Origin of the sequence: Corynebacterium sp. HMSC08A12, from assembly GCF_001807485.1 — a bacterium.
Lineage (GTDB): Bacteria > Actinomycetota > Actinomycetes > Mycobacteriales > Mycobacteriaceae > Corynebacterium > Corynebacterium evansiae.
This window is the reverse complement of sequence record NZ_KV789178.1, coordinates 1-57,193: the sequence shown is the minus strand read 5'-3', so window position 1 is coordinate 57,193 and position 57,193 is coordinate 1. Positions and strand designations below refer to the sequence as shown.

At 63.2% G+C, this 57,193-nt stretch carries 55 protein-coding genes (1 of these 55 cut by a window edge); 10 read left to right on the top strand and 45 right to left on the bottom strand.

Features of this window, described 5'->3' with window-relative positions; all coding sequences use genetic code 11:
* Both HMPREF3166_RS05495 and HMPREF3166_RS05490 read right to left on the bottom strand, forming a co-directional pair.
* On the bottom strand, positions 1-460 hold the 5' portion of the coding sequence (locus tag HMPREF3166_RS05495) for a hypothetical protein (RefSeq protein ID WP_035002990.1). It extends 233 nt beyond the left edge of the window; only the first 460 of its 693 coding nucleotides appear in the window; it begins with the start codon at positions 458-460; its stop codon lies beyond the left edge, outside the window.
* 19 nt (positions 461-479) lie between these two features.
* Complete coding sequence (locus HMPREF3166_RS05490) at positions 480-827, bottom strand: DUF4229 domain-containing protein (protein ID WP_005292092.1); 348 nt, start codon at positions 825-827, stop codon at positions 480-482.
* Positions 828-911: 84 nt separating this feature from the next.
* On the opposite strand from HMPREF3166_RS05490, the gene HMPREF3166_RS05485 reads away from it, so the two are divergent.
* Positions 912-1,289 (top strand): hypothetical protein, encoded by a 378-nt coding sequence (locus HMPREF3166_RS05485; protein ID WP_246816935.1) that lies wholly within the window; start codon positions 912-914, stop codon positions 1,287-1,289.
* On the opposite strand, the gene HMPREF3166_RS05480 is transcribed toward HMPREF3166_RS05485, so the two are convergent.
* The 23 genes from HMPREF3166_RS05480 to HMPREF3166_RS05370 all read right to left on the bottom strand — a co-directional run bounded on the left by HMPREF3166_RS05480 (position 1,290) and on the right by HMPREF3166_RS05370 (position 26,364).
* Positions 1,290-2,351 carry a phosphotransferase family protein gene (locus tag HMPREF3166_RS05480; protein WP_049048914.1) on the bottom strand — a complete coding sequence of 354 codons (1,062 nt, stop codon included), beginning with the start codon at positions 2,349-2,351 and terminating at the stop codon, positions 1,290-1,292.
* 4 nt (positions 2,352-2,355) lie between these two features.
* Positions 2,356-3,231 carry a glucose-1-phosphate thymidylyltransferase RfbA gene (rfbA, locus tag HMPREF3166_RS05475; RefSeq protein ID WP_049048912.1) on the bottom strand — a complete coding sequence of 292 codons (876 nt, stop codon included), beginning with the start codon at positions 3,229-3,231 and terminating at the stop codon, positions 2,356-2,358.
* The gene (gene rfbC, locus HMPREF3166_RS05470) at positions 3,231-3,926 is read right to left on the bottom strand and encodes a dTDP-4-dehydrorhamnose 3,5-epimerase (RefSeq protein ID WP_070488056.1); all 696 of its coding nucleotides are present in this window, start codon (positions 3,924-3,926) and stop codon (positions 3,231-3,233) included. The genes rfbA and rfbC overlap by 1 nt, the downstream gene beginning before the upstream one ends.
* A 55-nt stretch (positions 3,927-3,981) precedes the next feature.
* Entirely contained in the window at positions 3,982-4,749 is a 768-nt protein-coding gene (locus tag HMPREF3166_RS05465) for an iron ABC transporter ATP-binding protein (RefSeq protein ID WP_011274197.1), read from the bottom strand.
* Entirely contained in the window at positions 4,746-5,804 is a 1,059-nt protein-coding gene (locus HMPREF3166_RS05460; protein ID WP_070488054.1) for an iron chelate uptake ABC transporter family permease subunit, read from the bottom strand. The genes HMPREF3166_RS05465 and HMPREF3166_RS05460 overlap by 4 nt, the downstream gene beginning before the upstream one ends.
* Complete coding sequence (locus HMPREF3166_RS05455; RefSeq protein WP_035002979.1) at positions 5,804-6,805, bottom strand: ABC transporter permease; 1,002 nt, start codon at positions 6,803-6,805, stop codon at positions 5,804-5,806. The genes HMPREF3166_RS05460 and HMPREF3166_RS05455 overlap by 1 nt, the downstream gene beginning before the upstream one ends.
* Before the next feature lie 92 nt (positions 6,806-6,897).
* The gene (locus HMPREF3166_RS05450; RefSeq protein ID WP_049048907.1) at positions 6,898-7,893 is read right to left on the bottom strand and encodes a siderophore ABC transporter substrate-binding protein; all 996 of its coding nucleotides are present in this window, start codon (positions 7,891-7,893) and stop codon (positions 6,898-6,900) included.
* Between the two features lie 114 nt (positions 7,894-8,007).
* Entirely contained in the window at positions 8,008-9,129 is a 1,122-nt protein-coding gene (locus HMPREF3166_RS05445) for a dTDP-glucose 4,6-dehydratase (RefSeq protein WP_070488052.1), read from the bottom strand.
* A gap of 1 nt (position 9,130) precedes the next feature.
* Positions 9,131-9,502 (bottom strand): cupin domain-containing protein, encoded by a 372-nt coding sequence (locus HMPREF3166_RS05440; protein ID WP_049048903.1) that lies wholly within the window; start codon positions 9,500-9,502, stop codon positions 9,131-9,133.
* A gap of 48 nt (positions 9,503-9,550) precedes the next feature.
* On the bottom strand, positions 9,551-10,663 hold the full coding sequence (gene ccsB / locus HMPREF3166_RS05435) for a c-type cytochrome biogenesis protein CcsB (protein WP_070488050.1): 1,113 nt from the start codon (positions 10,661-10,663) through the stop codon (positions 9,551-9,553).
* Between the two features lie 91 nt (positions 10,664-10,754).
* Positions 10,755-12,413: a cytochrome c biogenesis protein ResB gene (locus tag HMPREF3166_RS05430; protein WP_070488048.1), complete on the bottom strand. Its 1,659-nt coding sequence runs from the start codon at positions 12,411-12,413 to the stop codon at positions 10,755-10,757.
* Positions 12,414-12,505: 92 nt separating this feature from the next.
* The gene (locus HMPREF3166_RS05425; RefSeq protein ID WP_070488047.1) at positions 12,506-13,303 is read right to left on the bottom strand and encodes a cytochrome c biogenesis CcdA family protein; all 798 of its coding nucleotides are present in this window, start codon (positions 13,301-13,303) and stop codon (positions 12,506-12,508) included.
* Positions 13,304-13,912 (bottom strand): TlpA disulfide reductase family protein, encoded by a 609-nt coding sequence (locus tag HMPREF3166_RS05420; protein WP_080722656.1) that lies wholly within the window; start codon positions 13,910-13,912, stop codon positions 13,304-13,306.
* Between the two features lies 1 nt (position 13,913).
* Positions 13,914-14,519, bottom strand: coding sequence for a histidine phosphatase family protein (locus HMPREF3166_RS05415; RefSeq protein WP_034985255.1), 606 nt, complete (start codon positions 14,517-14,519; stop codon positions 13,914-13,916).
* Positions 14,520-14,628: 109 nt separating this feature from the next.
* Entirely contained in the window at positions 14,629-15,960 is a 1,332-nt protein-coding gene (gene hemL, locus HMPREF3166_RS05410; RefSeq protein WP_070488045.1) for a glutamate-1-semialdehyde 2,1-aminomutase, read from the bottom strand.
* A gap of 63 nt (positions 15,961-16,023) precedes the next feature.
* On the bottom strand, positions 16,024-18,795 hold the full coding sequence (locus HMPREF3166_RS05405) for a heavy metal translocating P-type ATPase (RefSeq protein ID WP_193393331.1): 2,772 nt from the start codon (positions 18,793-18,795) through the stop codon (positions 16,024-16,026).
* Between the two features lie 5 nt (positions 18,796-18,800).
* On the bottom strand, positions 18,801-19,346 hold the full coding sequence (locus HMPREF3166_RS05400; RefSeq protein WP_070488043.1) for a hypothetical protein: 546 nt from the start codon (positions 19,344-19,346) through the stop codon (positions 18,801-18,803).
* A gap of 2 nt (positions 19,347-19,348) precedes the next feature.
* Positions 19,349-20,215 carry a hypothetical protein gene (locus tag HMPREF3166_RS05395; RefSeq protein ID WP_246816936.1) on the bottom strand — a complete coding sequence of 289 codons (867 nt, stop codon included), beginning with the start codon at positions 20,213-20,215 and terminating at the stop codon, positions 19,349-19,351.
* A gap of 68 nt (positions 20,216-20,283) precedes the next feature.
* Positions 20,284-21,288 (bottom strand): porphobilinogen synthase, encoded by a 1,005-nt coding sequence (hemB, locus tag HMPREF3166_RS05390; protein ID WP_035002961.1) that lies wholly within the window; start codon positions 21,286-21,288, stop codon positions 20,284-20,286.
* A gap of 35 nt (positions 21,289-21,323) precedes the next feature.
* Positions 21,324-23,210 carry a uroporphyrinogen-III synthase gene (locus HMPREF3166_RS05385; protein WP_070488040.1) on the bottom strand — a complete coding sequence of 629 codons (1,887 nt, stop codon included), beginning with the start codon at positions 23,208-23,210 and terminating at the stop codon, positions 21,324-21,326.
* Positions 23,211-23,359: 149 nt separating this feature from the next.
* Entirely contained in the window at positions 23,360-24,454 is a 1,095-nt protein-coding gene (gene hemC, locus HMPREF3166_RS05380; protein ID WP_210383920.1) for a hydroxymethylbilane synthase, read from the bottom strand.
* An 8-nt stretch (positions 24,455-24,462) separates the two neighbouring features.
* Positions 24,463-25,926, bottom strand: a complete 1,464-nt coding sequence (locus tag HMPREF3166_RS05375; protein WP_070488037.1) for a glutamyl-tRNA reductase — start codon at positions 25,924-25,926, stop codon at positions 24,463-24,465.
* A gap of 150 nt (positions 25,927-26,076) precedes the next feature.
* Positions 26,077-26,364: a glutaredoxin family protein gene (locus HMPREF3166_RS05370; RefSeq protein ID WP_070488035.1), complete on the bottom strand. Its 288-nt coding sequence runs from the start codon at positions 26,362-26,364 to the stop codon at positions 26,077-26,079.
* Between the two features lie 85 nt (positions 26,365-26,449).
* Here HMPREF3166_RS05370 and HMPREF3166_RS05365 point away from each other — a divergent pair, with 85 nt between their 5' ends.
* A complete protein-coding gene (locus tag HMPREF3166_RS05365) occupies positions 26,450-27,706 on the top strand; it encodes an HAD family hydrolase (RefSeq protein WP_246816934.1) in 1,257 nt (418 codons plus the stop codon).
* 92 nt (positions 27,707-27,798) lie between these two features.
* On the opposite strand, the gene HMPREF3166_RS09955 is transcribed toward HMPREF3166_RS05365, so the two are convergent.
* The 5 genes from HMPREF3166_RS09955 to HMPREF3166_RS05345 form a co-directional block, all read right to left on the bottom strand.
* The gene (locus HMPREF3166_RS09955; RefSeq protein WP_003855542.1) at positions 27,799-27,900 is read right to left on the bottom strand and encodes a 30S ribosomal protein bS22; all 102 of its coding nucleotides are present in this window, start codon (positions 27,898-27,900) and stop codon (positions 27,799-27,801) included.
* Positions 27,901-28,185: 285 nt separating this feature from the next.
* On the bottom strand, positions 28,186-28,386 hold the full coding sequence (locus HMPREF3166_RS05360) for a helix-turn-helix domain-containing protein (protein ID WP_005292138.1): 201 nt from the start codon (positions 28,384-28,386) through the stop codon (positions 28,186-28,188).
* A gap of 323 nt (positions 28,387-28,709) precedes the next feature.
* The gene (gene proC, locus HMPREF3166_RS05355; protein WP_035002958.1) at positions 28,710-29,576 is read right to left on the bottom strand and encodes a pyrroline-5-carboxylate reductase; all 867 of its coding nucleotides are present in this window, start codon (positions 29,574-29,576) and stop codon (positions 28,710-28,712) included.
* Positions 29,577-29,728: 152 nt separating this feature from the next.
* Positions 29,729-30,889, bottom strand: coding sequence for an AI-2E family transporter (locus tag HMPREF3166_RS05350; RefSeq protein WP_070488033.1), 1,161 nt, complete (start codon positions 30,887-30,889; stop codon positions 29,729-29,731).
* A 125-nt stretch (positions 30,890-31,014) separates the two neighbouring features.
* Complete coding sequence (locus tag HMPREF3166_RS05345; RefSeq protein WP_070488031.1) at positions 31,015-31,950, bottom strand: Ppx/GppA family phosphatase; 936 nt, start codon at positions 31,948-31,950, stop codon at positions 31,015-31,017.
* Positions 31,951-31,983: 33 nt separating this feature from the next.
* Here HMPREF3166_RS05345 and HMPREF3166_RS05340 point away from each other — a divergent pair, with 33 nt between their 5' ends.
* Positions 31,984-32,940: a DUF3109 family protein gene (locus HMPREF3166_RS05340; RefSeq protein WP_070488084.1), complete on the top strand. Its 957-nt coding sequence runs from the start codon at positions 31,984-31,986 to the stop codon at positions 32,938-32,940.
* Between the two features lie 27 nt (positions 32,941-32,967).
* Here HMPREF3166_RS05340 and HMPREF3166_RS05335 read toward each other — a convergent pair whose 3' ends face one another.
* From HMPREF3166_RS05335 to mshA, 5 genes are all read right to left on the bottom strand, one after another.
* Entirely contained in the window at positions 32,968-33,660 is a 693-nt protein-coding gene (locus HMPREF3166_RS05335; protein ID WP_035002955.1) for a response regulator transcription factor, read from the bottom strand.
* Positions 33,661-33,803: 143 nt separating this feature from the next.
* The gene (locus tag HMPREF3166_RS05330; protein ID WP_070488029.1) at positions 33,804-35,084 is read right to left on the bottom strand and encodes a sensor histidine kinase; all 1,281 of its coding nucleotides are present in this window, start codon (positions 35,082-35,084) and stop codon (positions 33,804-33,806) included.
* Between the two features lie 35 nt (positions 35,085-35,119).
* Positions 35,120-35,884, bottom strand: a complete 765-nt coding sequence (locus HMPREF3166_RS05325; protein WP_070488028.1) for a phosphoglyceromutase — start codon at positions 35,882-35,884, stop codon at positions 35,120-35,122.
* 55 nt (positions 35,885-35,939) lie between these two features.
* Positions 35,940-36,575 carry a type III secretion system chaperone family protein gene (locus HMPREF3166_RS05320; protein ID WP_049048879.1) on the bottom strand — a complete coding sequence of 212 codons (636 nt, stop codon included), beginning with the start codon at positions 36,573-36,575 and terminating at the stop codon, positions 35,940-35,942.
* Between the two features lie 58 nt (positions 36,576-36,633).
* Positions 36,634-37,893, bottom strand: coding sequence for a D-inositol-3-phosphate glycosyltransferase (gene mshA / locus HMPREF3166_RS05315; RefSeq protein ID WP_070488026.1), 1,260 nt, complete (start codon positions 37,891-37,893; stop codon positions 36,634-36,636).
* Between the two features lie 157 nt (positions 37,894-38,050).
* Between mshA and HMPREF3166_RS05310 the strand changes: the two genes are divergently transcribed.
* The 4 genes from HMPREF3166_RS05310 to HMPREF3166_RS05295 all read left to right on the top strand — a co-directional run bounded on the left by HMPREF3166_RS05310 (position 38,051) and on the right by HMPREF3166_RS05295 (position 41,992).
* The gene (locus HMPREF3166_RS05310; protein WP_049048876.1) at positions 38,051-39,784 is read left to right on the top strand and encodes a long-chain-fatty-acid--CoA ligase; all 1,734 of its coding nucleotides are present in this window, start codon (positions 38,051-38,053) and stop codon (positions 39,782-39,784) included.
* Positions 39,785-40,242: 458 nt separating this feature from the next.
* Entirely contained in the window at positions 40,243-41,475 is a 1,233-nt protein-coding gene (locus tag HMPREF3166_RS05305) for an alkane 1-monooxygenase (protein ID WP_011274219.1), read from the top strand.
* Complete coding sequence (locus tag HMPREF3166_RS05300) at positions 41,472-41,777, top strand: hypothetical protein (RefSeq protein ID WP_005292164.1); 306 nt, start codon at positions 41,472-41,474, stop codon at positions 41,775-41,777. Before HMPREF3166_RS05305 ends, HMPREF3166_RS05300 begins: the two co-directional genes overlap by 4 nt.
* A 50-nt stretch (positions 41,778-41,827) precedes the next feature.
* On the top strand, positions 41,828-41,992 hold the full coding sequence (locus tag HMPREF3166_RS05295) for a rubredoxin (RefSeq protein WP_034985227.1): 165 nt from the start codon (positions 41,828-41,830) through the stop codon (positions 41,990-41,992).
* 34 nt (positions 41,993-42,026) lie between these two features.
* Here the strand turns inward: HMPREF3166_RS05295 and HMPREF3166_RS05290 are convergent, their stop codons facing one another.
* Positions 42,027-43,343 (bottom strand): UDP-N-acetylmuramate dehydrogenase, encoded by a 1,317-nt coding sequence (locus tag HMPREF3166_RS05290; RefSeq protein ID WP_070488024.1) that lies wholly within the window; start codon positions 43,341-43,343, stop codon positions 42,027-42,029.
* A gap of 23 nt (positions 43,344-43,366) precedes the next feature.
* On the opposite strand from HMPREF3166_RS05290, the gene HMPREF3166_RS05285 reads away from it, so the two are divergent.
* The 3 genes from HMPREF3166_RS05285 (at position 43,367) to HMPREF3166_RS05275 (ending at position 46,088) form a co-directional block, all read left to right on the top strand.
* On the top strand, positions 43,367-43,864 hold the full coding sequence (locus tag HMPREF3166_RS05285; protein ID WP_034985223.1) for a DUF2505 domain-containing protein: 498 nt from the start codon (positions 43,367-43,369) through the stop codon (positions 43,862-43,864).
* A gap of 72 nt (positions 43,865-43,936) precedes the next feature.
* Positions 43,937-44,788 (top strand): class I SAM-dependent methyltransferase, encoded by an 852-nt coding sequence (locus tag HMPREF3166_RS05280; RefSeq protein ID WP_035002944.1) that lies wholly within the window; start codon positions 43,937-43,939, stop codon positions 44,786-44,788.
* Between the two features lie 103 nt (positions 44,789-44,891).
* Positions 44,892-46,088, top strand: coding sequence for an LmeA family phospholipid-binding protein (locus HMPREF3166_RS05275; protein ID WP_070488022.1), 1,197 nt, complete (start codon positions 44,892-44,894; stop codon positions 46,086-46,088).
* An 83-nt stretch (positions 46,089-46,171) separates the two neighbouring features.
* Here the strand turns inward: HMPREF3166_RS05275 and deoC are convergent, their stop codons facing one another.
* The 9 genes from deoC to HMPREF3166_RS05230 all read right to left on the bottom strand — a co-directional run bounded on the left by deoC (position 46,172) and on the right by HMPREF3166_RS05230 (position 56,908).
* Positions 46,172-46,921, bottom strand: coding sequence for a deoxyribose-phosphate aldolase (gene deoC / locus HMPREF3166_RS05270; RefSeq protein ID WP_035002942.1), 750 nt, complete (start codon positions 46,919-46,921; stop codon positions 46,172-46,174).
* On the bottom strand, positions 46,918-47,232 hold the full coding sequence (locus tag HMPREF3166_RS05265) for a DUF2516 family protein (protein WP_035002941.1): 315 nt from the start codon (positions 47,230-47,232) through the stop codon (positions 46,918-46,920). The genes deoC and HMPREF3166_RS05265 overlap by 4 nt, the downstream gene beginning before the upstream one ends.
* Positions 47,233-47,237: 5 nt before the next feature.
* Positions 47,238-48,563, bottom strand: a complete 1,326-nt coding sequence (locus tag HMPREF3166_RS05260) for a DUF445 domain-containing protein (protein ID WP_070488020.1) — start codon at positions 48,561-48,563, stop codon at positions 47,238-47,240.
* A gap of 467 nt (positions 48,564-49,030) precedes the next feature.
* Positions 49,031-49,351 (bottom strand): hypothetical protein, encoded by a 321-nt coding sequence (locus HMPREF3166_RS05255; protein WP_070488018.1) that lies wholly within the window; start codon positions 49,349-49,351, stop codon positions 49,031-49,033.
* 40 nt (positions 49,352-49,391) lie between these two features.
* Complete coding sequence (locus HMPREF3166_RS05250; RefSeq protein ID WP_034985210.1) at positions 49,392-50,141, bottom strand: succinate dehydrogenase/fumarate reductase iron-sulfur subunit; 750 nt, start codon at positions 50,139-50,141, stop codon at positions 49,392-49,394.
* Positions 50,141-52,174 (bottom strand): fumarate reductase/succinate dehydrogenase flavoprotein subunit, encoded by a 2,034-nt coding sequence (locus tag HMPREF3166_RS05245; RefSeq protein WP_035002939.1) that lies wholly within the window; start codon positions 52,172-52,174, stop codon positions 50,141-50,143. Before HMPREF3166_RS05245 ends, HMPREF3166_RS05250 begins: the two co-directional genes overlap by 1 nt.
* Positions 52,175-52,207: 33 nt before the next feature.
* Entirely contained in the window at positions 52,208-52,993 is a 786-nt protein-coding gene (locus HMPREF3166_RS05240) for a succinate dehydrogenase cytochrome b subunit (protein ID WP_034985206.1), read from the bottom strand.
* 333 nt (positions 52,994-53,326) lie between these two features.
* A complete protein-coding gene (locus tag HMPREF3166_RS05235) occupies positions 53,327-56,005 on the bottom strand; it encodes a glycoside hydrolase family 65 protein (protein ID WP_070488016.1) in 2,679 nt (892 codons plus the stop codon).
* Positions 56,006-56,149: 144 nt separating this feature from the next.
* Positions 56,150-56,908 carry an HAD family hydrolase gene (locus tag HMPREF3166_RS05230; protein WP_070488014.1) on the bottom strand — a complete coding sequence of 253 codons (759 nt, stop codon included), beginning with the start codon at positions 56,906-56,908 and terminating at the stop codon, positions 56,150-56,152.
* Between the last annotated feature and the right edge of the window lie 285 nt (positions 56,909-57,193).

Sequence of the window (57,193 nt, the reverse complement as noted above, 5' to 3'; positions counted from 1 at the left end):
GGCTACCGGGGCGGAGCACCACCTGAAGTGCAAACTCCCCATCCAAGACCCCGGCACTGCGCGTCCACTGATCGGCAAGCTCGGGGCCGAGCCCCACCGACTCCGGCCCCGCACTTTGGTAACGAGTGCTGATCACGTTCACCCGCGCAATGTCGCTCCATGGGATTCTTATGGCTGCATCCCCCACCCCCGAATCGTCCACGACAAGCGCCGGGTTGATCGTCGTACTGGAAGTAGCCCGCGCATTGACCTGTCGCTGGCTGGTGTACCAGCCAAACATCGCAAGCCCCACCAGGGCGAGGGCTACCAGCGGAATCAGAGTCTTCTCGACCACCATCATGGCCACGCACCCCGCAACGAGAGCAACGAAGAGCAGGCCAATAGCCAGCCCGCCGAGCTGCTTGCCCCGCTGTGTTCGCGGGTTTACCCACACCACAACGTCCTGGGGTCTGCCATACATGGCAGTCAGTTTAATCGCCTTAGTCGTCCAGGCGCTCGCGCAATTGGTTACGCAGCTCCTGCTTGTGGGCCTGCCTATCGGCATCCCACGCCGCCACCTGCCGGGTCACCCGCAACCGCAGGCCCTTGAACATGAACATCGACAACGGCAGAGCCAGGATCAGCGCCAACGTCATGCTGATCAGCAGCGGGAAGTAGTTCGCCATTCCCAGCAACACCACAACCATGTGGATGATGAACGTCAGCACCAGGAACAAAACCAGGCGTAAGAAACCGTAGAGCGCAATGTCGCGTACAGCCTTGCCCTTGTCGACCGACGGGTTCTTGTCTTCCGTCGTGTCCTTTGCCTTCACATCATCTTTAGCCACGCCCCCAACACTACGTTCACCCCCTGGATAACCGGTAATCACCGGCTGGAAGTGAGCGCGGGTGAATCCTCTATGCTGGAAGCCATGGGTCGCCTTGTTTTGCTCATCTTGATCATCGTCACCATCGTGCTGCTGTGGAAGGCATTCGGTCCACAGACCTGGGGGAATGGGTCGCCGTTGAGGCGAAAGGGCGTCAATAGTAAACAAGAAGGGCTAAGCCACAAGGGGCCGGACGACGACCCGGACTTCCTGTGGAACATCGAGAAAGAGCGCTTCAAGAAGCGCCGCGCGCAGGAGGCCAAAGACGCGGAAGAGGCCGAGCGGAAGCGCCGCCAGGAGCTCCGTGAACAGCAGCAACGCGAGGCGCGCGGCGACAAGCGCAGCGAGAACACCCGCGACGAGCAGAGGCCGAATGGTCCGGAGAACTCGGACGGCCCGGACGCTCCAAAAGACGGAGAATAGCTAGAGCAGCTCCACGCGCGGCGAACGGCCCGTGCGGTAGTGGTCGATAAGCAGGAAGATGTTGTCCCAGTCCTTGTAGACCTCCGCGCGGCGCAGCACGCCCGTATCCTCGGCGCTCTCGGAAGTGCGGCCACCATCCGGCGCACGGTACAGTGGCCCCGGCATCGGCTGCGGCACACCCGGCACAACGGGGGCTTGTCGGCGCTGCTCGTGCTGGATAATAGCCTGTTCGTAAACCATTTTCGGCAGCTCCGGGGCGATGCCCGCGAAGTGCGCATAGTCCAAGGCAGGATCGCCGACGGTCATGTCGGAAAAGTCGATCACACCCACGCCGCCTTCGGCGTTCCACAGCATGTGGTCCTCGTGCAGCTCCCCGTGGGTTAGAGCGCGCTGCTGCTCCGGACGGGAGATCATCTCGTCCACCTGCGCAAACACGCGCTCCACGAACTCCGCCTCTGCAGCGCTCAGATGAGGGGCCAGGATCGTTTCCGTGCGGGACTTCATCAGCTCCAACTTGCCCGGCAGGGTGCGCGGGGCGTGGTTCAACTCGCTGGTCGCCTCTCCGTCGGTCCACCAGGAATCCACGCGGCTCATCGGCAGCACATCCGGGTCGAAGGCGTGCATCGTGGCCAGCAGGCTGCCCAGCTGCTCGGCCACCCACGCGCGCTGGCTAGTGGACAGCGTTTGCCAGAGCTCGGCGGTCAGCGGTTCGCCCAGCAGCTCGGTCTGCATGGTCAGCATCACGGGCTCGGCGGTGTTGAACGTCCCCCGCGCGTAAGCCTGCCGTACTGTCCCCGGCACCCGCACCTTGGTGCGGCGGAAGAGCTGCGCGATCAGCGAGGATTCCAGCATCGCCTGTTCCCGGTATTCCTTCTCGAAGGGCACGCGCACCACGACGGACTCGGGAAGCATGTCGTTGAGTTCATACTCCTTTGAGTGCAGCCCGTCCAGGATCAATACTGCGTGGTCGATCCCCTGCTTCGGCACTCGCTGGCCGGTCCATTCCAGGTCGCGCCAGGTGCGCGCCACCATCTCTGGGATGCTCTCGATTGAAATAGCCACTTGTCTACCGCTCTTTCCCACGCTTCAGAAGCCCGCTGAGGTACTGACCGTAGGCGCTCTTGCCCAGTTTGCGCGCGGACTCCCCCAGCTCCACATCGTCAATGTAGCCCAGGCGCCACGCGACTTCCTCCGGGCAGCTGATCTTCAGGCCCTGCCGTTGCTCGACAGCGCGGACGAAGTCGCCGGCGGCGGCCAGGTCGTCCACCGTTCCCGTGTCCAGCCAGGCGGTACCGCGCGGCAGCACCTCCACATGCAGGCGCCCCTCCGCCAGGTAGCAGCGGTTGATGTCCGTGATCTCCAGCTCGCCGCGCTCGCTGGGTTCCAGCGACTTGGCGATCCGCACCACGTCATTGGAGTAAAAGTACAGGCCGGGAACTGCATAGTTGGACTTCGGCTCCGCGGGCTTTTCCGCCAAGCTCAGGGCCGTGCCTTCGCGGTCGAACTCCACCACTCCGTATGCCTCGGGTTCGGCCACCCAGTAGGCGAAGATCGCCCCGCCGTCGGGGTTGTGGAAGCGCCGCAGCTGGGTGCCCAGGCCAGTGCCGTAGAAGATGTTGTCGCCCAGCACCAGGGCCACCGCGTCGTCGCCGATAAAGTCCTCGCCCACAATGAAGGCTTCCGCCAGGCCATTCGGTTGGTCCTGCACCGCGTAGCTGATCTGCACGCCGAACTGCGAGCCGTCGCCCAGCAGCCCGCGGAACTGCTGCGCATCCGCTCCCGTGGTGATCACCAGGATGTCGCGAATGCCCGCCAGCATCAGAGTCGTCAGCGGGTAGTAGATCATCGGCTTGTCGTACACGGGCACCAGTTGCTTGGAAATGCCCTGCGTAATCGGCCACAGCCGCGAGCCGGTTCCCCCGGCCAGAATGATGCCCTTCATCAGTCGGCCTGCTCCCACTCGTCGGCGGCCTGCAGCGCCTCGGCCCAGTCGGCGCGTAGTTGTGCCTCCCATGCCCGCACCTCGCGGTATTCGGGCAGACGGTCGCGCACCTCGCTCAAGCTTGGCGCCGAATCGTCCTTGGTGGATAGTACGGCTTGTTCCTTAGTGACGCCCCAGGCTACAGCCAGTTCCGCATCAAACGGGTCGATACCGTATTCCCTCTGTGGGTTGTATGCCTCGGTGACCAGGTAGTTCACGGTCGTCTGGTCGGTGTGTGCGCGGAATCCGTGGCCCACGCCCAGGGGCACGTAGACGCTGAAGTTATTCTCCGCAGACAGCTCCACGGTGATGTGCTGGCCGAACGTCGGCGAGCCCACGCGCACATCCACCAACACATCCGTAATCGCACCGGAAAGGCAGCTGACGAACTTCGCCTGCCCCGGCGGCACATCCGCCAAGTGAATGCCCCGGACCACGTTGCGGGAGGAGCGCGAAAGGTTCCCCTGGGCCACCTCGAAGGGGTAGCCCAGCTTCTCGCCGAAAGCCTCCGCCTTGAAGCTTTCGTGGAAACTGCCGCGCTCGTCGCCATGCACCTTCGGCACATAAGCCCAGGCGCCGGGGATGGGGAGATCCACAATGCTGCCCGGTTCAGCGGTTGCCAGTAGCTCGTCGGTGCGCGGGGTGGTTTCACTCATGGTTTCTACTTTAGCGGCGCTGCCGGACAACCAACGGCAAGGTTGTGCGGCGAGCTTAGAAGTAGCAGGCCATCGGCCCATCGGGGCCGTCGACGACGGTCACGGGGGTGTCAAAGATGTCGGTCAGAATCTCATCGGTCATGAGCTCCTCCGGGGTGCCGAAGCGCACGATCTGTCCGTCCTTGACGGCACAGATGTTGTCCGAGTACTTCGCCGCGAAGTTAATGTCGTGCAGCACCACAATGATGGTGCGGCCAAACTCCGAGGCCGCTCGGCGCAGGTGCTTCATCATCTGCACCGCGTGGGCGATGTCCAGGTTGTTCAGCGGCTCGTCCAGCAGCACATAGTCGGTCTCCTGGCACAGCACCATCGCCACATAAGCGCGCTGCCGCTGCCCGCCGGAGAGCTGATCCAGATAGCGGTTCTCCAGCTCGCGGAGGTTGAAGAAGTCGATATAGGTGGAAATGATCTCCTCGTCCTTCCGCGTCAACCTTCCCTTCGAGTACGGGAAGCGGCCGAAGCCCACCAGCTGTCGGACCGTCAGGCGGGTGACGAAGTGGTTCTCCTGCCGCAGGATCGACAGCACCTTCGCCAGGTCCTTGGACTTCGTGGTGCTCACATCAAAGCCCGCGACCTCGATGGTGCCCTCGTCCAGATCCAGCAGTCGCCCCATCATGGTGAGCAGGGTGGACTTGCCCGCGCCGTTGGGGCCGACCAGGGAGGTCACTCCCCCGGCGGGGATCTCCAGGTTCGCCGGACCGATGCTGGCTCCGGAGCCGGAGGCGTCACTATATTTCTTAGTGACTTCGGACAGCTTGATCACAGTCGACCCTTTCTAAGAATGACGTAGAGGAACACCGTACCGCCGACCAGCTCAATGATGATCGAGACCACGCCTTGCGCGTAGAAGATGTGATTCATCACGAAGTACGCGCCCGCCAGCACGCAGAAGGCCGTGGCAATGGCCATCGGGAAGACGTAGCGGTGGTCGGAGGTGCCCGCGAACTGGTAGGCCAGCGTGGCCACCAAGAATCCCAGGAAGGCCATCGGGCCAACCAGCGCGGTAGAAACAGCCATCAGGACTGCGACCAGGATGAGCACCATGATCGACTTGCCCCGGTGGTTAATACCCAGGTTCGTTGTCGCATCCGGCCCCAAGGCCAGCACGTTGAGAGTGCGGGACATCAACAGCAGCGCGCCCGCGGCCACGGCAACCAGCACGATAGAAATCGGAAAGTACTCCGGCTCCGCGTTATTCACCGACCCGAACAGGCGGGCGGTCAGCAGGTCGAAATCGCTGGGCGTCAATAGGCGCTGCATGAAGGTAGACACCGACCCCAAACCTGCCCCGATAACAATGCCGACCAGCAACATCGCGTGCATGTTCGCGTTCTTGCCGGTGAGCAGCCAGGAATACAGCAGCAGCGCGAAGCCGACCATGAGCACCAGCTGGATGATGTAGGTGGTCATGGTGCGGGCCTCCACCAGACCGCTGCCGCCCAGGAAGAACACGGTGGAGGTGTGGATGGCCACGTACAGCGACTCGAACCCCATGATTGACGGGGTGATGATGCGATTATTCGTCACCGTCTGGAAGGCCACCGTGGCCACAGCCTGGGCAACCGCGACGATGGCGATGGCGATTACCGCGTTCATGCGGCGCTCCGCCAGCAGCCAGAAGCCGCGCGTGCCGAAGGGCATCGGGTTGCCATAGGCCAGCAGCCCCACCGCGGAAGCCGCGCCCAGGACAACGATGATGCCGAGGGCTAGCCAGTACTTCGCCGCCATCGACTGCGTGGGGAACGCGCCTGAGGAGCGGCCGGGCGTGCTCGAGAGCAAACGCTGCGGCACCAGCCGCTCGAGGGTTTGGTTCGTCATTAGCGGTTCCTCACAATCAGCACGACAAAGACCACAGCGCCGACGATGCCCAGCACCACGGAAACGGGGATCTCGAAAGGCGAGATCAGTGTGCGGGCCAGCAGGTCACAGGCGGCGACGGTTGCGATGCCCACCAGGCACACCCACGGCAGGTTACTGCGCAGGTCGTCGCCGCGGATCATCGAGACGATGTTCGGCACGATCAGCCCCAGGAAGGGCAGGTTACCGACCACGACCGTCACCACGCCCACGGCGATGGCGACCATGATGGTGCCTACCAGCACGATCCGGCGGTAGTTCATGCCCACACTCGTGGCGAAGTCCTCGCCTAGACCAGCCAGGGTCAGACGGTCGGCCAGCAGGAACACGCCCACCACGACCAACAGCACTACCCACAGCACCTCGTACTGGCCCTTGTAGACCGAGGTGAAGCTACCGGCGAACCACACGCCCAGCTGCTGCAGCATGTCCGTCTGCAGTGCCACAAAGGTGGAGACTGCAGAGACGACCGCGCCCAGCATGATTCCCACGATCGGCACGATCAGCGAGGAGCGCAGCGATACGCGCTGCAGGAAGAAGAAGAACACCATCGCGCCGACAAAGGAGAACACGACGGCGCCGACCATCCGCCCCATCACAGTCGCACCGGGGAAGACGACCATCACGAACAGCAGGCCCAAACCCGCCCATTCGGTGGTGCCGGTGGTGGTCGGTGAGACGAAGCGGTTCTGCGTGAGCATCTGCATCACCAGTCCGCACATAGCCATCGCCGCGCCCGCCAACACCAATGCGATGGTGCGCGGGACGCGGGTGATGGAGAACATGTCGATGCCATCTTGCGCGTTGAAAACATCGTATTCGCCGATCAACAGACTGCCGACGAGAAGCGCCCCTACAACCGCTGCGGCGACCAGGAACTTCCAGTCGACGAGTTTTCCCCGGGTACGCGCAACCCGAGGTTCATTGCGAACCTCGGGTGACGTAGTGCTCTGAGCAGTCATTCCAGCTGGTCAATTCACTTTCTATAGCGTTGTGCGGTGCTGTACCGCGGCAATGCGCGGTGCTGCACGGCGGTGCGCAGTATTCGCGCTTTTTACTTCCCTTCGAAGGCGTCTGCCAGGGAGTTCAGGATCTCGGTGTAGGTCGTGATCGACTCGTTGATGTACGTATCCTGCGGTGCCACGAGCACGCGATCCTCCTTCAGCGCCGGCACACCCTTCAGCGCATCGGCGCGCTTGATCACGTCTGCCGCCGGGGAGTAATCCGGCTTGTCCGCGTTGATGGCACCGTCGCGGTCCATCACCAGCATCCAGTCCGGCTTCGCATCTGCGATTGCCTCGACGGAGATGTCATCGCCCTCGTGGTTGCTGGAGGCGTTGTCGACCTCCAGTGCCGGGTCCATGCCCAGCCAGTCGAACACGGGACCCCACACGCGGCCGATGTGCGGCGCAACGTAGCCGATTTCGCCGCCGGAGACGTTGACGGCCATGACCTTCTTGTCGCCATCCAGCTTGTCGTAGGCCTTCTTCGCGCGATCCTTCGCATCGTTGAAGTCCTGCACCATCTTGTCGGCTTCGTCCTTCTTGTCGAAGATTTCACCCAGGGTGGTGATCTGGCGGATCAACTCCTCGTCCATCGGCTTATCCTCGCGGGGCTCCAGCTCCACGACGGCCGCATCCGGGACCAGTTCCTTGATCTCATCGTCGCGGTCCTTGAAGCGCTGGCCGCTGATCACCAGGTCCGGCTGGGCTGCCACCAGAGCCTCGAAGTCGGGCTCCTTGTGGTTGCCGAGATCCTTGATCTCCTCGTCATCCTTGTAGTCGGTGACGGTCGCCGGAACCAGCTTCTTCGGAGCAGCGGAAAGTTCCACTCCCCACTCGTTGAGAATCTCGAAGCTGCGGTTATCCAGTGCAACCACGGACTTCGGGTTCTTCGGAACCTGCAGTTCGCCGTTGTTGTCCTCGATGGAAATCGTGCTGTCGCTGCTGGACTGGTTGCTCGACGCACCCTCGTCAGCGGAGCCGCAAGCAGCCAGGGACATTCCTGCTGCCACGAGTGCGGCCAGCAGCTTGATGCGATTCTTTGCCATTTTTCCCTTAAAAGATTCAAACTAACTTAGTGTACGGTTAGCCGAACCTTACATAGGCTCCGCTAAGTTAGTCAAGCCTTGCTTAAAAGGGCGGGCACCCACGCGCGGGTGACGCTACGCGGGATCGACCTCTTGTTCGGTGGCGCGGTATTTCTTTTCGGACGCCGCCCTGGACTCAACCCACCACTTCTCATTCTGGCGGTACCATTCCACCGTCTCGGCAAGCCCGGAAGCGAAGTCCGTGAAGCGCGGCTGCCACCCCAGCTCGGCAATGCTGCTGGGATCGATCGCATAGCGACGGTCGTGTCCCGGACGGTCGGTGACGTGCACAAAGTCATCCGCCGGGTGGCCGAACAGCTCCAGCAGGTCGCGCACGACCTGCAGGTTGGAGCGCTCCCCCTCTGCGCCGATGAGGTAGGTCTCCCCCAGTTTTCCGGAATCCAGAATCCTCCACACCGCATCGTTGTGGTCATCCACGTGAATCCAATCGCGGACGTTCTCCCCCGTGCCGTATAGGCGAGGACGGTGCCCCTCGATCAGGCCGGTGATCTGCCGGGGGATGAACTTCTCCGGGTGCTGGCGCGGGCCGTAGTTGTTCGAGCAGTTGGAGATAGTGGCCTTCAACCCCCGCGAACGTACAAATGCGCGGACGAAGTGATCCGCCGCCGCCTTGGAGGCAGAGTAGGGCGAGGAGGGGTTGTACGGGGTATCTACCGTGAAGCGGTTCGGATCGTCCAGGGCGAGATCGCCGAAGACCTCGTCGGTGGAAATGTGGTGCAGGCGCACCCCGAGGTCCGCGGCCGCCTGGGCAACGTTCAGTGTGCCCTCCACATTGCTGCGCGCGAAGATCGCCGGCGTGGCCAGGGAGTTATCGTTGTGGCTCTCCGCCGCGAAGTGTACGACCGCCACCCGGTCGGCAGCGGACTGCTGGGACTCGGCAGCGCCTTTGTTTCCTGCATCCCCTGCGGCTTCGGTAAGCGTAATCGCCCGCTCGAGAGCCTTCCGAAACGCCGAGGCATCCGCCACGTCGCCTTTGATGAACTCCACCCGTCCCGGATAGGCATCCTCCAGCGGGGTGCCGTCGTCAGTGCGCAGATTCAGTGGGTTCGCTGCATACGTGAGGGCGTCAAAAATAAGAACCTTAACGTCCGGCCTGGTCTCGAGCGTGCGATGAACGAAGTTCGCGCCAATAAAGCCAGCCCCGCCGGTAACGAGGACGGTGGAAAAACTGCTCACGTTACTCCCCCGTTAGCAGGATCAGCGTAGCTATTGCCGGAGCATCGCCGAGGCTACGCAGAGCGTGCAGTTGGTGAGCAGGTACATGGATTGCGGTACCTGGGGTTAGCTCTACAATCTCCGGCGTACCTTCAGCTTCCGAACCGGCCCAGACAGTGAATTCGATGCGCCCCTGCTGCCCCATCACCAGAATCGGCTTCGGTGCCTTGTGGTCTGCAAACACGTCGCCTGGCTGGAAGGAGATACGCACCACGCGGGCACCATCGACATTGGCTGCGACCTTAACCTGTGGAACAGCACGACCACCTTCGACGTCCTTCGGGGCAGTGAGGTCCGAAATGAAGGTGTGCTGAGCGGCATTGTGCTCGGTCACGGAGACATCCTTCCTGGATAAAGGCAGAACGGCGAATCTAACGCCAGGCTAGTTCAGGCCGGCGTAGGAGTGCAGGCCGGAGACCACCATGTTGATGAAGAAGAGGTTGAAGACCATCGTGGCGAAGGCGAAGACGTTGATCCACGCAGACTTCGGGCCGCGCCAGCCCGGGGTGGCACGGGCGTGCAGGTAGGCGGCGTAGAGGATCCAGGTGATGAAGGAAACGGTCTCCTTCGGGTCCCAGCCCCAGAAGCGACCCCATGCGGCATCCGCCCAGATGGCGCCGAAAATGATGCCCAGGCCGAAGATCGGCAGTGCCCACACGGCGGTGCGGTAGGCCAGCGCATCCAGCTTGGCGACATCCGGCAACGGGGCGGCTACAGTGCCCAACCAGCCCTTTTCCTCACCCTTCGGGTTCGCGTAGCGCAGCAGGTACATCAGGGAAGCCACGCCGGAGATCAAGCCAATGCCGGCGCCAATAGACACCACGGATACGTGGATGACGAACCAGTAAGACTGCAGCGCCGGTACCACCGGAGCGGTCTCCGCGTACAACTTGGTACCCGCGTAGAACAGCAGGCCGACGACCGGGGTCAGAACCCACGGCCACATGACACGCATCGCCTTGCGGCGGATCATGAGCGCGGCAACGACCATGGCGAACAGGGTGACCACGCCGACGTACTCGAAGAGGTTGCCCCACGGGAAACGGTTGGCGGCCAGGCCACGCAGGATCACGAACACCGCATGGATTGCGATGGCCAACCAGACCAGGGACTGGGTGATCCCGCCGAGCTTGTCGGCGCGGTCCAGGGTCTTGGAGATACTCTCGGAGCGCAGACGCTCCGGCAGTTGTGCCTCGAAGGAGGCGAAGTCGGGCTCGATGTCATCGCCCGTCATCTCACCGGCATCGGCAACATCCGAGTCGGCCGCATTGCCCGCAGCACCTGCGCCTACGGTCACCTTGGTGGTGGAGGCAGCGCGCGCGGAGTGCTCCGCCTGCAGCTTCTTCAGCTCCTCGGCGCGCTGGCGACGACGGTCCGCACCTACGCGGACCATCCCGTAGAAGACCAGGGAGACGGCGAGTGCCAGCAGGTACAGGGACTCTGCGGAGCGGAAGGCCAAGTCGGAGAATTCGGATAGCTGCGGATCGATCTGCATCGAAAATCCTTCTAAAGAAAGTCTTAAATCGCTACAAATTATCAGCTTAGCGCCTGTTCACGCGCTTCCACAATCACCCATTCGGGGTGAATCAACCCCGTGGCGCCAGGTGATCGTCGATGTGGTCCTCCCAGTCGTCGGAATCCACGTCGTACTCCTCGTCCAGGGCCTCTTCCTCCAGCCCCAGCACGCGCTCGGCACGGCGGTTGAATTCGCGGCCCCAGCCGGCGGAGTCAGTGCGGGAAAGGCCGGCGATCTGGATCCGCGTGCCCTCGCCCTCCGGAGTAATGCGCACCCAGAAGCGGCGGCGCTTCACTGCCAGGGAGGCGACCAGCGAGGCCAGCATCAGCACGGCAAACACCAGCACCCAGGTGGTCGTCGGGTCCTTGGAGACCTGCAGGTTCACAAACTCCTTGGCACCGTCGAAGGTGATCTCTGTGCCATCGTCCAGGGCGACGGACTCGCCCTTCTCCAGGTTCACCCGGTCCAGCATCTGCATCTGGCCGGAGTGCAGGGCCTCCGAATCCAGCGCAAAGATGTTCTGGCTGCGCCCGCCATCCAGGCCGGTATCGCCACGGTAGATGTCGATGGCCACCGCGGGATCGCGCATCGCCGGGAAGTTGGAGGAAAGCACCTTTCCATTCGGCCCCGTCCACTCCGCCGATGGCGCGAACAGTCCCTGCAGGGAGATCTGGTTTTGGCGGCGCTCCTGCAGATCCGGGTACATGCCCGCGGGCGGATCCCAGCGCACTGCACCGGAGGACAGGAAGTACGTCATGTCGTCCGGGCGGAACTGCACGGTCTCGGTGCGCTTCTCCCCGTTCGGCCACTTAATCGTGAACGTCGGGGCATAGCCGTGGCCCTGCAGGTACACGCGGTTGCCCTCGATACGCAGCGGGTGGTTCACCTTCAGCGTCTCGTGCTCCCACTCCTCGGTCGGCTTGAAGGCATCCTCCTTGCCGGCGTAGTCGATGTTGGATTCGAAGCCCACTGCCTGGCCGTTTTGCAGGTAGTCGGCCTTGAAGTCCTTGACGTTTACACAGAAAGGAGTCAGCCCAGTGCCGTCGAACACCGGGCCGTTGCGGAAGGAATCGAAGTTGGAAACTGCGGAGTTGCAGAACTGCGACTGCTCGGTATCCGTGCCGGCCACCACGATGACCTGGCCCTCGTAGTACAGCATCTTGCCCGTCGCCACCGCGATGAGAATGCCCACCAGAGACAGGTGGAATACCAGGTTCGCGGCCTCGCGCAGGTAGCCCTTCTCAGCGGACATGGACCATGCCCCGGCGCGGTCGCTGTCCTTATCGACCTCGTTGACGTTCCAGCCCTTAAACTCCTCGCGCAGGGATTTCTGCACGTCCTCCACCGATTCACCGACGGTTCCGGAGTAGTGGTAGGGCATGCGGTCCAGGCGCTTCGGCGCCGGCGGCGGGGAGGAACGCAAGGCCTTGTAGTGGTCGATACTGCGCGGCAGGATACAGCCGACCAGGGAAATAAACAGCAGTACGTAGATTGCTACAAACCAGGTGGACCCGAAGACATCGAAAAGCTGCAGCTTGTCGAAGACCTCGGCAGTCTTGCCGTTGGCGTCAATATATTCGGCAACCTTGCCCTCGTTGAGCGACCGTTGTGGCAGCAGCGCACCCGGGATCGCAGCCAGCGCCAGCAAGAAAAGCAGCACCAGGGCGGTCTTCATCTTCGTGAGCCACTGCCAGCCCTTCTTCGGCAAGCTCAGGATCGTTTTCAGCATGGTTGCTCTTTCGTACTTTCGCTCTCTCGTTATTATTGACGCCCACTTCTCGGCCGCGACCTTTTCCCTTAAGCCGACGGCAGCGAATCGGCTTAGATCGGCAGGGTCTTATCCGAGATGAATACCTCCCGGATATAGTCCACGAACGTCGCCCACTGGCCGGTGACCAGCAGCAAGCCGACAATGATCAGCAGCGCGCCGCCGATCATCTGGATGGTGCGGGAGTGCTTGCGCAGCCAACCGATACCCGTCAGCGCCTTCGAGGACCCCAGCGCCACGACAATGAATGGTAGCCCGAGGCCCAGACAATAAGCGACGATCAAGATCACACCGCGGGCGGCGGTCATCCCCTGGGTGCCGGCGGATACCGAAATGATGGAGGCCAACGTGGGACCCAGGCAGGGTGTCCAGCCCAGGGCGAACACTCCGCCCAGCAGCGGTGCCCCGGCGATGGTGGTCCAGCGCTTCGGACTGAGGCGCGTGTCGCGCTGCAGAGGGGAAATGAAGCCCATGAACACCACACCCATGGCGATGGTGACCACGCCGCCGATGCGCATCAGCAGGTCCTGGTTCAGCCTCAGCGCGCTGATCACCCCGAAGACCGTGACCGTGGCCAGCACGAACACCACCGTGAAGCCCAGCACGAACAGCAGCGCTGCGGTGGCCACCCGGCCGCGCTTGGCTTTGACCACCGTGCCTTGCTCCGTGTACTCGGTCTCCGCGCCAACAACTCCGGCGAGGTAGGAAATATACCCTGGCACCAGCGGAATCACGCACGGTGAGGCAAAGGAAACCAGCCCCGCGGCGGCGGATACCAGCAACGCGAGCAGTAACGGACCGGCGGCGGCCGTATCCGCGAAGGTCTCTCCGATGGACTCCGCGAGGATCATCTACGCTTCCTCATCCAGCAGCGGCTCGACCTGTTCCCAGAGTTCCTTGTCCGTGATCTCCTTCAGGAAGATGTGGGCCGGACGGTGCTGCTTATCCAACACGATGGTGGTGGGAATAACGGAGGCCGGCACGCCACCCAGCGCCAGGGCGGTCTTGAACGGCGGGTCGTAAATAGACGGGTAGGTGATCCCGTTGTCCTTGACGAAGTCCTGCGGCTTTTCCTTAACGTTGTCGCGCACGTTGATGCCCAGGATGGTGCCGCCGCCATGCTTCTCCAGCTTGTCCTGGACGCGCTGCAGGTCGTCGGATTCGCTACGGCACGGTCCGCACCACTGGCCCCAGGCGTTCAGCACGACTACCTGGCCCTCGAAGTCGGAGAGATTAATGTCATCGCCGCCGTCCAGGTTGGTGCCGGTGAAGTCGGCGACCTCCTTGCGCTCCTCTGGTTCGTAGTGGATGCTGGTCTGCCCGCCGGGGGCGACGAACTCAAAAGTTCCGCCGCTGGCCACAGCATCCTTGCCCGCGGTGCTTTCCTCACCGCAGGCGGTAAGCGCCGCCCCACTGGCGAGCAGAGTTGCCGCGAGCGCTGCCGTTAGCTTCTTACGCACCTTAAATCTCCTGTGCCGGCTCAGAATAGAAGATGTCCGTCAGTTGCCCACCATCGAATACCAGCGAGGTCACGGAGGCCAACTCGCACTGGCGATCCGCCGGGTTGTGCGCCAGGGGCAGGCCCTGCACGTCGCGCTGGATCATCACGATCGGCAGCTGGTGGGTCACAAGCACTGCCTCGTGTCCGCGGGCCTTCTCGCGCGCGGCGTCGACAGCCTCCCACATCCGGTCGGCGATCTCCTGGTAGGGCTCGCCCCAGCTGGGGATGGTGGGATTCTTCAGCATGGGCCAACGCTTCGGGTTCCAGAGCGCGCTGCGCACACCCTTGATGTGCAGACCTTGCAGATCGTTACCTGCCTCGATAATGCGCTCGTCCGTGTGGACCTCCAGGCCCAGTTTTTCGGAGAACGGCCGGGCGGTTTCCTGCGCCCGCTGCAGCGGGGAGGCAGCCAGGTACACCACGTCGTGGTCAGCGAGGTCGGCTGCGGTGGCATGCGCCATGTTCCGCCCCCGCTCGGAGAGGTGATAGCCGGGCAAACGGCCATAGAGAATGCGATCCGGGTTATGCACTTCTCCGTGCCGTACAAGGTGAACGATCGTTGCCATGGTCACCTAGCTTAGCGTGCCCGGCACCCCAACCCAAGTAAGGCAAACCCTGCTTTAAGTGCTTCTTACTGGGGTTTTAGATTCTTTGAATTAGAACCCAGCGTGAAATCTAAGCAGCAGGGGTGGCCGCCGCAGCAGCCTCTGCAGCCGGGGTGGCGGCCGCCGCGATCTTCTCGAAGTCGGCATCGGTCAGTGCCGTGGAGACGAACCAGGTCTCGAAGACGCTCGGCGGGGCGAACACGCCGTGGTCCAAGAAAGCGTGGAAGAAGGCCGGGTAGCGGAAAGTATCCGCGGCCTTCATGTCCGCGAAGTTCGCGCCCTCCCCCTCGGCGAAGCGCACGCTCACCATGCTGCCCGCACGCTGGATGTGGTGGGCCACGGAGGCCTTCGTCAAAGCGTCGGACAGGATGCCTGCCAGCGCGTCAGCATTCGCGTCGAGCTTCTGGTACGCGGCGGCGTCAGCCAACTTCAAAGAGGCCAAGCCCGAGGCGACGGCAACCGGATTGCCCGACAGAGTACCGGCCTGATAGACCGGCCCCACCGGCGCGAGGTGATCCATGATCTCCGCCTTGCCACCGAAAGCGGCAGCGGGCAGGCCACCGGAGACGACCTTGCCGAACGTCGTCAGGTCGCCGGCCACGCCGTCCTTGCCGTACCAGCCGGACTCGCTGACGCGGAAGCCCGTCATGACCTCATCGACGATCAACAGGGCGCCGTTTTCGTGGGCAATGCGCTGCAGCTCCGCGTTGAAGCCCTGCGGGTTAACGGTGCCCATGTTTCCAGCGGCACCCTCCACGATGATCGCGGCGATCTCACCCGTGTGGGAGGCAAACGCATCTTCCACGGCCTGCACGTCGCGGTAAGGCACCACGACGGTATCGCCCGCAGCGGCCTTGGTGATGCCCGGGGAATCCGGCAGACCGAAAGTAGCTACGCCGGAACCGGCCGCCACCAGCAACGAATCGACGTGACCGTGGTAGCAGCCCTCGAACTTCAGGATTTTGTCGCGGCCCGTGTAGCCGCGGGCCAGGCGGATGGCGGACATCGTGGCCTCGGTGCCGGAGTTCACCAGGCGGGCCTTCTCCACGGAAGTGCGGCGGACGATTTCCTCCACCAGGTCGACCTCCATCGTGGTCGGCGCACCGAAGGAAAGACCGTGGCCGGCGGCCTCCCGAACTGCCTCCACGATCTGCGGGTGGGCGTGCCCGTGGATCATCGGCCCCCAGGAGCAAAACAGGTCCACATAGGAGTTGCCGTCAACGTCGTGCAGCGTGGAGCCCTGCGCGGAGGTGATAAACGGCGGGGTGCCGCCCACAGATCCGAACGCGCGAACCGGGGAGTTCACCCCGCCCGGGATCAGCGTGCGAGCCCGGTCGAAGGCCTTCTCGCTGGCCTGGCTCTGGGAGTTATTCGAGTGCTGAGGGTCGGCATTAACAGACACGAAAAGGATCCTTCCTGCCACTTCACTAGTGGTTAGCTTGCAATCCCCACCAGCCTAGCGCGGCTAACGCTGGGACTGCTCATACTCCTCGTCCGCAGCCTCCGCACGGGCCAGGGAAATCGCCTCGGCGCGCTGCTTCTCCTGCTTGCGCAACTCGCGGATCTCCCGCCGGCGCTCCACCCAGCCCTGCCACGAGTGGGTCTGGCGGAGCGTGCCGCGCGCGTAGTTGCGGTGCAAAATGCGGGCGCTCCGGCTCTCGATCAAAGTGGAACTGAGCAGCATAAACACCGTGGCCAGCAGAGGGTTGAGCACGCCGACGACTGCTAGAGTCGCGCCGACCGCGTTATAGGTCCAGGACAACCACACGTTCCAGTCGGTGGTGTTGCGGATGTGTCGAACCAGGTTCACCAGCTCCGGCAACGCGGAAACATCCTCGCGCTGCATCACCACGTCCGCCACCTCGGCGGCAGAGGGATCGATGCGGTTGGAAGAAGTCATGAGGATGCCCACATCCGCAACTCGCAGCGCACCCAGCACGTCACTATCGCCCACCATCGCCACGCGCACGCCCATGGCGTGGACACCGCGCACAGTGGCCGCCTTGCGATTCGGTGCGATGCCGGCCAACACGGTGGAGATGCCGAGTGCGTTCGCCGTCCGGCGTGCCACAGGATAGATGTCTCGGGAGAGCATGTACGTCTCCATCTGCATATCCTCCAGCTGGTCGATCGCAGCCGGGGCATCGTCCTTGAAACTATCTGCCAGGTTAATGACGCCGCGGTCCTTGCCCTTCCAGCTGACGATCACGGGCGAGCCGCCGTTCAAAGCTGCCGTCGCCAGGCGCGGATCACGGATCTCGCCCAGGTCGTGCGGGCGCCACAGGCGTGCCTTGACGTGGCGCATTTCCCCTTCAATCGGCAACTCCGCCATTCCCTCGAAGGTGCCGTCCTTGGTGATCTTCACCTCGCCCACATCCAGCCAGTGGGGAATCCCTTCCCCGCCAGCACCGCTGTCGCGTGCCTCGCGGTCGGCGCGCACCAGCGCCTGAGAGACCGCGTGATTCGACTCCAGGGACAGAGCGCCAGCCACACGGAGGATCAGGTCCGGGTTCTCCCCCTTGACAGGCGTCACGCCGATGACATGCATCGGCCCATCGGTGAGGGTGCCCACGCGGTTGAAGACGATGGCGTCCACCTCAGCGAGCTTGTGAATGGTACTCGTATCGCGCAGTAGAGCACCCGCAGTGGCAGCACGCCACAGCCCCAAACGCAGCGCCAACGGCGCAGACAGAGCCAGGGCAACCGGCGCGACGACTGCCAACAGGGAGAGGGCGGTAGCCATCGCCGCATCGACGGACTTAGTAATGGCCAGCCAGGCGATGAAGTCCACTGCAGCCAGCACGAAAGCCCACGGCACAAGCAGGCTGGCGGTACGGTTTGTCAGCTGGGTAAGACGAGTCTCGTCCAACGCGGACCCGCGCACCCAACGGTGCATGGCGGCCAGGCGCGTAGAGGAACCCGTGGCGTGCACGCGCATCTTCAACGTGCCGCCGTGATTGCGGGCACCGGCAAAGATGCGGTCGCCGACTGAGACCTCGAAAGTACGGTGCATACCGCCGACGGGCCCCATGTCCACAAGGGACTTACCACTGATGATCTCGCCGTCGCTGGGCACCATCATGCCGGTATGAATGATGATGTCATCGCCCGTGCGGATCTCCGCGATCGGAATGTCCTTCTTTTCCGTCTTCGACTTACGAGTCTTGCGCACCACCGTGACTTCCTTGGCGGCGGGCACAGTCAGCACGGATAGGATCGACTTCGAGCGCAGCGCCGTGCGCCGGGAAAGTAGCCTGCCGAAAAGCAGCAGGATAGTGCCGCCACAGGCGACGTCGAAGAAAACTGCTCCCTTAATGTCCTGCGCAGACCACACTCCGGCGAACAGCACCTGATGGCTGTGCCAACCCACGTTGCCGGCGGAAGTGAAAATCAGGGTGCACGCCGAGTACAAGTAGGCCAGAAGGATCGCCACGGAGCTGGCGCCATCCAGGGCGGATTGCCCCCGCCTTAAACCGCCGAAAAAGGCCCGGTGGAAGGGCCACGCGCACCACGTCGCCACTGGGGTGGCCAGCGCCAAGCAGACCCACTGCCAATAGTCGAACTGCCAGGCGGAAACCAGCTGCAGAACCACCACCGGCAGCCCCAGCACCACGGCGACGATCAACCGCATGCGCGTAATCAGCTGCCGGGCGGTGTGCAGACCCTCGGTGGAGTCGAAGGGGTTCTGGCGGCGGAACCTATCCATCTCCACCTTGTTCCGGTCGCGCCGTTTGCGGCTCTCCGCCGCAGCCCATGCCCTTCTGTGGTCGCTGGCATGGCGCCGCATGCGCCGGCGCGTTTCCTCGATCTCCAGCCGCGAGGCGCGGCGGCGCAGGGAGGAATCCGTCAGCCAGCTATCCAGGTTGTGCTTTTCCAGCACCTCCTGGATCTGGGCGGGCAGCACGTGATCTTCAGCGGAGATCCACGCCATGCCGGTGGAGTACACCACCGCGGCCTGCACGCCCGGAATGTCGTTGAGTTCCTCCTCCACGGTGGTGGCTGCCACCGCGGATTCCAGCCCTTCCAGGCGGTAGGCGAAACTGGCAAGCCCCCAGTGTTCGCGTGCCGCCCGGTCGGCCTCTTCTTCGGTGGACGGCGTGCGGTCCATGTCGAAGCCAGCCTTCGCCGCCGCCTCGCGGGCCTGCAGGATCGCCTCGTCGACGTCGTCGACACCCACGGCAGCTTTTCGCGCCGCCCGGCTGCTGGCCGGGACGATCCTTGAGTCGTTTTCAGCCATTCCTGTTAACTCCGCAGGCTGTCGCCCGGTAGGGTGCCGTCGCCTTCGATGGGCGGCTCGTCGAGCCGATGCCCGGCGTCAAAAAACGGGTTAACCGCAGGGCGGTAGGCCAGCAGCAGCGCGACTGCCAACAGCAAGGCCATGATGGCCTGGCCGGGGCCGGTGAAGCCGAAAACCCAGCCCGCCAGCATGAACAGGATGCCCAGTGCGCCGAACCACAGCACCAGGCGGCGTTTGCCGCGGTAGCCGTCGCGCACGCCGCGGGAGAAGTAGACCAGCACCGCGCCGACCACAACGTTGATGCCGCCGAGGATCCTCACGTTGTTGCGCACAAAGTTCATGTGCTCGGCTTCCTCTGCGTTCATCGGCTCACGGTCCCAGGAGGCCGTCAGAGCCAGCACGCCGAAGAAGATCATCAGTAGCCCCACAACCACCAGCATGGCGAAGCTGACGATCACAAGGCGCGGCGTGGGGTCCCCGGGCTGCCAGTACTTAACGTCGCGGTTAGGATCCTGGCCACCCGGAACCATCGAAGGAAACATCGCGGGCATGGTCAGCGCCCTCCCCAGGTGTGGTCGGTGTGATCGGTGCGGTCTTTATCGTCGCTGTTCTTTTGTTCTTTTCGCTCTTCTTTTTGACGCCGCGTTTCCGCCTTGTACTCCTCCATCTCCTTGGAGTACTTCTCCATCTCCTTGACGCTGGGCATACCCAGCCAGTCGTGGTTCTCCGGGCGAGACATAAACCACAGGCCCAGCGCAGCGCATACGCCTGACAGAATGGTCAGGATGCCGATGAGCAGCACGAAGCCTACGGACATGAAGTCCGGCCCGCTAGCGAACGTGATGAGCACCGCGTTGAAGATCATGAACACGGAGGCGACGTTCAAGAACAGGCGGGAGTACGGAGCTCCGCGGCCTGCGCGCCAGGCCAAGTAGGCACAGGCTGCCGAGGCGATAATGCCCCACATCAGTGAGCTGATGTTTACCTGCGTGGCGATCTCGGAGGCATCCTGATCTGCAAGAACGCTGGCGAACATGCCGCTTTGGCTATCGAGGATGCCCTGGCTGCTCTGGGTCAGTGCACGCGGGTCGACAATGTTAGCCACGAACTGCACCACACTTGCCAGCAGCTGCAGCACGGCTACCGCCAGCCAGGCCCATACGCCGTAGCGGACGTCTTCCGGCGCCTCCTTGAGGTTCGGCGCGAGGCCGTCCTTCCGCCCCACCTTCGGAGGCTTCGGCGGCTTCGGGGGTTGCTGCGGGCCGTGTGAACCATACGGCCCCTGCGGGCCGTGCGGCCCCGGCTGCCCCTGCAGGTTCTGCTGGCCCCGCTGTGGCCCCGGCTGCTGGCCGTGCGAGCCCGGCTGGGGGCCGCCCTGGGAACCACCCTGGAGGCGGGGGTCGTGTTGCTGTGTGCTCATATGTGCGCTGCTGTCGGTGCTGTTCATACAGCCATCTAGCCTACTGTGATTACTGGTGGTTAAGCATCTTAGCCCTGCAGCATCTGCGCCACGCGGGTTGCCCAGTAGGTGAGGATGATGTCCGCCCCGGCGCGGCGGATGCCATAGATGGATTCCATGATCGCCGCTTCCTCGTCGATCCAGCCGTTCTGGGCGGCTGCGGAGATCATCGCGTACTCGCCGGAGACCTGGTAGGCAGCCACTGGCACCGGGGACATGTTCGCGACTTCGCGCAGCACGTCCAGGTAGGGCATCGCGGGCTTGACCATCACCATGTCCGCCCCCTCGTCGATGTCCAGCTGGGTTTCCAGGATGGATTCCCTCAGGTTGCGGGGGTCCTGCTGGTAGGTGCGGCGGTCGCCCTGCAGGGAGGAGCCCACGGCCTCGCGGAAGGGGCCGAAGAACGCGGAGGCGTACTTCGCGGAGTAGGCCATGATCGATACGTCCTGGTGGCCGGCCGCGTCCAGCGCCTCGCGGATGTGGCGGATCTGCCCGTCCATCATTCCGGAGGGGCTCACGATGTGCGCACCGGCCTCGGCCTGTGCAACTGCCATCTTCGCGTACTGCGGCAGGGTTGCGTCATTGTCCACGATCTGGTGGCCGTAGCGGTCGGTGGAGAGCACGCCACAGTGGCCGTGGTCGGTGAACTCGTCCAGGCACGTATCGGCCATCACCAGGATGTCGTCGCCGAAGCGCTCGCGGACGGCGCGCAGGCCGCGGTTGAGAATGCCGTCCTCGGCTACTGACTGGCTGCCGGTCGCATCCTTGTCCTCATCCAGCGGCACTCCGAACAGGTCGATGGATCCCACGCCCGCGTTCGCGGCTTCTTCCACCGCGCGCAGCAGCGAATCCTCGGTGTGCTGCTGCACGCCGGGCAGGCTGGTGATGTCCCGTGGGGCGTCCAGCCCATCGGCGATGAACATCGGAAGCACCAGCCGGTTGGGGTTCAGGTCCGTCTCCGCAGTGAAGTTGCGCATCTGCGGGGTCGTGCGGAGTCGGCGGGGGCGGCGGAACGGGGTGTAGTTCGAAGTCATGCCAACGATGCTACTCCCGCGCCCGGACAGGCTTGTTAGGCCCCGGTGTCCTTCTTCTCGCTCGTCTTTTTACGACGCCGCCTCCGCTTCCGCGGAGGCGGAAGCTGTCCCTTAGCGCGCAGGTCAGCCACGTGGTCAGCGAGGGCGTCCACAAGCTCCGGCACGCCAGCGGCCTCCGGCATGACGTCGACGCGCAGGCCGTGCTCGCGAGCGGTCTGTGCAGCCATCGGCCCGATGCAGGCGATGATGGTGCGCGTGTGCGGCTTGCCCGCGATGCCTACCAGGTTCTTCACGGTCGAGGAGCTGGTGAAGCAGACTGCGTCGAAGCCGCCGGTCTTGATCATGTCGCGGATCTCCGGGCTGGGCGGGGCGGCGCGGACGGTGCGGTAGGCCACGACGTCCTCTACGTCCCAGCCCAGGTCGATCAGGCCGTCGACCAGCACGTCGGTGGCAATGTCGGCGCGCGGCAGCAGCACGCGATCCACCAGGTCCAGGTCTGGGTCGTGCGGCGGGAAGACATCCACCAGGCCGGCTGCGTTGCGCGCATCGTCCTTCGGCAGCAGTTCCGGGGTGATTCCCAGGTCCTTCACTGCCTGGGAGGTCTTCGGCCCCACTGCGGCCACGCGCACGCCCGCCAGGGCGCGGGCGTCGAGTCCGAACTCGCGCAGCTTCTCCCACACGGCCTTCACTGCGTTGACGCTGGTGAAGACGATCCAGTGGTAGCGGCCATCGACCAGCCCCTTGATGGCGCGCTCCATCTGCACGGGGCTACGAGGTGGCTCGACGGAGATGGTGGGCACCTCCACGGGGATAGCGCCGTGCGAGGCCAGGCGGGCGCTCATGGGGCCGGCCTGGTTCTTGGCGCGCGGCACCAGCACGGTCCAGCCATACAGGGCGCGGTTTTCCCACCAGGAGTACTTGGAGCGGTTGCCCACCTGGGAACCCAGCGTGACGATCAGCTCGGCGGGCAGCTCGCCATCCTTGGCGGCGGGGCCGGACTGGGTGGTGATGGATTTCAGCGTATCCAGAGTCGCATCGTAGCTGCGCTGGCGGCGGGTGGTGCCATGTAGCGTAACGGTCGCTGGAGTGGTCCCGGCGATGCCGCGGGCCTTCAGCTCCTGCGCGATGGTCGCCAGGTCACCCGGGGCGGCGGTGAGGATCAACGGCAGCCCGGAGGCAGCCAGCTGATCCCAGTCGGCCCCACCGCGAACATCAGCCTCGGTGACGTCCGGGCCAAGGCCAATACCGGTGAAGGCGGGAACGGCCACGGATCCGGTCATGCCGGGGATGACCTGGAATTCCACGGGGCTTGCCGCGACGTGCTGCAGCTCGTGCATGACCGCCGGGTTGCTCAGTGGGTTACCGGCGACGAGGCGGACAACGTCGTTGCCTGCCTCGGCGCAGGCGACCATCTGCTCGGCCAGAACGTCCGGGGCGACGGCATCCGGCACCGGCTCGCCGTAGGTCTCTGCGCCGGCATCTGCACCAGTATCTGTGCCGGCACCTGCGTTGGCCCCTGCACTTGCCTCTGCGTCGATCTCAGGGTCGGTGTCCGCCGGGGCGGCCAGCACGATCTCCGCAGCGGTCGGCGGGGCGGGGCGCGGCGGTCGGCGACGCGCGCCGGCCTCCTTGGCGGCCTTTACCTTCGCCTCCCACTCTGCCTCGGCGGCATCCAGCTTCTCCTGCGGCACCGGCAGGCGGGTGGCGATGATGTTCTGCACGGATTCCAATACCGACGGATCCACCCACGCATGGGCGGTGGTCTCCAGAATGTCGCGCGCGCGGATGGTCAGCAGCTCCGGGTTTCCGGGGCCCGCGCCCACGAAGAGGATCCGGCCGCATCCAGTGGGTGCCAGGTCGGCGACTGCCGCCACTGCGGCGGAATCAGCGCCTCCTACCTGGGCATTTCCGGAATCGGTCATAGTGGAACTTTCTAATTTGTCGGGTCTGTAATTGTGTCTTGAAAAATCTGCTTGGGGCAGCCGTGCGCATGTAGCCCGGTGGCTACGTGCACGGTGCCGGTGAAGTTTGAGGGGGCGGGGCGCCGCAGGGGGCCGCGCCGAAGAAAAAGCTATTCAGCCTCGGCCACTAACTCGGCGGCACCGTCCTCGAGTAACGCTCTACCTATGTCGGTGCCTATAGCCCTGGCGGCGTCTATGCACTCGCGCCAGCGGGGCTCCTGGGCTGCTGGGAATCCCTCGTCCGCGGTCGGATCCGGAATGTCGAAGGCAGCCTCGCCGCTGCGCACCAGCTTGCGGGAACCATCCATGGCGAACACGCCACCAAATACGCGCAGGACGTAGCCCTTGTCTGTGCCTCCTGTGCCTTCTGTGCCTTCCTGCTCCACCCACTCAGAGTATGCGGCAACCGGCGCGGTGCAGCCGGCCTCCAGGGTGGACAGCACGGCGCGCTCGGCCACGGCAGCCATGTGGCTGGGCAGGTGATCCAGGTGGCGAACGGCCTGCCAGGCGGCCTCGTCATCCGCGCGGACCTCCACGCTCAGCGCACCCTGGGCGGGCGCGGGCATAATCGTGGACGGGTCGATCGACTCGGCGGCGCGGTCCAGCTGGCCGACGCGCTCCAGGCCCGCGCGTGCCAGAACCACCGCGTCCAGATCCTTTTCCGTCCGCCCCATGCGGGTATCAATGTTTCCGCGCAGCGGCATAAGCTCCAGGTCCGGGCGCACCGCGCGGATCTGGGAAACGCGGCGCGGGGCGGACGTGCCCACCTTGGCGCCCTGGGGCAGCTCCAGCAGGGGCTGGTTGCTTCGGCTGACCAGCACCTCGCGCGGGTCCACCCGACGCGGGACGACTGTGCGGAAACGCGGGTCCGGAGCAGTCGGCAGATCCTTGAAGGAATGCACGGCCACGTCGCACTCACCGGCTTCCAAGGCCTTGCGCAGCGTCTCGGTGAACACTCCCACGCCAATCTGCGCGACCGGGGTCTGCGCCGCCTGGGAGGCATCGCCCGGGGTCTGCACCAAGTGCAGCTCTGCGGCGTAGCCAGCGGATTGCATCCCGGCGCGGACGTGGCTGGTCTGCGTTGTAGCCAGTGCGGACCTGCGGGTGCCGATCAGGAAAGTGCGGTCGCCACCGGCCACTGACTTAGCTGAGTTAGCGGCGTTGGTGGCGTTAGCGGGATTAGCGCTATTCGACGTTGCGGACATGGAAAGTCTTAAGCCTCCTTCGCTACCTGGCTAATGCGGGCAGCGCTTGGAATTTGATCGGCACGGGCAGAGGTTCCCGCGGTCTGGGCCGGCCTGGTGTCGGTCTGCCCCGGCTGGGTCACCGAATCCACCATCCCGTTGGGCAGGTTGAACAAGGCAGCCAATGCATCCGGGTAGCTGACCTGCTGGCCACCGGCGGAAAGCTTCTTGGCCTGCACCGTTGGGGTGTGCAGCAGCTTATCCACCACGCGCTTCATCGACTTGACCACAGCCGCGCGGTCGGCCTCTGACATGTCGGGGGTCAGCCGCTCCAGCGTCATCAGCTCTTCGGCCATGACCTCCCCGGCCTTCTGCCGCAGGGCCTTCACGGTGGGCACCACGGACTGCGCACGCTGTTGCTCCAGGAAGCTCTGCAGCTCGTCGGCCACGATTTCGCGCGCCGGATCCTCGTCCTGCGCCCGGTCGCCGGCCATCGTTGTAAGCTCCTCGATGTTCAGCAGCTTCACGCCGTCGATGTCCGCCACGGAACGCTCGATGTCCGCAGGCATGGACAGATCAATCAGCACCTTCGTGCCAGCCGCCCCCATGGCCGCGCGCACGTCCCGCTCGGTGACCACATTGCCCACCGCACCGGTTGCGGAAACCACAATGTCCACGGCACTCAGGCAGTCTGCCACCCCGTCCAGCGGCACGGCGGAGGCATCCACCCCCGCCTCACGCGCGTGGTTCACCAGGTTCTCCGCGCGCGACAGCGTGCGGTTGGCCACGGTCACGTGGTCGATACCCAGCCTGCCCAGGTGGGTGGAAGCCAGGGATGCCATAGCCCCCGCACCGATAATCAGCGCGCGGTGGCCGGCGAGGGGTTGGGACGAGGGGGCGTCATCCACAACAGAAGAAAGAGCACGTGCGGGTTCGATGAAGCGCAGCGCCTGGTCCACGGCGAAAGACACCATGGAGGCACCCGCCGAATCGATGGCGGTCTCGGAGTGCACGCGCTTGCCCGTCCGCAGTGCGCGCTGCGTCAGGTCGTGGAGGGTGCGCCCGACCGTGCCGGTCTCGTTGGCAGACTGGTAGGCGCTGCGCATCTGGCCGATGATCTGCTGTTCGCCGATGACCATCGAATCCAGCCCGGAGGCGACCTTCAGCATGTGCTCGGCCGCGGAGTCCGCGTAATGAACGTACAAGTGCGGCTCCAGCTCGGTGGTCTCCAGCCCAGAGAACTGCGCGATCGTGTCCACCACGTGATCTAGCCCGGAGTGGAAAGCGTTGGCGACCGTGTAGAACTCCATGCGGTTGCAGGTGGAAAGCACCAGCGATTCGGAGATCACGTCGTTATCCACCAGCGATAGCTGCATCTTCGGCAGGTCCGCATCGGCGCCCGTCGCCTGCTCCAGCATGGTCACCGGAGCCGAACGAAAAGACAGTCCGACCAGCAACACCGACGCGGAACCAGTCCGGGTGCTACTACTCATATGTCTTCATGCCTCCTGCGGGGATCACTTGGGGGACGGCCGCGCGCGGGGCTAAACCCCCAAGTAGTTACGAGTGTCTACGGTAGCCCTTAACCCACCCCGTTGCCAAAACGAGTTCGCGAGGCTGCTATATAGCGGCAAAACAGCGCCCTAGCCCTGCTCCAGCACCGCGATCAGCTCGTCATCGTCGATTTCCCAGCACGCGACCTCCTCGTCGTCGACGAGCACTACGGGCACGCGGTCGCCGAACTCTTGTGCCAATTCCTCTTTTTCTTTGGTGACGCCACCACGGTCCAGCTCAATCACTTCCACCGTCGTGCCGAAGCGGTGTGCGATGGGCAGGATTTGCTGGTGCACGCGGGCACAGGAGCCGCACGTCGAGCGACTGATCAGCTGCACTCGTGCGGGCTGGGCTGGGGAATTATTGTCAGAGTTCACGGCCTTCCATGCTACCCGCCGCACAACTTCGGACTAATAGCTCTCGGCAGCGCCCTGGTCGCACTTTCGGGGTAACTTATTGTGTGTGAATGCAGCGCCTGATCTAGAACCGTCGAACCGCCCCACCCCGGCCCCAGGCCGGAATGCGGGTGAGCGCGCGGGCCTGTTGGCGCAATTGCGCGACATTGGCAGCGAATGGCGGGGATACCTGCGCGCGCTGTCCCTGACTGCGCAGTCATTCCTCCGCGAGTTCCGGGAGGAACGTTTAGGAGAATCCCGCCGCGAGAAGCGCTCAAGCGATGCTGAGCGTGTGACGCCGGAGAAGGTGGCGTCCCAACCCAAGAAACACGAACACTCCACCCCAACGACACAGAACCTGCAGGTCGGGTACGGCACCGGCGCCCCACTGGCGCTCTGGGAGCTCAGCGAGGCGCAGCTGGATCAGCTGGCGCACAGCTACGAGATCGAGGGCGACCAGCTGCGCACCGGGCTGGCCAACCTGGAGGGCGCGGGGCTGTCGGCGGAAAAGCCGCGGCATCTGGACCACCCCGACCCATCGATCCCGCAGGATGCCGGAGTCGGCGCGTTCTTCGACGTGGACAACACGCTGATCAAGGGCGCCTCGATCCTGCTCTTCGCCCGCGGGCTAGCGAAGCGGCGCTTCTTCACAGCCCGACAGCTGCTGGGCTTCATTTGGGTGCAGATGAAGTTCCGGGTGCTGGGCAAAGAAAGCGCGGACGACATTTCCAGCGGCCGGGAGCAGGCGCTGGCGCTGGTGAAGGGCCGCAAGGAATCCGAGGTTATCGACATGGCCCAGGAGATCTGGGCGGCGACGATCGCGGAGCGCATCTTCCCGGACACCAAGGAGCTGGCCGACATGCACATTCAGGCGGGCCAGCAGGTGTGGCTGGTGACTGCCTCGCCGGTGCAGCTGGCGCAGATCATCGCCAAGGAGCTGGGTTTCACCGGCGCGCTCGGCACCGTGGCGGAGGTGAAGGATGGGCGCTTCACCGGGCGGATGGTCGGCCACATGCTGCACGGCGAGGAGAAGAAGCACGCCGTTATCGCCCTGGCCAACTACGAGGGGCTGGATCTGCAGCGCTGCACCGCGTATTCGGATTCCGTGAACGACCTGCCGATGCTTTCCACCGTGGGCACGGCCGTGGCGATCAACCCGGATTCCAAGCTGCGCAAGGCGGCACTGGAACGCGGCTGGGAGATCCGCGACTACCGGCGGGTGCGCCGCGCGCTCCGGCGCATCGGCGGGGCGCGACTGGCGGCGGGGGCTGGCCTGCTGGGACTGGTCGGCGGAGCGGGCATGTGGGCGCGGAAGCGGCGCTAAAGCTCACCCGGGAACGCAAAAACCCACCGTGGCCACGCCCCTTTTTGAAGGGCGCCTGCGGTGGGTTTCTTTCTATATGCGGCAGCGGAAGGCTACTTACCGAGCTTCCTACGCTGAACGCGGGTCCGGCGCAGCATCTTGCGGTGCTTCTTCTTGGACATGCGCTTGCGGCGCTTCTTGATGACAGAACCCATGGGGTAAGCCTCGTTTCTCTCGGTTAGTTATCTCTTCAGGTTAAAGGTCTGCTCCCCCACCGCCGGACCTTTTACGGCGGTAGAGAAGATGTGCCCTCGGATGCACGCTGCCTGCTACAAGGGGCTGCCACAATGGGCTGCCGCGCAAGAGTTGCTTCACATCCGTAGACACGAATGTTCCACAGTTTAGCCCCCAGCACCCTGCAGAAACAAAAATCCCCCATCACCGGGCGGGTGGCTCAGGCCACCTGACTCCGAAAATGGGGGACTGTTGCGTCTCGCTGATTAGCCGGTCTGGCCGGGGTTGTACTCGGAAGCTCCGAGGTACGCCTCAACAGCGGATCCACGAACGCGGAAGTTGCGGCCGACCTGTACGGCGGGCAGCTCCTCCGAGTGGATGAGACGGTAAACAGTCATCTTCGACACGCGCATCAGATCGGCGACCTCTGCGACGGTCAGAAATGTTCCATTTTCGGTGTTAGCCATAGATCATCACTTTCTTTGCGCTCTCATGCGCTGCAGGCTTCCCCTCCTGCAGGACTTCACACGTGATCGCTCGCGAACCATCATAACGTGAACCATGTGAATAATGTGCAACAAGGGTGACCATTGAGGGCAGATTGCTACTTGTGGCCTACGCAACTCGAGGTGCCACAAGCCCACGCCTGTTACCGAGCGTGACTGGATTGAACAGGCGTGATTTGTGTTAAACCGTTGTGTCTAAAAAGATCACTGAGGCCGCTCGGAGAGGGGAAGAAATTAACCCCATTTGGGCGGGGCTCGCGCCCACGCACCAGACGCAGGCGCGCTTAGTTATCGCCGTTAGCTCCGTTCGCACCAGGCTTCGGCGCACCCAGTTCCTCGGAGCGGTCCTTACATGCCTCCATGGCACGGAAGAACGCTCCGCGAATGCCGGACTCCTCCAGTTCGCGCAGAGCCGCCGCAGTGGTTCCTCCGGGGCTGGTCACCTTGGTACGCAGAACGGACGGCGTATCCCCGCCCTCTGCTAGGTTTCGGGACATCATGGTGGCCGCGCCTTGCACGTTGGCGATGGCCAGCTTCTCCGCCAGCGGACGGGCGAGCCCCAGCTGTACGGCAGACTCGATCATGGCTTCCACGACCAGGAAGATGTATGCCGGGCCGGAACCGGAAACGGCCGTGACTGCGTCCAGCTCCTTTTCCTTAACGATGACGGCCTCGCCGACCTTGGACATGATGTCCTGCACCGTGTTCAGCTGATCCTCTTCGGCAAAGCGGCCACCAGCGATGCCGATTGCACCCTTGCCAACCAGCATCGGGGTGTTCGGCATGGTGCGGACGACGGTGGTGCCTGCGGGCAGCGCGGACTCCATGGTGTTGATGGTCACGCCCGCCGCCAGGGAAACCACGATCGTGTCCTGAGAGTTGCTGTCCAGCACCTCGGCCACCTCGTCCAGCACGATGGGGACGATGTTGGGCTTCACGCAGATGAACAGGATGTCGGTGCCTTCGGCGGCCTCGCGTCCCTCGCGGGCGGTGACCATGCCGTACTTATCCTTCAGCTCGTCCAGCCGCTCCTGCGACGGATCCGCGACGATAATCTTCTTTGCGTCTGCGGCACCTTCGGTGTCCGCAACGATTCCGGCGAGCAGGGCTTCGCCGATGTTTCCTCCGCCAATAATTCCAATTTGAGTCATATAAACCAGCGTGCCAGGATTGGCGGCTTCCTGCTACCCGCCCATTCTTAGCCCCCAGGTTCTAGTTCCCCCAATGTTCGCTAGTTCCCCACAAAACCCAAAAAGGGCGCTGGTTCCCCAACCAGCGCCCCGCTCACATCACAGGAGACTTCTTACAGCCCCTGGATCAGTCGCGGCCCGATCGTCAGCACCAAACCGACGACGGCGGCGAGAATCATCAGCAGCTTGTCGCGGTGGCGCAGCAGCGCGTGCACCAACCCGACCAACAGCAGCGTCACGGCGATGGCCAGCACCAACGCCAGAACCGCCGGAGCCTTGGCCCAGATCAGGCTAAAGCCGAAGAACACGCCCACGCCCACGGCGATCGCCAGGATCGCCTGCAGGATCATCATGGGCCAGGAGATCGTGTCGTCTTCGTACTCGACGACCTCGCCGTCCTCGAGGGATTCTTCGAGCTGCGCGAACTGTGCCTGCTCGTCACTGGTGGCCTGCACCCCCGACTTGACGCCCACCTTGTCAGCAGCGTCCGCCTCAGTCGACTTAGCAACCCCAGCGGCGCCGACTGCTCCAGCTCCGCCCGCTGCCGCTGCCGCTGCGACTCCGGCCTTGCCAGACTTGCCGGCCTTGCCAGACTTGCCGGGCTTGTCAGACTTGCCGGGCTTGTCAGACTTGTGAGACTTGTCAGTCTTACCAGACTTGTCGGCGTCACCAGGTTTGTCGGCGGCGCCGGGCTTGTCAGCCTTGCCCGTTTCGGCAGGCTTGATCGGCTTAACTTCCTTGGTTGCCTTCTTGGCCTCCGGCTTCTTTACTTCAGGCTTCTCGACCTCGGGTTTCTCAGCCTCCGGCTTTTCGGCCACCTTGCCACGCGCGACCTCGCCGAAGGTCGGCTTTTCAGCCTCTACACTCTGGGAGCCCTGGGTGCCCTGGGCATCCTTGGAGTCCTTGCCTTCCTTTGCGTCCTTGGCAGCTGCAAGCTGGCCAGTCTTCTCCTCCGGGCGCTCCGGGGTACGACTTACGGAACGCTGATCCGGCTGGGACTTCTGGTCCTGCTTCTCCTGCTTCTCGGGCTGCGCCGTCGCAGCGTCCTTAGCGGCATCCTTCGGAGCGGCCTTATCAGCAGGCTTGACTGCAGACTTATCCGCAGCGGCATCGTCCTCGGTCTGGACTACTGGAATGGAACCCGTCAGCTCGGCAACGGAAACGCCGCCCTTCTCCAAGTTGCGGTGACGGCGTCGACGCCGGCCAGTGTCAGCAGAACTTGGTTCGCGCCCGTTACGGGCGAGAAGTTCGGCGACTGTCAGCTTCTCACTCATCCATTGATCCCATCACTTGATCACTTACAGCGCAGTCTCAACTGCCCTCAAGCGTCACTTTAAACATATGTCTTCAAACACACTACTTTACTCGCCTACATATAGGCGGAAGCAACTGGCGTTATTTACGTCAGATCCGGATTATGGTCGAGCTGACGGAAGATCACGCCCTCGCGCAGCGCCCACGGACACATGTGCAAAACCTCGATGTCCAGCTTGCGCATCGCCGCCTCGGCCACCAGCGCACCGGCAACGACCTGGTGCGAACGCTCCGCGCTCACGCCTTCCAATTCCGCTCGGTCGGCGGCGGTCATGCGGGAAATAAAGGCGATCAGCTGGCGCAGGCCGGCCTGGGTCAAGGTGCGCTTGACTCGCGGACCTGCCGAAGATGGCGCCGCACCCGTCAGGCGCGCCAGCATCCTAAAGGTCTTGGAAGTACCCACCGCCAGGTCAATATCGCCGGAATCCAGCAGCTTTTCCACCGGATCATTCAACTCTTCATCGATGAACTCCCCCAGCTCCGCGACTCTCTTTTTAGATGGCGGGTCGGTGTCGAACCATTCGCGGGTCAAGCGCCCCGCACCCAGATTCACACTGCAGGCGACGTCCGGGTCCTCGTCCATGCCAATGGACATCTCCAGGGAGCCGCCACCGATGTCCAGGTCGCAGATACGCCCTGCAGACCAGCCGTACCAGCGCCGCACCGCCAGGAACGTCAGCCGCGCTTCCTCGTCCCCCGACAGAATCCGCAGGCGCACGCCGGTTTCATTCTCTACCCTGTCCAGCACTTCCTCGGCATTCTCAGCCGAGCGGATCGCGGAGGTAGCAAAAGGCAGCATTCCCTCGCAGCGGAACTGGTCCGACATCTCCTTGGCCAGCGCCACCCCGTTGAGCAGCTTCTCCTGCCCCTTTTCGTTGATGGCCCCCTTCTTATCTAGGTATTCCACCAAGCGCATGGGAGTCTTCCAATTGCTCATTGGAGTCGGCGGCCCACCGCGCTGTGCGTCGACAACCACCAGATGAACCGTATTGCTTCCTACGTCAAGCACACCTAATCGCACGCAACCTAGCCTAATGGGTCTACGGTGGAACGCGTGAATGAAACGTCTGCGGAGATCGAATCGGGAACCTCGAACAACGAACTAGCCACCGGCTATCCGGAGGGCACACCCGCTGACCTATCCATCCGCGCGGGCCACGAAATGCCCGCTGACCCCCCTCGCGAATGGTTGGAGTTCATTGACCCCGCCGATTCCGAGCACATCATCCAGGTGGATCTCACGTGGTTGCTGTCCACGTACCGTTGCCGGTTTGGTACCGAAGCCTGTTTAGGTATTGACGCCGAAAATCCGGACGTCGGCTGTTGCACCCACGGTGCATTTCTCACCGACGAAGACGACCGCGCGACCCTGCGGAATGTCGCGGAAAAGCTCACAGCGGAAGAGTGGCAGAACCGCCCCGCGGAGATGGATGAATGGGAGGCGAAGGGGCGTCCACAAGAAAAAAGCGGCGACGACATCGAACCATGGCTCGAATGGGACGAGCTAGAAAACGACGAGGGCGAGATGGAACCCGCGTTGAAGACCGTGACCAGCAACGGAGCGTGCATCTTCGCCAACCGCGAAGGGTTCCCCGGAGGCCGCGGCTGCGCGCTGCACGCCTGGGCGTTGCGCAACGACGTCGAGCTGACCGCAGCGAAGCCCGAAGTGTGCTGGCAGGTGCCGCTGCGGCGACTTGAGGACTGGGAAACCCGCCCCGACGGGGTAGAGATGCTGCGGACGACCGTCACCGAATACAACCGCCGCGGATGGGGCGACGGCGGCGAGGACTTTGACTGGTACTGCTCCTCAGACCCGAACTGCCACGCAGGTGGCGAGGCATTGTGGCGCACCGGGCGTGAAGAGCTGACCGAGCTGATCGGCGAGGAGGCCTACGAGGTGCTGGCTGCGCACTGCGAGGAGCGGGAAAAGCTGGCGCAGGTATCGCCTAGCGGCTTTCCGTTGCTGTCGATTCACCCGGCGACGGCCGAAGCACGGCGGCGCGGGATTTAAACGGGGTTAAGCACACCCTAGGCGGGGTTAGGCCTCGAACTTGTAGCCCAGGCCGCGGACGGTCACCAGAATCTCCGGGCGGGAGGGGTTGCGCTCGATCTTGGAGCGCAGGCGCTTGATGTGCACGTCCAGGGTCTTGGTATCGCCGACGTAATCGGCACCCCATACGCGGTCGATCAGCTGGCCACGGGTCAGCACGCGGCCGCTGTTACGCATAAGGTACTCAAGCAGATCGAATTCCTTGAGCGGCATAGGAACCTTCTGCCCGTCGACGGTGACGATGTGGCGCTCCACGTCCATCATCACGCGATCCTCCTGCAGTACCAGGCCGTCGTCGGCGGGAGCCTCGACCTCGACCTCGCCGCCGCGGCGCAGAACAGCGCGGATGCGGGCGATCAGCTCGCGGGCGAAGTAGGGCTTGGTCACGTAATCGTCGGCGCCGAGCTCGAGGCCTACGACCTTATCGATCTCACTGTCGCGAGCCGTCACCATAATCACCGGCACGCTGGAGGTCTGGCGCAGCTGGCGGCACACCTCGGTGCCGGACATGCCGGGCAGCATCAGATCCAACAGAATGATGTCGATGTCTTCCGCAGCGAAGGTATCCAGCGCAGTGGGACCGTCCGGGGCCATGAAGACCTCGAAACCTTCCTTTTTCAGCAAAAACGCAAGAGGTTCCGCCAAAGACTCCTCGTCTTCGACAATCAAAACGCTCGTCACAGCCGCTCAATAACCTTTCAAAGAAAAATTTTTAAAGCTACAGAAACTATCCATAACTATCGTAACGTGCCCACAGGCTTTAGGGAGTAGCAACCCTCAAGACACCCAGTTCACTAAGGGATCACCAAAAGATAACCCGAAGGTCATTCTTTGTCCTCTGTTTCTGGTGTTTCTGGATCCGCGCCCGTGCCCTTCGCATCGTCCAGGCGCCGCGCGTCCGGAATGACCGGAATCTCTCCGCTCGGCAGCTCCTTGGCCTTGCCCTCCTGGAAACGCGGGAGCTCCAAGGTGAACGTCGAGCCCGTCCCCAGCCGGGACCACAGGGAAACGCTGCCGCCGTGGTTGGCCATCACGTGCTTTACGATGGCCAACCCCAGCCCCGTGCCGCCCGTGTCGCGCGAGCGCGCCTTGTCCACGCGGAAGAACCTCTCGAACACTCGCTTCTGGTCGTCCTGGGAAATGCCGATGCCCCGGTCCGTCACGCGGATGGTCACGGTATCGCCCTGTGCTTCGCGGGAAATAGAAACGGGCGAGCCCTCCGGCGAATAGTTAATGGCGTTGGTCAGTAGGTTGGCGACGCTCGTAACGAGGAGCCCCTTGTCGCCCTTCACCATCGTCCCGGAACGTTCGTCCTTCACCAGGTCGATGTTGCGTGCTTCGGCTGCCAGGCGGCAGCGATCAATCGCGTCCTCGACGATCTTGTCGATGCTTAAGACCTCCAGGTCCGGCAGCGATTCCGCACCCTGCAGCTTCGACAGGCTGATCAGCTCGGTGATCATCTGGTTCATGCGGCGCACTTCGACGATCAGCTTTGAGCCGAAGTACTCCACGGCCTCTTCGTCGTCGCGCACCGACATGAGGGTCTCCACCAACAGCGAGATCGCCCCCACCGGAGTCTTGAGCTCGTGGGAGACGTTGGCCACGAAGTCGCGGCGGGCGGATTCCATGCGCACGGATTCGGAATCGTCGGTGGCGTACACCACCGCGAAGCGGTCATCCACGAGGGAAAGCAGCTGAACCTGCCCGGCCACGGCAATGACGGGTCGGTTGCTGCGGCGCGGTGGGGGTAGGAAGTTTAGCTCGCGGGGCTCCTGGTCGGCGAAGACCCGCTCCACCATCTTCCACGCTTCGGCGTTCAGGTTCCGCTCGTGCACCAGGCCCAGCTCGTGGGCACGCGGGTTGGAAAGCACAACGTTGCGCTTGCGATCCACCACCGCCACCGCGTCGGGCGAAGATTGGATAGCGAAGTGCAGAACCTGCGCCACCGTGGAAACGCGATTGCCCTCGAGCTCCCTTTGGGTGTGGGTATTGCGCTGAGCCTTCACTCGCTTGCGGTAACCCCACATGCCGAGTGCGCCCAGGCACACGCCGACGATCAGCCCAAAGAGCAGCCCAAGGGCAACCCCTGAGGTTAGAAATCCCAAGGCCAAAAATCCAAGGCTATAACTTAGCCCGGCTCTTACTTAGCCTGGCCCTGTGCAGCGACTGCTGCAGCCCCCGCAGCGGCTGCCTCCGGGTCCAGGTAGTCGCCACCCGGGTTCAGAACCTTGCCGTCCGCGTCGATGCGGTAGACCAGCGGGATGCCAGTCGGGATGTTCAGGCCCGCAATGTCCTCGTCGGAGATCTGGTCCAGGTGCTTAACCAGCGCACGCAGGGAGTTGCCGTGTGCGGCAACCAGTACGGTCTCGCCGTTCTTCACGCGCGGCTCGATCTCTTCCTCGTAGTACGGGATGAAGCGCTTGACGACGTCCAGCAGGCACTCGGTGGCCGGGATCTCGGGCAGGTCGGCGTAGCGCGGGTCGTTGGTCTGCGCGTACTCGTTGTCAGCGTCGATGGCCGGCGGCGGGGTGTCGTAGGAGCGGCGCCATGCCATGAACTGCTCTTCGCCGTACTTGTCCTTAGTCTCCGCCTTGTTCAGGCCCTGCAGCGCGCCGTAGTGCCGCTCGTTCAGGCGCCAGTCGCGCACAACGGGGATCCAGTGACGGTCCGCCGCGTCGAGGGCGATGTTGGCGGTGGTGATGGCGCGGCGCAGCAGGGAGGTGTACAGGATGGTCGGCTCCAGACCGGCCTCCTTGATCATCTCACCGCCGCGAACTGCCTCCTCGCGGCCCTTGTCGGTCAGGCGCACGTCTACCCAGCCGGTGAACTGGTTGGAGGCATTCCATTCACTCTGGCCGTGACGCAGCAGGATCAGATTTCCGTGGGTGTTGTTTTGCTCGCTCATACTCCCAATTCTGCCATGATGTGCGCCCGCGTGCCCCAGGATTCGGTGGCGCTGCCTATTCTGCCGCTTCGCCTTGCTCACTGTCGTCAGCACCACCGCGCTCCGTGCCGTCGCTGTTGCCGTCTAGGTCGGGGGTGCTCGGGCTCTTTGCTTCGGACGCCAACTTGGATCCCGGTGGCGGCGCCAGCAACTGGACCTCCTGCTCGGAGGGCTTGAGGTGTGCGAAGGCCGCGAGGTTCATAGTCGGCTCGCCACGAGACAGGCGCCATGCCCACTCGTGGCGGATGGAGGAGGCAAAGCCGCGCTCCAGGATGCGGTTGAAGTCCGCATCCGCCCGCTCCAAGACCTGCCCCAGGATCCGTTGAATGTCCTCGCTGCTGGTGTTGTCCGAGAACTGGCCCACCAGGTAGATGTCGTTGTTCCGGTCCAGCGTGTAGTGCACTCCAAAGCTACGGCGGTTGGCGTGCAGCAGCAGCTTGTAGACCTCTTCCTGGCCCTCCTCCACCGCGCGGCAGACAAAGGCCTCCACGCGGAACATGCCGTCCTGCGGGATGAAAATGCAGTTTGTCTTCAGGCGCTTCTCGCCCGGCAGCACGACTACTACGTTGCCGTCCTTCCCGGCTGGCCCCTCGGGGAGGGTGTATTCGACTTCCGCTTCGTCCAGAAGCTCACAAATCCGTGTGCGATCCATAAGCCCCAAACTACATTTCCGCCTGCCCCGGCGCAGTCACCTTGGATTTTCCCCGGTTCTACCCGGCGGGCTGACGCTCCCCACGGTGGCCGGCGGGCGGCAACTCTTCGTACAGCTTGTACAGAGCTTCCGCAGATGCCTGCCAGGAGAACTTTGCGGCATGGCTGGGGGCATACTCCCCCATTGCGATGCGCAGATCGTCGTCCAACACCAGCTTGCCCAGCGCATCGGCCCAGTCGCCCGCATCGTGGCCGTCCACCAGCAGGCCAGACTTCTCATCCTCCACCGCGATCGGCAGGCCACCCGTGCGCGTAGCCACGACGGGCGTGCCGCACGCCTGCGCCTCCAGCGCCACCAGCCCGAAGGACTCGTTGTAGCTGGGCACGGCCACAATGTCTGCCGCCCGGTACACGCCCACCAGTTCCTCGGGTGGGCGCGGGGCCAGGAAGCGCACGCAGCGGCTAATCTCCAGCTCCTCGGCCAGCAATTGCAGCCGCTCCAGCTCGTTGCCTCCGGCCCCAGAGGAACCACCGCAGATCACCACAGCTAACTGCTGCTGGGGGTGCCGGTTCACTAGCTCAGCCACTGCACGCAACAGCACCTGCGGGCCCTTCAACCGCTGCAGTCGACCGACAAATCCAATGACCTTCGTGCGGAAGGGAATGCCCAGTTCACGGCGGGAACGCTCGGTCGCACGATCCGATCCAGGCGTGAAGCGATCCACGTCTGCGCCCGGTGGGACGACTCTGATCGCGCACGTGGTGGCGTCATAACCCTCAATAAGATCCTGCACCTCCTGGTCCGTGTTTACGATCAGCAGATCCGCATTGTCCACGATCTGCTGCTCGCAGATGCGGCGCGATTCCGGCTCGCGCGAATCGCCGTCGGCCAGGGAGGTGTTCTTCACCGCCGCCAGAGTGTGCGCCGTGTGCACCCAGGGAACCTGCCAGAGGTCGCGCAACAGCCACCCAACCTGCCCGGAGAGCCAATAGTGCGAGTGAATCAGGTCGTAGCTCACCCCCTCCTCGCGGCAAAAAGCCAGGATCGATCCCGTAAACGCCGCCAGCTGCGTGGGCAGCTCCTCCTTCGACAGCCCCTCGTACGGCCCAGCCACGCAGTTGATCACCCTTAACCCCGGGCGAACGTTGACTACCTCGCCCTGCAGAGGCCGGGTCGCTCGAGTAAATACATCGACGGTGACGCCCCTACGTTCCAGCTGCTCAGCAATGTTTTTCACGTACACGTTCATCCCGCCGGCATCCCCCGTGCCGGGTTGCTCGAGGGGAGAAGTGTGCATGGAGATCATAGCGACGCGCATACCGCCCAAGCTTAGCCAGATTAGAGCGGGGCTGGGGGTAGGTGGCGTCCACAGAAATTTGCTTAATTCCACCAAAGAAAACGAAAAAATTAGATAGGGTGCCAAAGTAACGTGCATCACGTTTTGAAGACTGTTTCTAAAGACCTAAGGGATCTACATGACTGACACCGAGCGCCCAGAGGGAACGGCCTGGAAGGACAAGCCTTACCTGAAGTACTACGCGGAGTGGACCCCGCACAGCCTGGAGTACCAAGACGACACCATGGCTAAGCTTCTCGACCGTACTGTCGCCGAACACTCGAGCGCCGACATCCTGGACTTCTTTGGTCAGACGATGACCTACGGAGATTTCCTCAAGCAGGTCAAGAGCGTGGCCGCCGGCTTGCGCGAGCTGGGCGTGCGCCCGGGCGACCGCGTGGCCGTAACCCTACCGAACTGCCCGCAGCACCTGATCACGATTTTCGCAGTCCACAAGCTGGGCGGCGTGGTAGCCGAGCACAACCCGCTGTACACCGCCCGCGAGCTGCAAGGCCCCTGCAAGGACCACGGCGCGAAGGTGGCGGTGGTCTGGGACAAGATCGCCCCCATGTTCCAGGAGCTTTCGCGCACCACGCCGCTGGAGAAGATCGTGAGCGTGAACATGATCGACGCGATGCCGCTGGTGAAGCGCCTGGCTCTGAAGCTGCCGATCAAGTCCATCAAGGAGAAGCGCGACCAGCTACACGGCGAGGCGCCGGGCACCATCCCGTTCTCCCAGCTGCAGAGCGCCAAGTTCGGCGGCGATGGATCCGACATCGAAAACTGCCCGGAGACGAACCAGGACTCCCCTGCGTTCATCCTGTTCACCTCCGGCACCACCGGCAAGCCGAAGGGCGCGCAGCTAACGCACGGCAACGTCATGTCCAACGTTGCCCAGGGCCAGTCCTGGATCAGTGGCATCGGCGAGCGTGGCCAGGAGAAGTTCCTCGCTGCCCTCCCCTTGTTCCACATCTACGGCCTGACACTGACCGCCGCACTAGCCGTATCCACCGGCGGCAAGCTGCTGCTACTGCCGAAGCCGGAGATTCCGCTGATTGTGGATCAGCTGAAGCGCGAGACCCCCACCTACATGCCGGGCGTGCCGACCCTGTACGACAAGATTCTGGCTGCCGCGGATGAGCACAACCTTGACCTGCGCGGAATTGCCAACGCCCTATCCGGCGCAGCACCGCTGCCGGTACACACCACCCTGGAGTGGGAGAAGAAGACCGGCGGCAAGATCGTGGAGGGCTACGGCCTAACCGAGTCCGGCCCGATCCTCACGGCCAACCCCGTCACCCCGGAGCGCCGCGCGGGCTACATCGGCATCCCGTTCCCGGATACCGAACTTCGCGTGGCCGACCCGGACGACTTCAGCAAGACCATGCCGGACGGCGAACCGGGCGAGCTGCTGGCCCGCGGCCGCCAGGTGTTCCACGGCTACATCAACATCCCGGACGAGGATCAGCCGTTCTACGAAGACTGGTTCTGCACTGGTGACATGGCTGTGATGGAGCCGGACGGCTTCATCAAGATCGTCTCCCGCATTAAGGAAATGATCATCACCGGCGGGTTTAACGTTTACCCCGCCGAGGTCGAGGAGTTCCTGGAGGAGCACGAGCAGATCCAGAAGGCCGGCGTGGTCGGCCTGCCGCAGGACGACGGCTCTGAAGAGGTTGTCGCCGCAGTTGTTCTGGCGGACGGCGTGAGCGAGGCTGACTTCGACAAGGAAGCCATCCGGGAGTGGGCTCGCGAAGGTCTGACCCGCTACAAGGTTCCCCGCCGCTTCTTCGTCGTCGACGAGATGCCGGCTGATCTGATCGGCAAGATCCGCCGCCGTGAGGTTAAGGACCTGATCATGACGATGCTGTAGGCGGACGCTTCCCCTCTTCTAGCTCTTCCCGAGTTCGGCGAATACGCCGGGCTCGGGTTTCTGCTTTCTTGGCTCCCTAAGCGCCGAATGTCGCTAGAACGGGAATGCGTTAAAGGAAACTATTTTCACCTGCATAAAGTCGCAGGTTAGAGCGTTGCGCTGTTTTGGAACCTTGCGTTTCCATTTACAGATTCCCGTTCTAACGACATTTCCACATTCCACCCCTCCCGGAACCCCTCCTCCAACTACCTCCAAAGCCCTAATTTCATATTGTTGTGAAAACCATATGGTATTCTGTGTCACATGTGCGAGGCAGAGCGCTCCGCCATCCGGGCGCCATCCGGGCCCATCCACGCACCATTCGTGGGCCATACGTGCACGACTCGCACGCCAACTAGATACCAACTGAATACCAACCCCACACCATCGATATGCACAGGAATGCAGGTGAGTCGACGATGACAACCACGCAAAACCCAGCGCACACAGCCAACGGCGCTAGCACCTCTCCCGGTACGGCTCCAGCCAAGCGCCCACCCGGTTGGAAAGACTCCAAGAAGTACGCCTGGACTTTCAGCCTCGTTCCGGCGGCCATTCCACTGATCGTGTGGGGCGTTGCCTCCTGGCTCAAAGCCATCAACGGCCCCGACCTGCTGATCCATGTCACCTGGTGGGCCGGCCCCATTGCCGTGTTTATCCTGATCCCACTGGCGGACGTGATCCTCGGCCGCGATGGCGAGAACGTGCCGGAAGAGTTCGTCCCCTGGCTGGAAGAAACCAAGTACTACCGAGTGGTGACGTACCTCTACTTCCCCATCATGCTGGCCAGCCTCATTGCCTGCTGCTACCTATGGACCAGCTCGGACCTGTTGATGATCGACCGCCTGGGCCTTGCCTGGTCTATGGGCATGAGCTCCGGCATCGGTATCGTCGCTGCCCACGAACTAGGCCACAAGAAGGGCAGCTTCGAGCGTTGGATGGGCAAGATCACCCTGGCTGTCCCCGCCTACGGGCACTTCTACATCGAGCACAACAAGGGTCACCACGTTAAGGTCGCCACCCCGGAGGATCCGGTGAGCTCCCGCATGGGCGAGAACGTCTACACCTACCTGGTCCGATCCATCCCTCACCAGATCCCACGCGCCTGGAACATCGAGAAGAAGCGTCTGGCGCGCAAGGGCAAGTCCCAATTCCACCTCAGCAATGAGGTGCTGAACGCTTGGCTGGTCACCGTGCTGGTCTGGGGCGGGCTGTTCATCGCCTTCGGCATCTACATTCTGCCGTGGATGCTAATCCAGGCCGTGCTGGGCATCGCCTTGCTGGAGTTCGTGAACTACCTAGAGCACTACGGCCTGTTGCGGCAGATGCAGCCGGATGGCCGCTACGAGCGCTGCACCCCGGAGCACTCCTGGAACTCCGACAATCTGACCACCAATATTTTCCTCTACCAGCTTCAGCGCCACTCGGATCACCACGCGAATCCGACGCGCCGCTACCAGTCGCTGCGCTCGGACGTGAAAGCTCCGGAGCTGCCAGCCGGCTACGCGACGATGATCGCCATGGCTTCGATTCCGCCGCTGTGGTTCAAGGTCATGGATAGCCGCCTGATGAAGCACTACAACTACGACGTCTCCAAGGCGAACGTCCTGCCTGGCAAGGAAGAGAAGCTGGCTGCGAGGTGGCAGCGATGAGCACGACCGCCCCAACCGGAAGCACCATCAACCCACCCAACCCAACCACTCACTACCTGCTCAGTGGCGCTGGCACGGCGGTCGGTGCTTTCTTCCTACTGCTCGCGGTCTTGGGCTTGTTCGGCGTTCCCGCTTTGAGCAACGTCGTTCCATGGCCTCTGTTGATCAGCCTTTTCTTCCTGATCCCCGGGATCGCCGGCTTGTGGCGCGGCCCCGGCCAGCCCTCGACGTATGAGATCCCCCGTCCGAAGCAGCGCAAGTTCACCGACAAGAACCGCGCGGCCAAGGCTGCTTCTAAGTGACGCCCCTAGCCCCAACCCCAACCACTTCAGTCCAAGCGAAGGAGTCCCCCATGTCCGTTTTCCAATGCCCTGTCTGTGACTATCGATTCGATGAGGCCGTAGGCGATCCCGCCGAGGGCTTCAACCCCGGCACCCCGTGGTCCGAGGTGCCGGATGACTGGTTCTGCCCGGACTGCGGCGTCCGCGACAAAGTGGATTTCGAGCCGGTCGCCTAGCCTCAGCCGGTCGGCTGGTCTCAACTACCTCGAGCTAGTCGATGCTCACGCCGACCCAGATCGGCTCCGGCTCCAGCACTACTCCGAACGCTTCCTGCACGCCGGCCCGCACGGCGCGTGCCAGTTCCACCACATCCGCACTGGTCGCGGAACCGCGATTGGTGAGGGCCAGGGTGTGCTTGGTGGACAGGGAGGCGCGGTCGTTCCCCGGTACGTGCCAGCCCTTTGCAAACCCGGCGCGCTCGATCAGCCACGCTGCAGAGAACTTGAACTGTGGCTCGCCCACGCCCGTACCGGCATCCGTGCCAGCAGCCGCGCCCGCAGCGGCGCCACCATTGGCCTTCACCGGGTACAGGGGCATCGACTCCACCCCATCGTCGCCGCACTTCTCCCGCACAGCGGCCACTACCGCGTCGCGCGCCTCCTCGCCGGTGACAATCGGGTTCGTGAAGAAGGACCCAGCCGACCACGTATCGTGGTCAGCCGAATCCAAAACCATGCCCTTGCCCGCGCGCAGTTCCAGCACGGCCTGGCGCACATCGGCAGCGGGCCGACGGATCTCCCCGGCGGCAGCCTCATCCGCATCCACGCCCAAGCGCCGCGCCAGCTCGCCGAAGCGCAGCGGCACACTCAGGCCATCGGTGGTCAGCTGGAACTCCACGGACGTCACCACGGCCCGCGAGGTGAACTTCAGATTCGAGTAGCGATACCCCAGGTCCAGGGCGGAAGGTTCCACCCACTCGAGCTCCCCGCTCGTACGGTCATACAACTGCACGCGCCGCAGCACCTGCGCAACCTCCGCGCCATATGCGCCGACGTTCTGCACAGGCGTGGCACCCACGGAGCCGGGGATCCCGCTCAGGCACTCCAACCCGCCGAGCCCAGCCTCGACAGTCGCGGCCACCAGCTGATCCCATTCAACTCCCGCAAAGGCTCGCACCACACCAGTCTCGCGGTCGATCGTCACTCCTGTCTCGCCCGTCGCGTCACCGTCAGCGTCTTCGCTATCGCCTACGTCACCGTCACCCGCGCTCAACAGCACCACAACCAACTGGGATACTGCATCCCCTTCGCCCACCACGAGGTTCGATCCGCCGCCGACGACAAGCAGTGGCTGCGTGTGGGCGTCCAAAAAAGAAACGACCTGGGCAACAGCCTCCGCCGAAGAGCATTCGACAACCCCGGCGGGTGCGGCGCCGATGCGCAGGGTGGTCATTTCGGCGAAGGAACGGCTGGTCACACGGGTGTCGGGGATAGAAACTGGGTCGGCGCCAGTGCCGCTGAGGCGCTCCAGAAGGTGGTGTGCGCGTTCCTCGGACGTGAAATGTGCGTTATTAGTCGAATCAGTCACATCACTAAAGGTAGTCTGTTGGCATGACTACTCACAGCGAGAACACTGCAACGATTAACTTCCCCATTGAAAAGGTCTACGAGGCACTCTCCTCCGCAAATTACTGGGCCTACGAGGTCGAGAACATCGGCGACGAGCCTGGCGAGGTAAACTCTTTCACCCCCGAGCCCATCGAGGCCGTCCTATTCGAGCTGCTGCCGAAGTCCGCTCTGCCGGAGGCCGTGCGTGGCATGGTTTCCCAGGACCTGAAGCTCAAGCGTGTCGTCGAGTTCGGCCCGCTGGCTGACGGCACCACCACCGGTAAGGTCAACGCAGAGGTCAAGGGCGCACCGGTTTCCTTCTCCGCGGATGTCACCCTGACCGGCTCCGGTGACTCCACCGAGCTGAAGGCCGACTGCGCCGTGGACGTGAAGATCCCGATGATGGGCGCCGTCCTGGAGCCGAAGGTTGCCGAGTGGGTGGAGGAGTTCCTGACCCGCGAGGCCGCCCTGATCCAGAAGTGGATCAGCGACAACGCCTAAAGCCCGGCATAGGCTCCGCCTGGACCTTTAACGAAAACAAACTCACTCACCTGAAAGGCTCGGTTAACCCGCGTGGCTGACCACGCCCACAATCTCAAGGCCCGTTCGTGGAATACGGACGGGCCTGTTGGCGTCCCTACCCGCGGAACGACTGGCTACAACCGTCTGCGCAAGTCCGACCGCTGGCTGGTGGCGCAGCCGCGGGTGCAAGCGCAGCTACGAGGAGCCGTGCTGCACGAACACCGCAACCCCGTGGCCGTCGACGTCGGCTACGGGGCCTCCCACACCACCACCTGCGAATGGGCCCGGTGGCTGCGAACTATTGCTCCCACGGTGGAGGTCACCGGCCTGGAGATCGAGCCTTCCCGCGTGCTCCCCGACCGCGAGGGTGTGCACTTCGCCCTCGGCGGCTTCGAGTTGGCGGGGCTGCAGGCGGACGTTGTGCGTGCTTTTAACGTGCTGCGCCAATACGACGTGGATCAGGTGCAGGCCGCGTGGGACACGATGCGTGCGAACCTGCGCCCCGGTGGCGTGATCATCGAAGGCACCTGCGACGAGGTCGGCCGCCGCTCCTGCTGGGTACTCCTGGATGAGGCCGGCCCGCAGTCACTGACGCTCGCGTGGGACCCGCAGGACATCGAAAAACCCTCCGACCTGGCCGAACGGCTGCCGAAGATCCTGATTCACCGCAACACCCCCGGCCACCTCATCTACGACGTCCTCGCGGAGCTCGACCGCTGCTGGGAACGCGCCGCACCCCTGGCCGTCTTTGGGCCACGGGTACGGTGGCGCTCGGCGAAGCAGGAATTCTTGGGTTCTCTTGGTGACGCCCACTCTCCCGCGGCGCGGCTCAACCCGCGCCGCCGCTTGGCGGATAATTCAATCACCTTGCCATGGTCATTGGTGTGCGAGCCTGTGTATTAGCTATCTGTTCGCTGCCAAGTCTTGGCTCAACTATGGGCTCTAAAGTGGGCTGGGGCTAAGATACGGGTTGGCACAGCTCCGACGATAAGGAACACTGATACGGGTGACTAACCCACAAAACCCATCACAGAACCCGTCCTCGAATGCCGGCGGCAACGAGGATCAGACGGCTGTCTGGAACACCAGCGGCAACAGCAACCCCAACCAGTACGGCTCTGGCTACGGTGCCCCGCAGGGGCAGCCGGGTGGATACGGCCAGCCGAACCAGCAGCTGCAGTTCGGCCAGCCGGGGCAACAGAGCGCCTATGGCCAGGCAGGCGCGTACGGCCAACCACCGCAGAACATGTACCAGCAGCAGCCAAAGAAGAGCAAGCTTTGGCTGAAGGTCCTTATCGGATTCTTGCTTGTCATTGTTTTGCTGCTGCTCCTCGCCGAGTTCGGCCTCCGCTGGTTCATGAAGGACCAGATTCAGAGCGCGTTTAGGGAGCAACAGCAGGAATCCGGCGTGTCCGAACCCGTGGATCCGGATATTTCCCTGGGCGCTTCCCCAGTGCTGCTGGGAATTGTGCAAGGCAAGATCCCCCAAATGACCGTCGATATTCCCTCCACGTTGGACATCACCTACGAGGGGCAGGATAAGTCCAAGCCCAAAATCTCCGGCGAGCCCGCAGTTCACCTGGAGCTTCGTGACATGAAGATGGATACCGACAATCCTGATGACTCAGTGGTGGGCGACCTGCGACTACGGACGGTCATTACCAAGGAGATGCTGCTGGCTCAGGCCTCCGAAAGCGCCAGCGACGGCGGTGGGGATGAGGACAACCCGCTGGCTGGGTTACTGCAGATTACTGACGTCCGCCCCAACCCGGACAAGCAGACCCTAAGCTTCGACCTCACTGGCGGTCTGGCGACCTTCGAGGTCAAGCCAGTTATCCAGGACGGGCAAATGAAGATGGAGATGGAGAACGTCTCCCTGCTGGGTATGGATCTTCCGGAGTCCTTCACCCAGGAGATGGAGTCGCAGTTGGAGGATTCCATCCCCGCTGATGTTCAGGGCGGCATGGACTTCGAATCCATCAACGTCACCGACGAGGGGCTGGAAGTAAACATGCACGGCACGGACGTTAACTTCGCCGAGCTGGACACGGGCTCCGCCACCGGCGGCTCCGGCAGTGGCTCTGACGGTGGCAGCGGATCCGGTGGTTCCGGCGGTAGTGGGGCGGGCAATACCGAAGACGCGGACCTCACCCGCCCCTGGAAGGAGGACGGCCCGGTCGGTTCCTCCAACATGGCCGCCTAGCCGCTCCCCCCCCGGCTCCGGCCACCTAGCCCGCCAGTACGGCGGCTCGACGCGGGCCGCAGGGCGCAGGCCGCAAACCGGCTCTAGGCGCCCAGCACCTTCGCTGCCGCGGAAACCCCCAGGCGGGTAGCTCCCGCCTCAATCATCGCCAGGGCCGCCTCCCAATCGCGGATGCCACCCGAGGCCTTGATCCCCACCAGGCCCGCGGCAATGCGCTCATCCTCCCCCATGCCGAACGGCGCCAGCTTCCCCAGCTTGCGCAGCTCGTCGGCCATGATGCTCACAGCCTCCACGCTCGCCCCACCCGCCGGGTGGAAGCCCGTGGAGGTTTTTACGTAGTCGGCCCCCGCCTGCACACATGCGCGCACGGCAGTGCGCAGCTGCTCCTCGTCCAGCAGTGCGGACTCCACGATCACCTTCAGCACCAGCGGGTGCGGCACGGCCTCCCGCACGGTGATCAGCTCCGCCAGAAGCGCATTCTGATCCTTCGCCAGGGCCGCCGCCACGTCGATCACCACATCGATCTCTTCGGCGCCCAACTGCGCGGCATAACGCGCCTCGGTGGCCTTCACCAAGGAGGCGTGCTTGCCGCTAGGGAACCCGGCGACGGTGGCGATGCGCAGCGTGGCGTCAGTACCCAAAGAACCCGAAGGCGGCACCGAACCCAAAGGCAGCATCGAGGGCGACACGCACACCGCGCCGCACCCCAACTGGGTGGCCTCGCGAACCAGAGCCGCCACGTCATCGCGCGACGCTTCGGGCTTCAGCAGTGTGGCATCCAGGATGGCGGCAACGGCCTCGCGGGAGACCTTAGAACGGTCGAAGGAAGTCACCAGGAACCACCCGAGTTATCCAGCACGTCGCGGATCGCGGGGCGCACGTCCTGCCAGTAAATACCGACGATGACCGCCGCGATGATCCACAGCAGCTCGATGGCGATGAAGAAACTCAGGATGGACAGCGCCACCGCACCGCCCATCAGCATCAACCAATTCTGCTTTTCACGATCGATCACCATAAAAGCGTCGTCGCGCGTACTAGCCAGCTGTGCCAGGCCGACGGCCGCCAGCACGAAAATAGCGACCGCCAGCGCCAAATTGATACCCATATATACGTTAGCCAACGTCGTAAAGACCATGTACATGCCACTCAGCCTAACGCAAAGATCAGCTCAGTCAGGGAGTAAATCGCCAGGCCAGCCAACGCGCCCACAATCGTGCCATTCACGCGGATGAACTGCAGGTCCTTGCCCACCATCAGCTCGATCTTGTCGGAAGCCTCCTGCGCGTCCCACCGCTCGACTGTCTCGCCGATGATGCCGGTGACCTCGCCCGCATAGTTATCGGCAAGGTAGCTGGCCGCCCCGACGATGCGCCGTTCAAGCTCTTCGCGCAGCTCTGGCTCTTCTTGGATACGACGCCCATACGCCTCCACCCATTGCGCAATCTGTCGGCGCAGCAGGGAATCTGGGTCACGGGACCAGGAGGTGAGTGTTGCGCGGGTGGACTCCCACAAGCGGCCGGGCATCGCGGTGACAGGCCCGGAGGTCATCACGTCATTCTTGAAGCCCTCCACCCGGGCGATCATCTTTTCATCGTGCTGGAGGTCCTGCGAAAGCTGGTAGATGAACGAGCGCAGCTGGCGGCGGGCATCGTGGTTGGGGTCGCGGCGAACATCGCCGGTGAATTCCACCAGCTCGCGGTACACGCGGGAGCCCACGAGTTCACGGACGAAGCGGGGCGCCCAGGCCGGGGTGCGCTCGTCGATGAGGCGAACAACGAAGTCTTCGGAAGTACGGGCCTTGTCGTCCATCCAGATGACGATTGCGTCGACTGCGGGTTCAGTGCGGCCTTCCTCGATAAGTTGCTCCAGGCCGCGGCCCAGCGGCGGGCCCCAGGTGGGTTCGCTGAGCTTGTCGATGACCAGGGCGCGGAGGACTTGCTCTGCTTCCTGAGGGTTGATGCCATTGACTGTGAGGTCGATGATCTTGCCGACCTCTTGCGAGACTCGGTTGGCGCCACCGTCGTTGACGACCCAATCGCTGGCGCGCTCCGGGATTCGCGCCTTGCGGAGCTTATCGCTGATGAGGGCGGCATTGAGGAAGTTCTCCCCCACGAACTCGCTGAGCGCGTGGCCGACCTGATCCTTCTTCCGCTTGATGATGGCCGTGTGCGGGATGGGGATGTGCAACGGGTGGCGAAACAGGGCAGTGACGGCGAACCAGTCGGCGAGGGCGCCGACCATGCCCGCTTCGCTGGCCGCGCGGACGTAGCCGATCCAGGCGCCGGGGTTGCCCTGGTACTCGAGCCAGCGCATGGCCACGTAGATGAGAGTCGCGATGACCAGCAGGCCGGTGGCTATGGCCTTGTGTTTGCGCAGTTCCGCCCGGCGGGTGGCCTCGGTGGCCGGGTCGGGCCCCGGGACCTGGGACAGCGGTGCCGGGGCCTGGGACAGCGGTGTGTCAGTAGCAGTCATTATTCAATTATGGCACCGCTAGGGGCATTAAGAGGGGTTCGCTGGGGGCTGCGATGTGGGTTCGGTGGGGCTCCTGTGAGGGTGCATTGGGGCTCCAGGGAGGGCTGAGCAAGTGTTCCGCTAAGTCCAACAACCTATTCAAGAACCTAAATGTCGGAAAAGTTGCAAATCGTTATTAGTGACGCTTTTCACTAATACAAAAGCGCTGGTCAGACGGTTTTCTGCCCCAGCCGTAAACAGTCGAGCAAAAAGAATTGCAACTTTTCCGACATTTAGCTCCTATCCCACCCTTCGGAAACACTCCCCGACGCAATACCGTGCGGGCAAAGCAAAACCGCGCCACCGGAAGTGGTGGCGCGGTCTGCGCAATTGGAGGTGCTTTAGCTGCGGCTTCAGCTTTAGCTCAAGCGCTGCCGTTAGCTCTGGCTTCAGCTTTGGTTCAAGCCCAAGCCCTAGCTAACCGCTAGCTAGATGATGCGGCCGGAACGACTCTTGTAGTCGCGGTAGTTCTTGCGACCTGCGTGGATGCACGCAGAGCCAGCAATCACAGCAACAACGGACATTACAACGCCGATAATCAGGTACGTCATGCCGTTTTCCTGAGTGCCGGACATGTTGGTAGCCAGACCGAACACGATGGTACCCAGACCCGGCATCAGCAGCAGCCAAAAGCCCATGCCGATCCAAGTGAGGGAGCGCTGCAGCGAAGAGTGCGGCGCATCAAAGCTGGACGGCTGGTAGCCATCAACGTAGTAACGCTCCATGTGCAGGTTCTCACTGAGTGCCATGGTTCTCTCCTACTTTCTGATACTTGTCTTGGAGTTGATCTTAGTCATCCTTGCCGCGGAAAGCGGCACGGGTGCGTTCCTTTGTGATAGCTGCCACAGCCGTCAGCGGGATACCCGCCGGGCAAACGTCAGCACACTCGCCGTACAGCGAGCAAGGACCGAAAGTACCCTCGACCTCATCAACCATCTTGCGGGCGCGCTTGCCGCGCTCCTCACGCCCCAGCGGGGACAGCGTCAGGTGCACCAGCTTTGCGCCGGTGAACAGGTGAGCTGCACCGTTCGGGCAAGCCGCGACACAGGCGCCACAGCCGATGCAGGCTGCGTGATCCAGGGCCTTCTCCGCGTCGGAGTGGTTCACCAGCAGGGAGTCGGCATCCGGGGCGGTGCCGGCCATGACGGACACGAAGCCACCCTTTTCCATCACGCGGTCCAGTGCGGAACGGTCGACGACCATGTCCTTGATAACCGGGTAAGCAGCGGAACGCAGCGGCTCCAGCTTGATGGTGTCGCCATCGTTGAAGGAGACCAAGCGCTGCTGGCAGGCCGGCTTGTTCTGATCCGGGCCGTGGGGACGGTCGTTAACCATCAGGCCACAGGTACCGCAAATACCCTCGCGGCAGTCCGAGGCGAAGGCAAAGGGCTCCTTGCCCTCTTCAACGAACTTGTTGTTTACGTGGTCGAGCAGCTCCAAGATGGACATCTGCTCTGCAGCGTCGTCAACGTCAACAGACTCGAAGTGGCCTTCGGCATTCGGGCCCGCCTGACGCCAGATTTCAAGATGCAGTTTCATTACTTGTAATTCCTTGTCATCAGCGGGATACGGTCGAAGTACAGGGGCTCAGAGTGGCGGATGAACTTGTTCTCGCCATTCGGCTCCCAGGCGGAGACGAAGCACCAGTTGTCATCGTCACGCTCTGCCTCGCCGTCTTCGGACAGGTGGTCATCGCGGTAGTGGGCACCACAGGACTCGTCGCGGTCCAGTGCGTCCACGCACATCAGCTCGCCCAGATCCAGGTAGTCGGCAACGCGGGTTGCGTACTCCAGGGTCTGGTTCATTTCCTCGGTACCGCCCGGGATGTGGACGTTGGCCCAGAAGTCCTTGCGCAGGGCGCGGATCTTCTCGATGCCGTCCTTCATATCCTTCACGTTGCGGGACACGCCACAGGAGAAGTACAGGATCTCGCCCAGCTGGCGGTGGTAGTACTCCGGGCCGTGCGGGTTGTCGCCCTTGATGGTGGTCAGACGTTCGATGCGGTCCTTGGCGCGCTGCAGGGCTTCCTGAGCTGCCGGGGAATCGGCGGCCGGGATCTCCTCGCCCAGGTGCGGTGCCAGGTAGTTCGGGATGGTGAACGGCAGGGTGAACCAGCCCTCCACGGAGGAGGACAGCAGGGAGTTAGCACCCAGGCGGTTCGCGCCGTGGTACATCCAGGAGGACTCACCGGAGCAGAACAGACCGTCAATGGACGTCATCTCGTTGAAGTCGGTCCACAGGCCACCCATGGTGTAGTGGCAGGTCGGGGCGATGCGCATCGGGGTCTCGTAGGCGGACTCGCCGATGGCCTCTTCGTACATCTGGATCAGGTTGGAGTAGCGCTCGCGGATCGTGTCCTTGCCCAGGCGCTGGATAGCGTCGCCCAGATCCAGGTACACGGAGTTCTTCATCGGGCCCACGCCGTAGCCAGCGTTAATCTGCTGAGCGTTGGCACGGGAAGCGATATCACGCGGAACCAGGTTGCCGAAGGCCGGGTAGCGGCGCTCCAGGAAGTAGTCGCGCTCGTCCTCCGGGATGTCGTTCGGCTTGCGGTCGTCGCCCTTCTTCTTCGGGGTCCAGATGCGGCCGTCGTTACGCAGCGACTCGGACATCAGGATCGTCTTGGACTGCCAGGTGGAGTTCACCGGCAGGCCCGTCGGGTGGAACTGCACGAAGGACGGGGACGCCATGTATGCACCCAGCTCGTAGGCACGCATGATGGCCGAGGCGTTGGAGTTCTTGGCCAGCGTGGACATGTGGTACACGTTGCCGTAACCGCCGGTGGCCAGCACGGTTGCGTGGCCGGTGTGAGCCTTTAGCTCGCCGGTCAGCAGGTTGCGCATGATCACGCCCTCACAGCGACCGTCGTTGACGATCAGGTCAACTAGGTCGTTGTGGGTGAAGATCTCCACGTGGCCGGCACCGATCTGGCGGTACAGCGCAGAGGTGGTGGCCAGCTGCAGCTGCTGGCCCGTTTGACCACGGGTGTAGTAGGTACGGGAGACCTGAACGCCACCGAAGGAACGGGTTGCCAGGGTGCCACCGTACTCGCGGGAGAACGGTGCGCCGACAGCGTTCATGTGGTCGATGACCTTCGGGGACTCCATAGCCAGGCGCCAGCAGTCGTTCTCGCGGCAGCGGTAGTCGCCACCCTTGACCGTGTCCTTGGCGTGCAGGTAGGTGGAGTCGTTATCCAGCTTCTTACCGCGGGAGGAGTTCACACCACCCTGCGCAGCAATGGAGTGCGCGCGGCGCGGGGAGTCGTGGTACGTGAACACCTTGACGTCGTATCCCAGCTCGCCAAGTGCGGCGGCTGCAGCGCCACCGGCCAGGCCGGTGCCGACGATGAGGATGCGGAACTTGTTGCGGTTCAGCGGAGACACCATTCCGAAGTGCTCCTTGGCGTACTGCCACTGCTTGTCCTGGCCGACTACGTGGGGTGCGTTGTCCTTCAGAACCTTTCCGACGGTCACGCCCTCGACGACGGATTCCGGCGCAGTAAAAGCAGCGACGGCCTTGTCGTAGTCGAAGTCCGCGGTCTGATTGTGCGGGTGGTTAGTTACTTCGCTCATTTAACTCTCTTCTCCTTGTAACCAGACTCGCCGTTATTGCCCAGCCGGGACGAACGGGACCTGATCAACCAGCCCAAACATCACAGCCAGCGGGATGGAGATGTTGCCGATCATCACGATCGCGGGCAGCAGGTAAGCGATCCACAGCATGACCTTGCGGGTGCGGTGGCCGGTGATGCCCAGGTCCGAGGTGGCAGTCCAGATGCCGTGGGACAGGTGCATGAACAGGATCAGCATCGCCAGGATGTAGAAGATGGCTACAGCCGGGCGGTCGAAGGATGCAATCAGGTTCTGGTAGGCAGCGTGTGCGCCGTCGGTCGGGCCCTGGAAGTCCTCGGAAGCGACCGGCTTTACGCCCATCGTCAGGTCCAGGATGTGGAAGATGATGAACAGCAGCAGCACGATGCCGGTAACGATCATGCTGCGGGCGGTAAAGGTGTTCCAGCTGCTAACCATGCCCTTGCGGCGGTAGCGGCCACGGGACTGGTGAGCACGGCTGGTCAGTGCGAATGCGCACCATACGTGCAGGATCAGGCACACCAGCAGCACGATACGTGCAACCCACAGGAAGGACTCGTGCGGCAGCAGCGGGTAGCCGAATTCACGCAGGAAGTCGGCGTAGGTGTTGAAGGATTCGGCCCCCATGTAAACCTTCAGGTTTCCAACCATGTGAACCAGGACGAACAGCGCGAAGATGATGCCCGTGATGGCCATCGTCAGCTTCATCGCCCACGAAGGGAAGCCTGGCTTCTCGCGCAGGCTCGAAGTTCTCAGTTTTCCGTGAGCGATTGCCTCACGGTCGTCATATTTAACAGTCATGGCACCTCCAGTGTCATAGACACTGTATGTGCTTTAGCCCCCCTCGGACTACTCGTGTACCTGCATATTCCCGCTCTTACACCCCGTTATGGGGTATAACATTTCCGCAATACAAGCCTTGCAAAAATACCCATAACGGTACGACCGTACTGTTAGATTCCCCCTAAGAGACCGTCGTCGCTCAGCGTCACACTGGTCACACGGCTTTCGGGGGTTACCCTGTTTCTTTCTTATTGACGCCACGCCCCAACTTCTTCACGCCCACCACCCACCTCACAGAGAATGCGGGGGTGACGGCGCGCGCTGGCGGTAGGCGTCAGAAAATATATATTTTTATAGCTTTACCCAGTGATCCGGGGAACCATGCTTAGAACCGCCGTCTGCGTCCCGGGCAGCTTCGCCCCCGTCGGCCCCGTCGGCACGGTGTTCGCTGAGCAGCGTCGCACCCTTCACAACGACGGGCTCGTGGCCGACAACAACCTCCTCGCCCATAACCCAGATCGGACCGACCTTGCGGTCGCCCTCCTCTAGCACCAGCTCGACCTCGCCGGGGCGAACCTCCACACGCAGGCGCTCGCCGTGCAGGGTGATGTGGTAGGTCAGGGACTCCCACTCGTCCGGCAGCCGCGGATCGATGGTGAACTGCCCGTAGAAATCGCGGAAACCGCCGAAGCCATTGGTCAGCGCCGTCCACGCGCCACCGCACGAGGCGATGTGCACGCCATCTGAGGCGTTGTGGTGCAGGTCGCCCATGTCCACGAACAGACCGCGGTAGAAGAACTCCTCTGCCTTCTCCTTGTAGCCCAGCTCCGCGGCGATGATGGACTGCACGACGGCCGACAGGGTGGAGTCTCCCGTGGTCAGGATGTCGTAGTAGTCGTAGTCCGCGCGCTTGACCTCGGTGGAGAAGCGCTGGCCCTGCAGGAACAGTGCCAGCACCACGTCGGCCTGCTTCAAAATCTGATAGCGGTAGATCGTCAGCGGGTGGTAGTGCAGCAGAAGCGGGCGCTTCGGGCCAACCTCCGGATCGTCCAGATCCCAGATGCGGCGATGCAGGAACTGGTCGTCCTGGGGGTTGACCTTCAGCTCCTCGTTGTACGGGATGTACATGCACTCGGCAGCCTTGCGCCAGAGGTCCACCTCGGCCTGCGTAATGTGCTTCAGGTTCTGCAGGTTGCGGTATTCCTCCGGGCGCTCCTTTTCCGTCTGGCGTACGACTGCCGCCGCGACCTCCAAGTTGTACTGGGCCATCACGTTTGTGTACAGGTTGTTGTTCACCACGGTCGTGTACTCGTCCGGGCCGGTCACAGAGTGGATCTCGAACTTGTCTTGCTTGCTGTTGAAGAAGCCGATGGACATCCAGAACCGCGCGGTCTCCACCAGAAGGCTGATGCCCTGCTGCAGTAGGAACTCTGTATCGCCGGTCGCGTAAACGTACTTCATCAGCGCAAACGCGATGTCGGCATCGATGTGATACTGCGCGGTACCCGCCGCGTAGTAGGCCGAGGATTCCTGGCCGTTGATGGTGCGCCACGGGAACAGGGCGCCATCGTGGGATAGCTCCAGTGCGCGCTTCTTGGCCGCTGGCAGCATGTCGTAGCGGAAGCGCAGGGCGTTCCTGGCCAGGTTGGGGTTGGTGTAGCAGAGGAACGGCATCACGTAGATTTCCGTGTCCCAGAAGTAATGGCCGCCGTAGCCGGAGCCGGTCATGCCCTTTGCCGGCACACCGTTGGTCTCCGCACGGGCGGAGGCCTGGATCAGCTGGAAGATGTTCCAGCGCACCGCCTGCTGCAGCGCGGGCTGGCCGGCGATGCGTACGTCGGAGCGCTCCCAGAAGCGGGCCAGCCACTCGGCCTGGTTATCCATCAGGTTGCTAAAGCCCACCGACTTCGCGCGGTTGATGGTGCGGGCGCAGCGGAATGCGAGCTCCTGCGGAGCCACGTGACGGGAGGAGTGGTACGCCGTGAACTTCTCCAGGCGCATCTTCATCCCCTTCTTACCGTTCAGGTGGTACGTCACGCGGGCGACGTCCTCCTCCACCTCCGTGGAGACCTCCACGCCGGTGTCCACGCCCGTGTCCGTCTCGTCCGAGGGGTTGTCGATATCCAGGATGTGGTCCATGGAGACTGTCACGGTCATGCCCGAGTGGTTGATCTGATAGCCCAGCGTGGCGCGCTCCGGCTCCGTGCTGGACTGATACTTCGGGATGAACACGCGATCCTGGAACTGCTCGCCCTTGCGCGGGTCGAAACCCTCCTCGCCGGCCACGCGGGCGTTGTTATCCGGGAACTCGCCCTGGCCGTCCTCGCGGTTCAGTAGCTGGGAGGAGACCACGACGGCAGCCGGTGCGTCCAGCAGCTCGACCTCTAGGGACTGCAGCGCCAGGTGGCGCTCCTGGAAGCTCACCATACGCTCGGAGGTCACGCGCACGTGCTTGCCGCCTGGAGTGCGCCAGACCAGGCTGCGGCGCAGCACGCCCTCGCGGAAGTCCAGGCTGCGGTTATATTCCATCACCTCCGCGTTGCCCAGGCGCAGCGGCTCGTCGTCGATGTACAGTCGCATGGCCTTGGCATCTGGAACCGAGACGATGCTCTGCCCTGTGCGCGCCAGGCCGTAGGCATCCTCTGCGTGCTCGATGTCCCAGGTCTCATGCACGCCGTTGATGAACGTGCCGTGGGTGTGGGAATCTCGGCCCTCTTCCGGGTTGCCACGCAGGCCCAGGTAGCCGTTGGACAGCGCAAAGAGGGTTTCGGAAACACCAAGATCCATGGAGTTCGGGCGGGTCTCGATCAACGCCCACTCGTCGACCGGGTTGTTGTCACGATCCACGGACTCCAGCGGATTCACCGCGGTGTGCTTCATGTCGGCACGGAATCCCTCCGCACGCAAGTCACCGCCGTCAACCGGGCGCTTGTACCCCGGCTCCGCTCCCTCGCGGCGGGTTGCGAGGAAGTCCTTCAGCCGCTGGTCTTCCGGGCTGCGCTTGGTCTGTCGTTGCGCGTTGATTCCCATAGTGCTTCTGGTTTCTCCGTCTAGTTCTGTCTAGTTCCGTCTACTTCTTTATAGGCCTGCGTAAGTCTTTGCAGTTCTGTGCCGGTTGTTCGTCTAAAGGCTCAGCGTGTAAAAGTTCTGCGCGCTAGCCCCCGACCACGTGCTCTAACCCAGCAGGTCCGCCAGGTCGTTGACCACGATGTCCGCACCGTGTTCGTGCAACGCCTCCGCACCCGCCCCACGATCCACGCCGATGACCAGCCCGAACTTGCCCGCCTTACCGCTGGCCACGCCACTAGTGGCATCCTCCACCACCACTGCGTTTTCCGCACTGGCGCCGAGCTTCTTTGCGCCATACAGGTACGTATCTGGTGCGGGCTTACCTGGCAGGTTCTTTTCGGACGCCACCTTCCCATCCACAACAACCTCAAACCGATCGAGCAGCCCCGCCGCCTTAAGCACCGGGCGGGCGTTCTTCGAGGAGGAGACAATCGCGATCTGCGGGGCCTTCTCTCCCGCCGCGGCACGATCCCGGATGGCATCCAGCAGCTGCACGGACCCCTCGTAGGCCTGCACGCCTTCTTCCACCAGCTTCAGGAAATCCTCGTTCTTGCGGGCTCCCAGGCCGTGGATCGTGTCCTGATCCGCACTGTCGTCCACCTTGCCCTCTGGAACTTCAATGTCACGGCTAGCTAGCAGGGCGGCCACGCCCTCGTCGCGACGGCGGCCGTCCAGGTAGTCGAAGTAGTCCTGTTCGGTGTAGGGCTCGGCGCCCTTGGCCTCCAGGAACGCACTGAACATCCGTGCCCACGCCTGGCGGTGGAGCTCTGCGGTCGGGGTGATCACACCGTCGAGGTCGAAAAGTACGGCGTCAAAATCAAAGAGAGATCGGGCGGGCGGGGTGCCAAAGGTGGTGACGGACAAAGTCGGGCTCCTTCCGGGGCGCCTTGGTGAATGTGCGGTCGTGCATGTGTGTTCGCGTGACCACCAGTCTAACCAGGGGGTCGGACAACTGTCCGTGCAAGGAGATTGGGTGAAAATGGGTATAAGAAAACCGCCGGGTGAGGCGGGCTCACACCGGCGGTTAGGTCCTTAACGCTTTAGGCAGCGTTGGCCTCGCGCGAGGCTTTAGGCGATGCCGTTTTTAGCCTTGAACTCCAAACGACGGGCGTGCAGAATCGGCTCGGTGTAACCAGCCGGCTGCTCCAG

Excerpts from the sequence above, each read along its gene's own strand:
- HMPREF3166_RS05485 (WP_246816935.1), top strand. The coding sequence starts at position 912 with ATGGGTCGCCTTGTTTTGCTCATCTTGATCATCGTCACCATCGTGCTG.
- rfbA (WP_049048912.1), bottom strand. The coding sequence starts at position 3,231 with ATGAAGGGCATCATTCTGGCCGGGGGAACCGGCTCGCGGCTGTGGCCG.
- rfbC (WP_070488056.1), bottom strand. The coding sequence starts at position 3,926 with ATGAGTGAAACCACCCCGCGCACCGACGAGCTACTGGCAACCGCTGAA.
- HMPREF3166_RS05460 (WP_070488054.1), bottom strand. The coding sequence starts at position 5,804 with ATGACGAACCAAACCCTCGAGCGGCTGGTGCCGCAGCGTTTGCTCTCG.
- HMPREF3166_RS05455 (WP_035002979.1), bottom strand. The coding sequence starts at position 6,805 with ATGACTGCTCAGAGCACTACGTCACCCGAGGTTCGCAATGAACCTCGG.
- HMPREF3166_RS05450 (WP_049048907.1), bottom strand. The coding sequence starts at position 7,893 with ATGGCAAAGAATCGCATCAAGCTGCTGGCCGCACTCGTGGCAGCAGGA.
- ccsB (WP_070488050.1), bottom strand. The coding sequence starts at position 10,663 with ATGCAGATCGATCCGCAGCTATCCGAATTCTCCGACTTGGCCTTCCGC.
- HMPREF3166_RS05430 (WP_070488048.1), bottom strand. The coding sequence starts at position 12,413 with ATGCTGAAAACGATCCTGAGCTTGCCGAAGAAGGGCTGGCAGTGGCTC.
- HMPREF3166_RS05425 (WP_070488047.1), bottom strand. The coding sequence starts at position 13,303 with ATGATCCTCGCGGAGTCCATCGGAGAGACCTTCGCGGATACGGCCGCC.
- HMPREF3166_RS05415 (WP_034985255.1), bottom strand. The coding sequence starts at position 14,519 with ATGGCAACGATCGTTCACCTTGTACGGCACGGAGAAGTGCATAACCCG.
- HMPREF3166_RS05405 (WP_193393331.1), bottom strand. The coding sequence starts at position 18,795 with ATGGCTGAAAACGACTCAAGGATCGTCCCGGCCAGCAGCCGGGCGGCG.
- HMPREF3166_RS05400 (WP_070488043.1), bottom strand. The coding sequence starts at position 19,346 with ATGCCCGCGATGTTTCCTTCGATGGTTCCGGGTGGCCAGGATCCTAAC.
- HMPREF3166_RS05395 (WP_246816936.1), bottom strand. The coding sequence starts at position 20,215 with ATGAGCACACAGCAACACGACCCCCGCCTCCAGGGTGGTTCCCAGGGC.
- hemB (WP_035002961.1), bottom strand. The coding sequence starts at position 21,288 with ATGACTTCGAACTACACCCCGTTCCGCCGCCCCCGCCGACTCCGCACG.
- HMPREF3166_RS05385 (WP_070488040.1), bottom strand. The coding sequence starts at position 23,210 with ATGACCGATTCCGGAAATGCCCAGGTAGGAGGCGCTGATTCCGCCGCA.
- hemC (WP_210383920.1), bottom strand. The coding sequence starts at position 24,454 with ATGTCCGCAACGTCGAATAGCGCTAATCCCGCTAACGCCACCAACGCC.
- HMPREF3166_RS05375 (WP_070488037.1), bottom strand. The coding sequence starts at position 25,926 with ATGAGTAGTAGCACCCGGACTGGTTCCGCGTCGGTGTTGCTGGTCGGA.
- HMPREF3166_RS09955 (WP_003855542.1), bottom strand. The coding sequence starts at position 27,900 with ATGGGTTCTGTCATCAAGAAGCGCCGCAAGCGCATGTCCAAGAAGAAG.
- HMPREF3166_RS05360 (WP_005292138.1), bottom strand. The coding sequence starts at position 28,386 with ATGGCTAACACCGAAAATGGAACATTTCTGACCGTCGCAGAGGTCGCC.
- proC (WP_035002958.1), bottom strand. The coding sequence starts at position 29,576 with ATGACTCAAATTGGAATTATTGGCGGAGGAAACATCGGCGAAGCCCTG.
- HMPREF3166_RS05350 (WP_070488033.1), bottom strand. The coding sequence starts at position 30,889 with ATGAGTGAGAAGCTGACAGTCGCCGAACTTCTCGCCCGTAACGGGCGC.
- HMPREF3166_RS05325 (WP_070488028.1), bottom strand. The coding sequence starts at position 35,884 with ATGAGCGAGCAAAACAACACCCACGGAAATCTGATCCTGCTGCGTCAC.
- HMPREF3166_RS05320 (WP_049048879.1), bottom strand. The coding sequence starts at position 36,575 with ATGGATCGCACACGGATTTGTGAGCTTCTGGACGAAGCGGAAGTCGAA.
- mshA (WP_070488026.1), bottom strand. The coding sequence starts at position 37,893 with ATGCGCGTCGCTATGATCTCCATGCACACTTCTCCCCTCGAGCAACCC.
- HMPREF3166_RS05310 (WP_049048876.1), top strand. The coding sequence starts at position 38,051 with ATGACTGACACCGAGCGCCCAGAGGGAACGGCCTGGAAGGACAAGCCT.
- HMPREF3166_RS05305 (WP_011274219.1), top strand. The coding sequence starts at position 40,243 with ATGACAACCACGCAAAACCCAGCGCACACAGCCAACGGCGCTAGCACC.
- HMPREF3166_RS05300 (WP_005292164.1), top strand. The coding sequence starts at position 41,472 with ATGAGCACGACCGCCCCAACCGGAAGCACCATCAACCCACCCAACCCA.
- HMPREF3166_RS05295 (WP_034985227.1), top strand. The coding sequence starts at position 41,828 with ATGTCCGTTTTCCAATGCCCTGTCTGTGACTATCGATTCGATGAGGCC.
- HMPREF3166_RS05285 (WP_034985223.1), top strand. The coding sequence starts at position 43,367 with ATGACTACTCACAGCGAGAACACTGCAACGATTAACTTCCCCATTGAA.
- HMPREF3166_RS05265 (WP_035002941.1), bottom strand. The coding sequence starts at position 47,232 with ATGTACATGGTCTTTACGACGTTGGCTAACGTATATATGGGTATCAAT.
- HMPREF3166_RS05260 (WP_070488020.1), bottom strand. The coding sequence starts at position 48,563 with ATGACTGCTACTGACACACCGCTGTCCCAGGCCCCGGCACCGCTGTCC.
- HMPREF3166_RS05255 (WP_070488018.1), bottom strand. The coding sequence starts at position 49,351 with ATGGCACTCAGTGAGAACCTGCACATGGAGCGTTACTACGTTGATGGC.
- HMPREF3166_RS05250 (WP_034985210.1), bottom strand. The coding sequence starts at position 50,141 with ATGAAACTGCATCTTGAAATCTGGCGTCAGGCGGGCCCGAATGCCGAA.
- HMPREF3166_RS05245 (WP_035002939.1), bottom strand. The coding sequence starts at position 52,174 with ATGAGCGAAGTAACTAACCACCCGCACAATCAGACCGCGGACTTCGAC.
- HMPREF3166_RS05240 (WP_034985206.1), bottom strand. The coding sequence starts at position 52,993 with ATGACTGTTAAATATGACGACCGTGAGGCAATCGCTCACGGAAAACTG.
- HMPREF3166_RS05235 (WP_070488016.1), bottom strand. The coding sequence starts at position 56,005 with ATGGGAATCAACGCGCAACGACAGACCAAGCGCAGCCCGGAAGACCAG.